Origin of the sequence: Phenylobacterium sp. (genome assembly GCF_037968635.1) — a bacterium.
Classification (GTDB): domain Bacteria; phylum Pseudomonadota; class Alphaproteobacteria; order Caulobacterales; family Caulobacteraceae; genus Phenylobacterium.
The window spans coordinates 1-45,329 of sequence record NZ_JBBKVV010000139.1 but is presented as its reverse complement, the minus strand read 5'-3'; the positions used below and the strand labels follow the sequence as shown (position 1 = coordinate 45,329).

General features: G+C 69.5%; 40 protein-coding genes, 1 pseudogene and 1 riboswitch. Of the genes and pseudogenes, 23 read left to right on the top strand and 18 right to left on the bottom strand.

The genetic code is table 11. The annotated features are described in order from the left end of the window. Window positions 1-155: 155 nt before the first annotated feature. Window positions 156-773 carry an alpha-ketoglutarate-dependent dioxygenase AlkB gene (locus tag AAC997_RS16575; protein WP_340646809.1) on the bottom strand — a complete coding sequence of 206 codons (618 nt, stop codon included), beginning with the start codon at window positions 771-773 and terminating at the stop codon, window positions 156-158. Here AAC997_RS16575 and AAC997_RS16570 point away from each other — a divergent pair. The 4 genes from AAC997_RS16570 (at window position 772) to AAC997_RS16555 (ending at window position 6,710) form a co-directional block, all read left to right on the top strand. Continuing rightward, complete coding sequence (locus tag AAC997_RS16570) at window positions 772-1,293, top strand: hypothetical protein (protein WP_340646808.1); 522 nt, start codon at window positions 772-774, stop codon at window positions 1,291-1,293. The two genes, AAC997_RS16575 and AAC997_RS16570, sit on opposite strands and share 2 nt — an antisense overlap. A gap of 182 nt (window positions 1,294-1,475) precedes the next feature. Further along, on the top strand, window positions 1,476-3,383 hold the full coding sequence (dnaK, locus tag AAC997_RS16565) for a molecular chaperone DnaK (protein ID WP_340646807.1): 1,908 nt from the start codon (window positions 1,476-1,478) through the stop codon (window positions 3,381-3,383). Window positions 3,384-3,550: 167 nt separating this feature from the next. Continuing rightward, a complete protein-coding gene (gene dnaJ, locus AAC997_RS16560) occupies window positions 3,551-4,702 on the top strand; it encodes a molecular chaperone DnaJ (protein WP_340646806.1) in 1,152 nt (383 codons plus the stop codon). Window positions 4,703-4,808: 106 nt separating this feature from the next. Further along, the gene (locus AAC997_RS16555; protein WP_340646805.1) at window positions 4,809-6,710 is read left to right on the top strand and encodes an alpha/beta fold hydrolase; all 1,902 of its coding nucleotides are present in this window, start codon (window positions 4,809-4,811) and stop codon (window positions 6,708-6,710) included. Window positions 6,711-6,716: 6 nt separating this feature from the next. On the opposite strand, the gene AAC997_RS16550 is transcribed toward AAC997_RS16555, so the two are convergent. Beyond that, window positions 6,717-7,235, bottom strand: coding sequence for a GNAT family N-acetyltransferase (locus AAC997_RS16550; RefSeq protein ID WP_340646804.1), 519 nt, complete (start codon window positions 7,233-7,235; stop codon window positions 6,717-6,719). A gap of 106 nt (window positions 7,236-7,341) precedes the next feature. Between AAC997_RS16550 and mutS the strand changes: the two genes are divergently transcribed. The 8 genes from mutS to AAC997_RS16510 all read left to right on the top strand — a co-directional run bounded on the left by mutS (window position 7,342) and on the right by AAC997_RS16510 (window position 18,907). Beyond that, window positions 7,342-10,029 (top strand): DNA mismatch repair protein MutS, encoded by a 2,688-nt coding sequence (gene mutS, locus AAC997_RS16545; protein ID WP_340646803.1) that lies wholly within the window; start codon window positions 7,342-7,344, stop codon window positions 10,027-10,029. 23 nt (window positions 10,030-10,052) lie between these two features. Continuing rightward, window positions 10,053-11,291, top strand: a complete 1,239-nt coding sequence (locus AAC997_RS16540; RefSeq protein ID WP_340646802.1) for an NAD(P)/FAD-dependent oxidoreductase — start codon at window positions 10,053-10,055, stop codon at window positions 11,289-11,291. A 135-nt stretch (window positions 11,292-11,426) separates the two neighbouring features. Further along, the gene (locus AAC997_RS16535) at window positions 11,427-11,666 is read left to right on the top strand and encodes a hypothetical protein (RefSeq protein WP_340646801.1); all 240 of its coding nucleotides are present in this window, start codon (window positions 11,427-11,429) and stop codon (window positions 11,664-11,666) included. 139 nt (window positions 11,667-11,805) lie between these two features. Beyond that, window positions 11,806-14,634, top strand: coding sequence for a [protein-PII] uridylyltransferase (locus AAC997_RS16530; protein WP_340646800.1), 2,829 nt, complete (start codon window positions 11,806-11,808; stop codon window positions 14,632-14,634). A 39-nt stretch (window positions 14,635-14,673) separates the two neighbouring features. Beyond that, window positions 14,674-16,305, top strand: a complete 1,632-nt coding sequence (murJ, locus tag AAC997_RS16525) for a murein biosynthesis integral membrane protein MurJ (RefSeq protein ID WP_340646799.1) — start codon at window positions 14,674-14,676, stop codon at window positions 16,303-16,305. A 207-nt stretch (window positions 16,306-16,512) separates the two neighbouring features. Further along, window positions 16,513-17,550: a tryptophan--tRNA ligase gene (trpS, locus tag AAC997_RS16520; protein WP_340646798.1), complete on the top strand. Its 1,038-nt coding sequence runs from the start codon at window positions 16,513-16,515 to the stop codon at window positions 17,548-17,550. A 55-nt stretch (window positions 17,551-17,605) separates the two neighbouring features. Further along, window positions 17,606-18,079, top strand: a complete 474-nt coding sequence (locus tag AAC997_RS16515) for a universal stress protein (RefSeq protein ID WP_340646797.1) — start codon at window positions 17,606-17,608, stop codon at window positions 18,077-18,079. Between the two features lie 27 nt (window positions 18,080-18,106). Beyond that, on the top strand, window positions 18,107-18,907 hold the full coding sequence (locus AAC997_RS16510; RefSeq protein ID WP_340646796.1) for an SDR family oxidoreductase: 801 nt from the start codon (window positions 18,107-18,109) through the stop codon (window positions 18,905-18,907). A 10-nt stretch (window positions 18,908-18,917) separates the two neighbouring features. Here AAC997_RS16510 and AAC997_RS16505 read toward each other — a convergent pair whose 3' ends face one another. After that, entirely contained in the window at window positions 18,918-19,607 is a 690-nt protein-coding gene (locus tag AAC997_RS16505) for a MarC family protein (RefSeq protein ID WP_340646795.1), read from the bottom strand. Window positions 19,608-19,703: 96 nt separating this feature from the next. Between AAC997_RS16505 and pyrF the strand changes: the two genes are divergently transcribed. Continuing rightward, window positions 19,704-20,396 (top strand): orotidine-5'-phosphate decarboxylase, encoded by a 693-nt coding sequence (gene pyrF / locus AAC997_RS16500; RefSeq protein ID WP_340646810.1) that lies wholly within the window; start codon window positions 19,704-19,706, stop codon window positions 20,394-20,396. A 3-nt stretch (window positions 20,397-20,399) separates the two neighbouring features. Here pyrF and AAC997_RS16495 read toward each other — a convergent pair whose 3' ends face one another. Continuing rightward, window positions 20,400-20,999 carry a hypothetical protein gene (locus AAC997_RS16495; RefSeq protein ID WP_340646794.1) on the bottom strand — a complete coding sequence of 200 codons (600 nt, stop codon included), beginning with the start codon at window positions 20,997-20,999 and terminating at the stop codon, window positions 20,400-20,402. Window positions 21,000-21,112: 113 nt separating this feature from the next. Further along, window positions 21,113-21,310, bottom strand: a complete 198-nt coding sequence (locus AAC997_RS16490) for a DUF1674 domain-containing protein (RefSeq protein WP_340646793.1) — start codon at window positions 21,308-21,310, stop codon at window positions 21,113-21,115. A gap of 141 nt (window positions 21,311-21,451) precedes the next feature. Here AAC997_RS16490 and AAC997_RS16485 point away from each other — a divergent pair, with 141 nt between their 5' ends. The 5 genes from AAC997_RS16485 to purH all read left to right on the top strand — a co-directional run bounded on the left by AAC997_RS16485 (window position 21,452) and on the right by purH (window position 27,391). Continuing rightward, the gene (locus AAC997_RS16485) at window positions 21,452-21,838 is read left to right on the top strand and encodes a hypothetical protein (protein WP_340646792.1); all 387 of its coding nucleotides are present in this window, start codon (window positions 21,452-21,454) and stop codon (window positions 21,836-21,838) included. Window positions 21,839-21,936: 98 nt separating this feature from the next. Beyond that, a complete protein-coding gene (locus tag AAC997_RS16480; RefSeq protein WP_340646791.1) occupies window positions 21,937-23,223 on the top strand; it encodes an RsmB/NOP family class I SAM-dependent RNA methyltransferase in 1,287 nt (428 codons plus the stop codon). A gap of 43 nt (window positions 23,224-23,266) precedes the next feature. Next, window positions 23,267-23,932 (top strand): ribulose-phosphate 3-epimerase, encoded by a 666-nt coding sequence (gene rpe, locus AAC997_RS16475; protein ID WP_340646790.1) that lies wholly within the window; start codon window positions 23,267-23,269, stop codon window positions 23,930-23,932. 8 nt (window positions 23,933-23,940) lie between these two features. After that, window positions 23,941-25,668: a heparinase II/III family protein gene (locus tag AAC997_RS16470; protein ID WP_340646789.1), complete on the top strand. Its 1,728-nt coding sequence runs from the start codon at window positions 23,941-23,943 to the stop codon at window positions 25,666-25,668. A 28-nt stretch (window positions 25,669-25,696) separates the two neighbouring features. Beyond that, window positions 25,697-25,778: riboswitch (ZMP/ZTP riboswitch) on the top strand. Between the two features lie 20 nt (window positions 25,779-25,798). Then, a complete protein-coding gene (gene purH, locus AAC997_RS16465) occupies window positions 25,799-27,391 on the top strand; it encodes a bifunctional phosphoribosylaminoimidazolecarboxamide formyltransferase/IMP cyclohydrolase (protein ID WP_340646788.1) in 1,593 nt (530 codons plus the stop codon). A 5-nt stretch (window positions 27,392-27,396) separates the two neighbouring features. Here the strand turns inward: purH and AAC997_RS16460 are convergent, their stop codons facing one another. From AAC997_RS16460 to AAC997_RS16430, 7 genes are all read right to left on the bottom strand, one after another. Next, window positions 27,397-27,636 (bottom strand): hypothetical protein, encoded by a 240-nt coding sequence (locus tag AAC997_RS16460; RefSeq protein ID WP_340646787.1) that lies wholly within the window; start codon window positions 27,634-27,636, stop codon window positions 27,397-27,399. Next, window positions 27,636-30,458: a pitrilysin family protein gene (locus tag AAC997_RS16455; RefSeq protein ID WP_340646786.1), complete on the bottom strand. Its 2,823-nt coding sequence runs from the start codon at window positions 30,456-30,458 to the stop codon at window positions 27,636-27,638. The genes AAC997_RS16460 and AAC997_RS16455 overlap by 1 nt, the downstream gene beginning before the upstream one ends. Window positions 30,459-30,631: 173 nt before the next feature. Further along, window positions 30,632-31,615, bottom strand: coding sequence for an NADP-dependent oxidoreductase (locus tag AAC997_RS16450; RefSeq protein ID WP_340646785.1), 984 nt, complete (start codon window positions 31,613-31,615; stop codon window positions 30,632-30,634). 183 nt (window positions 31,616-31,798) lie between these two features. Continuing rightward, entirely contained in the window at window positions 31,799-32,779 is a 981-nt protein-coding gene (locus AAC997_RS16445) for a small ribosomal subunit Rsm22 family protein (RefSeq protein ID WP_340646784.1), read from the bottom strand. Window positions 32,780-32,787: 8 nt separating this feature from the next. Beyond that, complete coding sequence (locus AAC997_RS16440) at window positions 32,788-33,372, bottom strand: SRPBCC family protein (RefSeq protein WP_340646783.1); 585 nt, start codon at window positions 33,370-33,372, stop codon at window positions 32,788-32,790. 23 nt (window positions 33,373-33,395) lie between these two features. Further along, window positions 33,396-35,336 (bottom strand): acetate--CoA ligase, encoded by a 1,941-nt coding sequence (gene acs, locus AAC997_RS16435; protein WP_340646782.1) that lies wholly within the window; start codon window positions 35,334-35,336, stop codon window positions 33,396-33,398. A gap of 77 nt (window positions 35,337-35,413) precedes the next feature. After that, window positions 35,414-36,070 (bottom strand): TetR/AcrR family transcriptional regulator, encoded by a 657-nt coding sequence (locus AAC997_RS16430; RefSeq protein ID WP_340646781.1) that lies wholly within the window; start codon window positions 36,068-36,070, stop codon window positions 35,414-35,416. An 88-nt stretch (window positions 36,071-36,158) separates the two neighbouring features. On the opposite strand from AAC997_RS16430, the gene AAC997_RS16425 reads away from it, so the two are divergent. Both AAC997_RS16425 and AAC997_RS16420 read left to right on the top strand, forming a co-directional pair. Further along, on the top strand, window positions 36,159-37,535 hold the full coding sequence (locus AAC997_RS16425; protein ID WP_340646780.1) for a cytochrome P450: 1,377 nt from the start codon (window positions 36,159-36,161) through the stop codon (window positions 37,533-37,535). A gap of 77 nt (window positions 37,536-37,612) precedes the next feature. Beyond that, a complete protein-coding gene (locus tag AAC997_RS16420; protein WP_340646779.1) occupies window positions 37,613-38,362 on the top strand; it encodes a creatininase family protein in 750 nt (249 codons plus the stop codon). Between the two features lie 19 nt (window positions 38,363-38,381). Here AAC997_RS16420 and AAC997_RS16415 read toward each other — a convergent pair whose 3' ends face one another. The 6 genes from AAC997_RS16415 to tsaD form a co-directional block, all read right to left on the bottom strand. Further along, on the bottom strand, window positions 38,382-39,599 hold the full coding sequence (locus AAC997_RS16415) for a cell wall hydrolase (protein ID WP_340646778.1): 1,218 nt from the start codon (window positions 39,597-39,599) through the stop codon (window positions 38,382-38,384). Window positions 39,600-39,798: 199 nt separating this feature from the next. Further along, complete coding sequence (locus tag AAC997_RS16410) at window positions 39,799-40,515, bottom strand: class I SAM-dependent methyltransferase (RefSeq protein WP_340646777.1); 717 nt, start codon at window positions 40,513-40,515, stop codon at window positions 39,799-39,801. Window positions 40,516-40,574: 59 nt separating this feature from the next. After that, window positions 40,575-40,943 carry a Rieske (2Fe-2S) protein gene (locus tag AAC997_RS16405; protein WP_340646776.1) on the bottom strand — a complete coding sequence of 123 codons (369 nt, stop codon included), beginning with the start codon at window positions 40,941-40,943 and terminating at the stop codon, window positions 40,575-40,577. After that, complete coding sequence (locus AAC997_RS16400; protein WP_340646775.1) at window positions 40,940-41,224, bottom strand: YciI family protein; 285 nt, start codon at window positions 41,222-41,224, stop codon at window positions 40,940-40,942. Before AAC997_RS16400 ends, AAC997_RS16405 begins: the two co-directional genes overlap by 4 nt. Before the next feature lie 11 nt (window positions 41,225-41,235). Next, a complete protein-coding gene (locus AAC997_RS16395) occupies window positions 41,236-42,234 on the bottom strand; it encodes an NAD(P)H-dependent glycerol-3-phosphate dehydrogenase (protein WP_340646774.1) in 999 nt (332 codons plus the stop codon). Next, window positions 42,231-43,319: a tRNA (adenosine(37)-N6)-threonylcarbamoyltransferase complex transferase subunit TsaD gene (tsaD, locus tag AAC997_RS16390; RefSeq protein ID WP_340646773.1), complete on the bottom strand. Its 1,089-nt coding sequence runs from the start codon at window positions 43,317-43,319 to the stop codon at window positions 42,231-42,233. Before tsaD ends, AAC997_RS16395 begins: the two co-directional genes overlap by 4 nt. 68 nt (window positions 43,320-43,387) lie before the next feature. Here tsaD and hemC point away from each other — a divergent pair, with 68 nt between their 5' ends. The 3 genes and pseudogenes from hemC to AAC997_RS16375 form a co-directional block, all read left to right on the top strand. After that, on the top strand, window positions 43,388-44,341 hold the full coding sequence (gene hemC, locus AAC997_RS16385) for a hydroxymethylbilane synthase (protein ID WP_340646772.1): 954 nt from the start codon (window positions 43,388-43,390) through the stop codon (window positions 44,339-44,341). 52 nt (window positions 44,342-44,393) lie between these two features. Then, window positions 44,394-45,086 carry a uroporphyrinogen-III synthase gene (locus AAC997_RS16380; protein ID WP_340646771.1) on the top strand — a complete coding sequence of 231 codons (693 nt, stop codon included), beginning with the start codon at window positions 44,394-44,396 and terminating at the stop codon, window positions 45,084-45,086. A 3-nt stretch (window positions 45,087-45,089) separates the two neighbouring features. Then, window positions 45,090-45,329: pseudogene (locus AAC997_RS16375) on the top strand (hypothetical protein); the annotation flags it as partial.

The following is a 45,329-nucleotide window of genomic DNA, read 5'->3' as shown; positions in this document are numbered from 1 at the left end:
GTCGCCATCGTGTCGCCCGCCAAGCCGCCGCCCACCGCGGCGCCGACTCCGACACCCAAGCCCAGGCCCGCGACCCCGCCGGCCGCCGAGGACCGCGTTGGCGACCTGCTGGACGGCATCACCCCCGCCGACGAGCCGCCCCACTAAATACCCGCTCATCCCGGCGAAGGCCCGGCCCGCCGAAGCGTCAGGTTGATCCGGCCGCCGCCGGGGATCAGGCGGGAAGAGCCCGCCAGGATGCGGTCCACCCCGTGATGGAACAGCCGGGCCTCGCCGGCCAGCAGGCAGACATCGCCAGAGCTCAGCCGCATCGAGCGGGTGGGATCGGACCGTTTGGGGCCGCCCAGCCGGAAGACGGCGGTGTCGCCGAGCGAGACCGAGAGCACCGGGAAGCTGAAATCGGCCTCATCCCGGTCCTGGTGAAGGCCCATGCGGGCCTCGCCCCGGTAGAGATTGACCAGACAGGCGTCAGGCGGCGTCACCGGGTCGGCCAGCTCCGCCCAGAGGTCGAGGAGACCCTGAGGAATGGCGGGCCAGGGCGCGCCGCTCATTGGGTGGGTGGCCTGGTAGCGATAGCCTCGCGCGTCGGTGAGCCAGCCGAGGGCCCCGAAATTGGTGGTCTCCACGCTCATGGCCTTCCCGCCCGGGGTGACGGGCTTGTAGAAGGGTGCGGTCTGGCTCAGCGCCAGCACCTCGCTCGCCAGGGCGGCCTGGGCGTCGGGGCTGAGTTTGCCGGGCCAGAGCCGGAAGTCGGTGGTCGTCGAAACCGTCATGACCCGCCATATAGACGCGATGGACGCCAACGCACCCATGAGGCCCGGCGCATTCCGGACCCTGACGCCCGGAGAGCGGAGCCTGGCGCGCGAAATGTTCGGCGGCACGCTCGACGCCAGCCGCGTCTGGATCTTCGCCATTCCGCTGTGGCGCCGCGCCTTCGTGCCGGGGGGACGGCTGGTGGTCTGGCCGGCCTTTCAGGCCTGGACCGATTTCAGCCACGCCCCGCTGGTGGTCCAGAGCGTCTTCATCCATGAGCTGACCCACGTCTGGCAGGCCCAGAGCGGGGTCAACTTGCTGGCCGCCAAGCTGCGGGCCGGGGACGGACCGGCCGCCTACGCCTACGATCTTTCGAAGACCGGGGATTTTTCGGAGCTGAATATCGAACAGCAGGCGATGGTCCTCCAGCACGCCTTTGTGGCCGCCAGGGGCGGGTCCGCGCCCCATGACAGTGAAGCTTATGCAAGGATTTTAGGGACTTGGCCGCCGGCGCAGCCCATAAGACCCCGCACACTTTAAGGGCATTCACCCTTGCAGCCACGACACCACATCCCATATCGCGACTCGACGGCGGTTTCCGCACAGGTTAACCGCCCGAGACCCTGATCGAACCGGGGACGGTGACAAAAGAAGTCGGGCGCTTGGAAACGAGGCCCCTTAAGCACCGTCCGCCACTAGTGGAGCGAGCAAGAGACTCGAACATGAGCAAGATTATTGGCATCGACCTCGGCACGACGAATTCGTGCGTTGCGATCATGGACGGCAAGACGCCGAAAGTGATCGAGAACGCCGAAGGCGCGCGGACCACGCCTTCCGTGGTGGCCTTCCTGGAAGACGGGGAGCGCCTTGTCGGCCAGCCCGCCAAGCGCCAGGCCGTCACCAACCCCACCAACACCGTCTTCGCGGTCAAGCGCCTGATCGGTCGTCACAACGACGATCCGCTGGTGGAAAAAGACAAGAAGATGGTGCCCTACGAGATCGTAAAGGGCCCCAACGGCGACGCCTGGATCCGCGCGCAGGACAAGGACTATTCGCCCCAGCAGATCTCCGCCTTCATCCTGGGCAAGATCAAGGAGGACGCCGAGCGTCACCTGGGCGAGAAGGTCGAGAAGGCGGTCATCACCGTCCCGGCCTATTTCAACGACGCCCAGCGCCAGGCCACCAAGGACGCCGGCCGCATCGCCGGTCTGGAAGTCCTGCGCATCATCAACGAACCCACCGCCGCGGCGCTCGCCTACGGGCTTGAGAAGAACGACGGCAAGAAGATCGTGGTCTACGACCTCGGCGGCGGCACCTTCGACGTGTCGATCCTCGAGATCGGCGACGGCGTCTTCGAGGTGAAGGCCACCAACGGGGACACCTTCCTCGGCGGCGAGGACTTCGACCTGCGGATCGTCGACTACCTGGCCGACGAGTTCAAGAAAGAGACCTCCGTCGACCTCCGCAAGGACAAGCTGGCCCTCCAGCGCCTGAAGGAAGAAGGCGAGAAGGCCAAGAAGGAGCTGTCGACCACCACGCAGTACGAGGTGAACCTGCCCTTCATCTCGATGAACGCGTCGGGGCCTCTGCACCTCAATATCAAGCTGTCGCGCGCCAAGCTGGAAGCCCTGGTCGAGGACCTGATCGCCAAGACGGTCGGCCCCTGCGACATGGCCCTGAAGGACGCAGGCCTGAAGAAGACCGACATCGACGAAGTGATCCTGGTCGGCGGCATGACCCGCATGCCCCGGGTCGTGGAAACGGTGAAGGCGTTCTTCGGCCGCGAGCCCCACAAGGGCGTGAACCCCGACGAAGTCGTGGCGCTGGGCGCCGCGGTGCAGGCGGGCGTCCTGCAGGGCGACGTCAAGGATGTGCTGCTGCTGGACGTCACGCCGCTGACGCTGGGCATCGAGACCCTGGGCGGGGTGTTCACCCCGCTGATCGAGCGCAACACCACCATCCCGACCAAGCGTTCGCAGACCTTCTCGACCGCTGACGACAACCAGTCGGCCGTGACCATCCGGGTGTTCCAGGGCGAGCGGCCCATGGCGCACGACAACAAGATGCTGGGTCAGTTCGACCTGGTGGGGATTCCCCCGGCGCCGCGCGGCGTGCCGCAGGTCGAGGTGACCTTCGACATCGACGCCAACGGCATCGTCAACGTCTCGGCCCGCGACAAGGCGACCGCCAAGGAGCAGTCGATCCGCATCCAGGCCAATGGCGGGCTGTCGGACGCCGACATCGAAAAGATGGTCCGCGAAGCCGAGAGCAACAAGGCCGACGACGAGAAGCGCAAGGCCCTGGTGGAATCCAAGAACCAGGCCGAGGCGGTGGTTCACTCCACCGAGAAGGCCATGGCCGAGCACGGTGACAAGATCACCGGCCCCGACAAGGACGCCATCGAAACCGCCCTGGCCGACCTGAAGTCCGCCCTGGAGGGTGACGACGCTGAAAGCATCGCCGCCAAGACCCAGACGCTGATCCAGGCGTCCATGAAGCTGGGCGAAGCCATGTACGCCGCCCAGCAGGGCGGCGAAGGTGATCAGCCGGACGACGCCTCGGGCGGTGACGACGTTGTCGACGCCGAGTTCGAGGAAGTCAGCGACGACGACTCGAAAAAGTCCGCGTGACGTTGCGCCCCATGGCGGTTTCTCGCAGCTTTTGCGAGGGATCGCCGTGGGGTTTCGCACATCTGTGGGCCAATCCCTCCCTGACCGGCGCGGCTGGCGCAAGCCTTGCAGCCGGGGCAGGGTGTTCCCACCTCAGCTTAAGATCAATTTGAACGCCTGATGATTTGATGCGGGACTATTACGAAATCCTGGGCGTGACCCGCGGCTGCGACGACGCCGCGCTGAAGTCGTCCTTCCGCAAGCTGGCCATGGAGCACCACCCCGACCGCAATGGCGGTTGCGAGGAGGCCGAGGGCCGCTTCAAGGAAATCAACGAAGCCTATTCGATCCTGTCCGATCCCCAGAAGCGCGCGCGATACGACCAGTTCGGCCATGCCGGGGTCAATGGCGGCGGGGGCGGTGGTCCCGGCAACGGCCAGTTCCACGACGTGAACGACATCTTCAACGAGGTGTTCGGCGACGTCTTCGGCGACATGTTCGGCGGCCGACGCCAGCGCGGCGGTCCGGCCCGGGGCCAGGACCTGCGCTACGATCTGGAGATCAGCCTGGAGCAGGCCTATGCCAGCGCCGAGGTGGAGATCGTGGTTCCCGCCGCCCTCCAGTGCGAGTCCTGCGACGGAACCGGCGCCAAGGCCGGAACCAGCCCGACGGTCTGCGGAACCTGCGGCGGCGCCGGCCGGGTCCGCGCCAGCCAGGGTTTCTTCTCCGTCGAGCGCGCCTGTCCCCGCTGCGGCGGTTCAGGCCAGATGATCACCGACCCCTGCGGCGAGTGCCGCGGCCATGGCCAGGTCCGCAAGGAACGCACCCTGCAGGTCCGCATCCCGGCCGGGGTCGATGACGGCGCCCGCATAAGACTTGCGGGAGAAGGGGACGCTGGGGCGAGGGGCGGCCCGCGCGGCGACCTCTACATCTTCCTGTCGGTGAAGCCCCATGAGCTGTTCGACCGCGAGGGCCTGGACCTGCTCTGCACCGTGCCGGTGCCGATGACGGTGGCCGCGCTCGGCGGCGACATCGAGGCCCCCTGCCTGATGGGCGGCGAGAACTGCGACGGCAATTGCAAGATCGAGGTCAAGGTGCCGGAAGGCTCCCAGACCGGCCGCACCGTGCGCCTCAAGGGCCGGGGCATGCCCTCCCTGCGGTCGCGTGAGCGCGGCGACCTGATCGTCGAGCTGTTCGTGGAAACCCCGACCCGCCTCAGCGCCCGGCAGAAGGAACTGATGCGCGAACTGTCGGACCTCTGCGGCGAGCAGCAGCATCCCAAGTCCGCCAGCTTCATCGGCAAGGCCAAGCGCTTCTGGGAAGAGGTGACGGGGGTCTAGTTTCCGTCGTCATACCGGGCCGTTGAAAAATCCCCGAAACAATCCTCCGTCAAACGGCTAAGCTCATAGCCAGCCGCGCCGTCAGCGCGGACGATGGGAGGATACCATGAGCCTGAAGACCCTGATCCTGGGCGCGACCGCGATGGCCGCCCTGGCCCTGCCGGCCGCCGCGGCCGACAACGCCAAGAGCCTGGTCCCCGGCTATCCCGACGTGGTGGGGGAATTTATCCAGATTCCCGGCTACCCGGCGGCGGGCACGCCCAAGGCCTTGAACACGGCCAGTTTCCTGCGTCTGCGGGCCGCCGCCGACGGCGAGCGTCCCCGGCCCGCCAATGCGGTGATCGTCGGCCTGCCGGGCTTTTCCTCCACGCCGGCCCATTGGCTCTACCTGGCCAGCCAACTGGTCCACAAAGCCCAGGCTGAAACCTGTGACGGTGCGCCCTGCCGCATAGAGGTCTGGGTGCTGCAGCGCCGGGGGGCCAACCTCGCCGACACCACCGGCCTGACCGCGGCGCGGAGCCGGAAGGACCCCAGCGTCGCCCTGGACTACTATCTGGGCGCCGCGGCCCTGCAGCCCGCCGATCTGCCCGGCGCGCCGCTGAAGGTGGACGTCCCGCCGGCCGGCTCCCCGCCCCCCGCCTGGAAGCCGCTGACCCAGACCGACGTCGCCTTCATGGCCGACTGGGACTTCCAGGCCTATGCCGGGGACGTCGACGCCATGATCGGTCTGATCCGTGAGAAGACCGGCAACCACAACATCTTCCTGGCCGGACACAGCCAGGGCGGCGGCTTCGTCTCCAACTACGCCGCCCGGCTGCAGGCTGACGGCAAGCGTGGGGTCGACAAGCTGTCGGGCCTGATCTTCCTGGACGGCGGGCCGTCCGCCGGCGCCGAGGCGGCCCCGACCGAGGCGCACCTCACCGCCTATTTCGCCAAGGTCGCGGCCCTGCGCGCGGGCAAGGACCGGGTCTATACCGACGCCTCGGGCATGCTGGGGGCCATCGCCGGACCTGAGGCCGCCGCCAGCCAGTCGGTGACCGGGGTCTATTACGCCTTCGTCGATCCGACCCAGGAGTCGATCTTCCCCCTGCGCACGGTGGCGATGACCGGCAATCCGGGCGACGCCTTCCTGCGGGCCATTCGCCTGACGTGGCTGGCCCGGGCCGGCGCCAGCTTCGACACCGACCCCGTCGCCGGCGGCGGGGTGCAGATGCCGGTGCTGCAGTTCCTGGGCGAGGGCCTGGGCTATCTCGACTTCAAGCCGGTCTCCGGGACCGAAGACCAGTGCGACAAGACCCCGGCCCCGCCGACCCTGGGTCCGCCGCGTCCGGGCCTGGCGGCCGCCAGGTGTGTTCCGGCCCCGGCCCAGATTGACCCGGCCAAGGTCTATGGCTGGGTCGAGGGCGGCGGGAACGGTCAGGCGCCGTTGGACGCGGGCAAGGCCAAGCTGTGGATGGACAGTCAGGCCTATGCTCCGGCCCGCTCCAACATCAAGCCGGTGCGGGTGACCTTCGCCCAGAGCGGGGCCCGCTCGATCGACGCCTCCGACATGATCGCGTCGAACTGGTATCCCTCCGAGCGCTGGGACTTCGACGCCGGCTTTGTCGGCCGCTACAAGACCCTGAAGATCGACCGCGACGGGGTGAAGCTGGACATCGACAAGTCCGCCATCGCCGCCATTCCGGTCTACGTGGCCCGCCAGAGCCCGGCGGCGGCGGCCAACAACCCCTTCCCCGGCGTGAGCGACTATACCGAGGTCAACAAGACCGGGACCTATCAGACCGACGCCGCCAAGGCGCTGACCCCCTTCGACCCGGCTATCAACGCCAAGCTCTATTTCCATACCGACTTCGTCTCGGTGGACGACTCCACCCCCGACAAGGGTCGCCCAGGTGATCCCGGCAATTCGGCGGTGGCCAACACCCTGATCGATTGGGTGCTGAAGCGTTCCAAGGGCGCGGCGGAAACCCCCACCCCCAAGGCGTTGGGGGTCGTCACCCGGTACTGACGCCTCCTAGGTCAGGGCGCGGATATCGGCCCATCGATAGCTGACCTCGTACATCAGGCCGCCGGGACCCTGCTCCTTGCGGGGCGCGTCGGCCTGACCGCCGAGATGCTCGTAGAAGCCGCGCGCCGGGAGGTTGTCGCGCAGGACCGAGATCATCAGCGAGGTGGCGCCCTGGTCGGCGAAGACCCGCGCCGCCGCCATCAACAGGCGCCGCCCCAGGTCCTGGCCCTGGTGCGGGCGCAGGACGTAGAGGGTGGTGACCTCCGACTCGCCCGCCAGGCGGGTGCGCGACGGGCCGCCGGCGGCGTAGCCGACAATCCCCGTCCGGTCGGCGACCGCCAGCGTGATCTCGTGCTCGGCGGGGCTGACCAGGGACTTGGAGAACCGCCGGGTGTTCACCGGGACGCTCATCCGGTCCAGGAAACTGTCGGGCAGCAGGCCGCGATAGGTCTCGCGCCACGAGGCGACATGAACCTGCGCCAAGGCCGGGGCGTCGTCGGGGCCGGCGGGGAAGATGACGTGCATGGGCGAACCTCCCGAACTTAACCACAGCTTGGGCCTCGCCGGCTGTTGTTCAAGAGGCTGGTGGGGATGACGCGGGCGCCGGGCGCCGTTAACCTCCGGCCCGAGCATGAACGCCCAGATCCCCACCCCGCCTGACGCGGCCGCCGGCGCCACTCCGGTCATGGCCCAGTTTTTCGAGGCCAAGTCCCGTCAGCCTGACGCCCTGGTCTTCTTCCGCATGGGGGATTTCTACGAGCTGTTCTTCGAGGACGCCGAGAAGGCCGCCGCCGCGCTCGGCATCACCCTGACCGCGAGGGGCAATCACGGCGGCGCGCCGATCCCCATGTGCGGGGTGCCGGTCCACGCCGCCGAGGCCTATCTCGCCAAGCTGATCCGGGCGGGGTTCAAGGTCGCCGTCTGCGAGCAGATGGAGGACCCCGCCGAGGCCCGCAAGCGCGGTTCGAAGTCCATCGTCCGCCGTGACGTGGTGCGGGTGGTGACGCCGGGCACGCTCACCGAGGACGGCCTGCTGGACGCGCGCGGCGCCAACCGACTGGCCGCCGTGTCGGTGCGGGCCGGCGCCGCGGCCGTGGCCAGCGTCGAGCTTTCCACCGGCGAGGTGGAGTGCTGGGCGGTGGCCCGCGAGAACCTGGCCTCGGCGCTCGCCGCGCTTGGCCCCTCCGAAATCCTGGTTCCCGACCGCCTGTTCGCCGACGAGGGGATGAACACCGCCCTGCGTAGCGCCGGCGGGGTGGTGCAGCCCATGCCCTCGGCCCTGGCCGAACCCGCCGCCTCGGAGGCCCGGCTCAAGCGGCTCTATGGCGTCGACACCCTGGACGGCTTCGGGACCTTGTCGGGGGCGGAAATCTCCGCGCTCGGCCTGATCGCCGCCCACCTGGAAACCACCCAGGCCGGACGCCTGCCGGCGCTCACCGCCCCCCGCCGGGCGGGGGAGGCCGATGTCATGGCCATCGACCCGGCGACCCGGACCAGCCTGGAGATCGAAAAGAGCCTGTCGGGCTCCCGCGAGGGCTCGCTGCTGGGGGCCATCGACCGCACCATCACCGCGCCGGGCGCGCGGATGCTGGCCGCGCGGCTGGCCCGGCCGCTGCTGGACCCGGCCGCCATCGAGCTGCGTCTCGACGCCGTGGGCTGGTTCGTGGAGCGCCGCCCCCTGCGCCAGAAGCTGCGCGAGGAATTGAAGGGCCTTGGGGACATGGCGCGCGCCCTGTCGCGGCTGGCGCTGGGTCGAGGCGGACCCCGCGATCTCGGATGCCTGCGCGATGGCCTGGCGCGCGGCGAGGCCATCGCGGCTCTGTTTTCGGGCGCGCCCGCACCCCTGGACCCGCCGCCGCCCGCCGAGCTGGGGAGCGCCCTGGCCGCGCTCCACGCCCACGACCATTTCGAACTGGGCGCCTTCCGTCAGATGCTGGACCAGGGCCTGGGGACCGAGCTTCCGGCCCAGGCCCGCGATGGGGGTTTCGTGGCGCCGGGCGTCCGCGCCGAACTGGACCAGGCCCGCACCCTGCGCGACGACAGCCGCCGGGTGATCCTGCATTTGGAGGCCCAGCTCCAGGCCGATAGCGGTGTGGCCTTGAAGATCCGCCACAACGCCGTCCTGGGCTATTTCGTCGAGACCACCGCCAAGGCCGCCGAGCCGCTGATGGCCCCGCCGCTCAACGCCACCTTCATCCACCGCCAGACCCTGGCCAACCAGGTGCGCTTCACCACCGTGGAGCTGGCCGAGCTGGATGCGAAGATCGCCCAGGCCGCCGAGCGAGCCCTGGCCATGGAGGTCGCCACCTTCGAAGCCTGGCGCGAAGCCGCCATCGGGGTGGCCGCCGCCATCCAGGCCGCCGCCGAGGGCGCTGCACGCCTGGACGTGGCCGCAGGCGTGGCCGAGTGGGCCGACGACGTGGGCGGGACCCGGCCAATCCTCGACCGCTCCACCGTCTTCGAGGCGCAGGCCGCCCGCCACCCGGTGGTGGAGGCCGCCGTGAAGCGCACCGGCCAGCCCTTCACCCCCAACGACTGCCGGCTGGACGGCGGCGGGGCCGTGGGGCCGCGTCTGGCCCTGGTGACCGGGCCCAACATGGCCGGCAAGTCCACCTTCCTGCGCCAGAACGCCCTGCTCGCCGTCCTGGCCCAGGCCGGCTGCTATGTGCCGGCCCAGCGCCTGCGGATCGGGGTGGTGGACCGGCTGTTCAGCCGCGTCGGCGCCGGCGATGACCTGGCGCGGGGCCGCTCGACCTTCATGGCCGAGATGGTGGAGACCGCCGCCATCCTCACCCAGGCGACCCCGCGTTCCCTGGTGATCCTCGACGAGATCGGCCGGGGTACGGCCACCTATGACGGCCTGGCCATCGCCTGGGCCTGCGCCGAGGCCCTGCACGAGACCAACCGCTGCCGGGGCCTGTTCGCCACCCACTATCACGAGCTGGCGGTGCTGGAGGGGCGGCTGGCCCACGTCGCCAACCTGTCGCTGAAGGCCAAGGAATGGAACGGCGACCTGATCTTCCTGCACGAGGCGGGACCAGGGCCGGCCGACCGTTCCTATGGCGTCCAGGTGGCCAAGCTGGCCGGCGTGCCCGCACCCGTCGTGATCCGCGCCCGCGAGGTGCTGGAGCGCCTGGAGCGCGAGACCGGCGCCCCGGCCCATCTCGACGACCTGCCACTGTTCGCCGCCGCCGCGCCGGGGCTCGCCGAGCGTTCGGGTCCCAGCGCTGTCGACGCCGCCGTCGCTGAACTCGATCCCGACAGCATGAGTCCCCGTGAGGCCATGGCCGCGCTCTACCGGCTGAAGGGCCTGCTCTGACCGCGCCCGCACATCGCGTTGTCGTGGCGGGCGGCGGCTTCGGAGGGCTCGCTGTGGTCAAGGGCCTGGCCGGCGCGCCCGTGACCATCACCCTCATCGATCGCCGCAACCATCACCTGTTCCAGCCCCTGCTCTATCAGGTGGCCACGGCCTCGCTGGCCACCTCGGAGATCGCCTGGCCGATCCGGTCCCTGGTGCGCGACCGGGCCGACGTCACCACGGTCCTGGCTCAGGTGACGGGCGTGGACGCCGCCGCGCGCCTGGTCCGGCTGGAGGACGGGACCACCCTGCCCTACGACACCCTCGTCCTGGCCACGGGGGCCCGCCACGCCTATTTCGGCCACGACGAGTGGGAGCCCTTCGCCCTGGGCCTGAAGACCATCGAGGACGCCACCACGATCCGCCGGCGCATCCTGATGGCCTTCGAGCAGGCCGAGCGCGAGACCAATCCCACCCGCCAGATGGCCCTGCTCTCCTTCGTCATCGTCGGGGCCGGGCCGACCGGCGTGGAGCTGGCCGGGACCATCGCCGAGCTGGCCCGTCACACCCTGCCCCGCGACTTCCGCAACATCGATCCCGGCCGCGCCCGCGTGGTGCTGATCGAGGCTGGACCCCGGGTGCTGGGCGGCTATCCCGACAGCCTGTCGGACTATGCCCGCGCCTCGCTGGCCAAGCTGGGGGTCGAGGTGGAGCTCGGAGCGGCGGTCTCCGAGGTCACCGCCGACCATGTGGCCTACGGCGACAAGCGGCTGGAGACCAGGACAGTGATCTGGGCGGCCGGCGTGCGCGCCTCGCCCGCCGCCGACTGGCTGGGCGCTCCCGCCGACGGCGCGGGCCGTCTGAAGGTGGAGCCCGACCTGAGCGTGCCCGGACATCCCGAGGTGTTCGCGCTCGGCGACACGGCCAGCGTGCTCACGCCCAGCGGCAGGCCCGCCCCAGGCATCGCCCCGGTCGCCAAGCAGGCCGGAGCCTATGCCGCCAAGGTCATCCAGGCGCGATTGCGCGGCGCCTCGCCGCCCGGACCGTTCCGCTACAGGCATCCGGGCAGCCTGGCCCAGATCGGCAAGCGTCGGGCGGTGATCGACTTTGGCTGGATCCGGCTGAAGGGCACCCTGGCCTGGTGGCTCTGGGGCGTGGCGCACATCTACTTCCTGATCGGGGCCAGGACCCGCATCGCCGTGGCGCTGAACTGGCTGTGGATCCATGCCCGCAACCAGCGCAGCGCCCGGTTGATCACCCAGGGAACGCCTCGCTCGGGCTAGGTGTCGAACAAAATTGTGCGATGCAAAATCTTAACCATCGCACTGCACCATTTTTTAAGCTCCAGCGTACAAAAAGGCCTCCGACGAGCGCGGACCTCTCCTCCCCATTTCCCCGCGCCGCTGGAGATTTAGACCATGATCCGCATCGCCCTTCTCGCCGCCGTCGCCGCCTTCGCCGCTTCCTCGGCCAGCGCCTCCGAAGTTCGTGTCTCGCTGGTCGGCAAGTCCGCCGAACAGATCAACGCCGACATCCTGGGCGCCGCGCGCGCCGTCTGCGCCAAGGACACCGCCGGTGAGGTCTTGGTCCTGGGCGCCTACGGCCGTTGCGTGCGCGACACCGTGCAGGTCACCCAGCAAAAGCTCGCCGCGCTCTAAGACGCGCGCATTCGACCCGACGACAGAAGGCCGGCGCCCCTGAGGCGCCGGCCTTTTTCTTTGCCCGCGCCAACCTGCGGGCTTCGCGCCCGTGGCGGCGCGGCCTTATATGACCGGGACCGGTTTTCGAAGGTTCCCCATGCCGCCACGCCTGCGTCCCACGCGCCTGGAATATGTCGTCGACGGCCTGCGCCTGCGCGCCCAGCTCTCGGCCGCGGCGCTGGACGCCGCCGGCGACGAGGCCGAGCAACGCCGTCGCGCCTTGGATATCCTCAAGCAGGCCCTGTTCCGGGGCCGGATGATCGCCAAGGAGCGCCTGGAAAACGGCGCCGGCGGCATCGAGACCGCGCGCCTGTTGTCGGGCGTCACCGACGTCGTCGTCACGGCCTTGTACGACTTCACCACGGTCCACGTGTTCCGGGCCCGAAATCCCACCGAGGGCGAACGCCTGGCCCTGATGGCGGTCGGCGGCTACGGGCGCGGCACGCTCGCGCCGTTCTCCGACCTCGATCTGCTGTTCCTGCGCCCCTACAAGCAGACCGCCCACGCCGAGAGCGTGATCGAGTACATGCTCTATGCCCTGTGGGACCTGGGCTTCAAGGTGGGCCACGCCTCGCGCACGATCGAGGAGTGCATCCGGCTCTCCAAGGAAGACTTCACGATCCGCACCTCGATCCTGGAGGCCAGGCGGCTGACCGGCGATGAGAAGCTGGCCGACGAACTGACCCGACGGTTCGCCGCCGATGTGGTGAAGGGCTCCGGCGCCCAGTTCGTCGCCGCCAAGCTGAAGGAGCGTGACGAGCGTCACGCCCGGGCCGGCGCCAGTCGCTACCTGGTGGAGCCCAATGTGAAGGAGGGCAAGGGCGCCCTGCGCGACCTCAACACCCTGTTCTGGATCGCCCAGTACCTCAATCCCTCGGCCCAGGCCCGGGCGGACGGGATCGTCCACCTGGAGATGTTCGAGCGCCAGGAAGTGGCCGCCTTCCTGCGCGCCTTCGACTTCCTGTGGGCGGTGCGCAGCCATCTGCACTTCGCCACCGGCCGCCCGGAAGAGCGCCTGACCTTCGACCTGCAGCCGGAGATCGCCCGGCGAATGGGCTATGGCGACCGGGGCGACGCGCCGGCCGTCGAGCGGTTCATGCGGCGCTACTTCCTGATCGCCAAGGAGGTGGGCGCGCTGACCCGCGTCTTCGCCGCCAAGCTGGAGTCCGAGCGGGTCAAGCAGCAGCCCAAGGGTATTTCCCGCCTGCTGCCGGGCCGGGGCAAGCCGCGCAAGACCATGCTGGACGCCGGCTTCCACGAAGAGGGCGGGCGGCTCAACATCGATACGCCGGAGATCTTCCAGGCCGATCCCATCAACCTGCTGCGGCTGTTTCGCACCGCCGACCGCCGCGACCTGGACCTGCACCCCGACGCCTTCACGGCAGCCACCCGCTCCCTGCCGCTGATCACCTCGAAGACCCGGCGCGATCCCCAGGCGGCCAAGGTGTTCCTGGACATCCTGGCCCGGGGCCGCGATCCGCAGCGGACCCTGACCCTGATGAACGAGGCCGGGGTGCTCGGCCGCTTCCTGCCGGAGTTCGGCCGGGTCGTGGCCCAGATGCAGTTCAACATGTACCACTCGTATACGGTCGACGAGCACACCCTGCGGGCTGTCGGCGTGATCGCCGAGGTCAAGGCCGGCCGCTTCGCCGAGGATCATCCGCTGTCGACGGCGATCATGCCGCTGATCGATGACCCCGAGGCCCTGTTCCTGGCCATGCTGCTGCATGACACCGGCAAGGGCGGCGCCGGCGGTCAGGAAAAGGCCGGGGCCCGGGCCGCGCGCCAGGCCTGTGAGCGCCTGGGCCAGGACCGCAAGCGCATCGAGCTGGTCGCCTGGCTGGTGGAGCATCACCTGGTGATGAGCGACTACGCCCAGAAGCGCGACGTGTCGGACCCGCGCACGGTGGTGGACTTCGCCCGCATCGTGGAGACGCCCGAACGTCTGCGCCTGCTGCTGGTGCTCACCGTCGCCGACATCCGGGCCGTGGGGCCGGGCGTCTGGAACGGCTGGAAGGGTCAGCTGCTGCGCGAGCTCTACGCCGCCACCGAGGCGGTGTTCCGGGGGGGCCGCGGGTCCGACGCCGCCGCCGCCGTGCGCCGTTATCACGAGAACGCCGCCTATGACGCGCGCATGCGACTGGTGGCCGTCGACCCTGCCGCCACCGCCTGGGCCCAGTCCATGGAGGACGCCTATTTCACCTCCTTCGCCGAGAACGAGGTTCAGGGTCACGCGGCCCTGGCCCGCCGCGCGGAGAGCGGCGGCGCCGCCGCCGAGGGCCATATCCGGCCAGGCCTCAACGCCTCGGAGGTGGTGGTCGCCGCCCCTGACCGCCCGCGCCTGTTCGTGGACCTGGCCCGCGCCGTCACCGCCGCCGGGGCCAATGTCATGGGCGCCCGGGTGTTCACCTCCCGCCAGGGCCAGGCCCTGGACGTCTTCTACGTGCAGGATGTCACCGGGGCGGCCTATGGCTCAGACAACGCCAAGTCGCTGACCCGGCTGGCCGAGGCCCTTGAGGCCGCCGCCCGGGGTGAGCCCTTCAAGACCGAGGCCAAGCGGCCGTCGGATCTCGGCCGGGCCGCAGCCTTCTCGATCATTCCCACCGTGATGCTGGACAACGACGCCTCCGAGGTCTCGACGGTGGTGGAGGCCTCCGGCCGCGACCGCCCGGGCCTGCTGGTGGCGCTGGCCCAGCCCATCTCCGAGGCGGGCCTGTCCATCCTCTCAGCCCATATCGACGGCTATGGGGAGCGCGCCGTGGACGCTTTCTATGTCGTGGACGCCGACGGCAAGAAGCTCACCGACCCCAAGGCCATGACCAGCCTCAAGGCCGGCCTCATGCGGGCCCTGGACGAGGCGGAGGCCTCGGCGTCGTCGAAGTCCCGGTCCAACCTGCAGCGGGCCCGGGCCAGCGTGGCGCGCTGATCGCTTGACGGCGCGGCCGGCCCTGCGCACAGAGCGAAGGTGAGCGAACCCGCCGTGCCTCCGACGCCCGTCCCCGCCAAACCCAGCGGGATGATCCGCTCGTCGATGATCTATTCGGCCCTGACCCTGGTCAGCCGGTTCATGGGCCTGGCGCGGGACCTGGTGATCACCGCGCGCCTGGGCGGCAGCAGCAACATCGCCGCCGACGCCTATTTCACGGCCCTGGCCTTCCCCAACCTGTTCCGCCGCATCTTCGCCGAGGGCGCCTTCGCCGCGGCCTTCGTGCCTGACTATTCGCGCCGCCTGGCCAGCGACGGCAAGGAAGCCGCCGACGCCTTCGCCGCCGACAGCCTGGCGACACTGGCCGCCGCCACGGTGGCGGTCACCGTGCTCTGCCAACTGGCCATGCCCTGGCTGATGATGGCCTACAGTCCCGGCTATATGAGCGACCCGGCCAAGTTCAAGCTGGCGGTGCTGCTGACCCAGATCACCATGCCCTATCTGGTCTGCATCTCGATCGCCTCGCTGTTCGCGGGCATCCTGACCGCGCGGGGGCGGTTCGTGATCTACGGCCTCTATCCCACCATCCTCAATCTCGTGATGCTGATCGCGGTCCTGCCGCAGAAGGACCCTACCCGGGCGGCTTTCGCCGCTTCGATCGCGGTGCTGGTGGCGGGTGTCGGCCAGGCCGCCATCTGCTGGTGGGGCGCGCACCGCACCGGCGCCAGGGTGCGCCTGAAGGCCCTGCGGTTCACGCCGGAGATCAAGGCTCTGGTCAAGCGCGCGGTGCCCGGCGTGATCGCCTCGAGCGCCGTGCAGATCAACCTGTTCATCTCCGCGATCCTGGCCTCCCAGGTGGCCGGCATGCGGGTCTGGCTGAACGTCGCCGAGCGGTTCTACCAGCTGCCGCTGAGCCTGGTGGGCGTCGCCATCGGGGTGGCCCTGCTGCCGCGGCTGTCCACCGCCTTTCAGCTGAAGGATCACGACGACACCCAAGGGGCGATGGACCAGGCCATCGTCTTCGCCCTGGCGCTGAGCCTGCCGGCCGCCGCGGCCCTGATGGCCATGCCGGTCTATCTGACCGACGGGCTGTTCGCGCGCGGGGAGTTCACCTATGCCGACGCGGCGTCCTCGGCCGCCCTGCTGTTCCACTACGGCTGGGGGCTGCCGGCCTTCATCCTGATCAAGATCCTGCAGCCGGCCTTCTTCGCCCGGGGCGACACCAAGACCCCGATGCGGTTCTCGCTGATCTCGGTGGCGGTCAACATCGTGCTGGGGGTGGCGCTATTCTACACCATCGGCTTCCCCGGCATCGCTATCTCCACGGCCATCGCCTCCTGGGGCACCGTGGCCCAGATGGCGCTGCTGCTCTGGCGTGAGAAGATCTACCGCCCCTCGGCGAAGGCGACGGGCAAGATCCTCCGCGTCGCGGCCGCCAGTGCGGTCCTGGGGGTGCTCCTGGCGCTCGCCACCCACTTCCGCGGCGCGATCGAAGCGCCGCTGGCCGGCATGGGCGGGGCCAAGGAGATCACCGTCCTGGCGGTCTGCCTGGTGGGCGGTCTGCTCTATCCGGCCCTGCTGTTCGCCTTCGGCGGGGTCACCCCCGCCGAGGTGCGCGGGGCGTTCAAGCGTCGCAAGGGCGACGTGGCCGTCTCCGTGCCCGACCTCTGACGGACTTGCCTGAGAGCCCCGCCCGGACTATTCGCATCGACAATGGCTTGTCTGGACGCAGTCTCCCGGCGATGGCGCAGCGCCTGATCCCGCTTCCGCGGCGCGACGACACGCGCCCTCATTCCAAAGCGTAGAGCATTTTTCGATCCGATAACCGCTTCACACTTATCGGAAAATGCTCTGTCCTCTGTTTCAAAGCCTGATCCCATGACCGAACAAGCTCCCGCCGCCTATGCCGGCCAACGACGCGTGCTCTCCGGCGTCCAGCCCTCCGGGGCCCTGCACCTGGGCAACTATCTCGGCGCCCTGGTGAAGTTCACCCGACTGCAGAACGAGATGGAGACCTTCATCTTCGTGGCCGACATGCACGCCATCACCGTGTGGCAGGACCCGAAGCTGCTGACCTCCCAGGTCCGCGAGATCGCCGCGGCCTATCTCGCCTCGGGTCTCGACCCGGCCAAGGCCACCATTTTCCCGCAGTCGGCGGTGCCGGAACACGCCCAGCTGGCCTGGGTGTTCAACTGCGTGGCCCGCCTGGGCTGGCTCGACCGGATGACCCAGTTCAAGGACAAGGCCGGCAAGCACAAGGAGCGCGAGAGCGTCGGGCTCTACACCTATCCGGTGCTCCAGGCCGCCGACATCCTGATCTACAAGGCCACCCACGTGCCGGTGGGGGAGGACCAGCGCCAGCACCTGGAGCTGACCCGCGACATCGCGGCGAAGTTCAACCACGACTTCGACGCCCCGGGCTTCTTCCCGCTGCCGGAGGCCCTGACCGAGGGGCCGGGTGCGCGGATCATGTCGCTGCGCGACGGGTCGGCGAAGATGAGCAAGTCCGATCCGTCGGACAATTCCCGGCTCAACCTGATGGATGACGCCGACGCCATCTCGCAGAAGATCCGCAAGGCCCGCACCGATCCCGACCCCCTGCCCGAGACGCTGGAGGAACTGAAGGACCGGCCCGAGGCCCTGAACCTGATCGGCATCTATGCGGCCCTGGCCGAACGCACCGCCGCCGACGTGCTGGCCGAGTTTACCGGCCAGGGCTTTGGGCAGTCGTTCAAGCCGCTGCTGGCGGACCTGGCGGTCGCCAAGTTCGGCGCCATCAGCGGCGAGATGCGCCGCCTGATGGCTCAGCCGGACGAGATCGACCGGATCCTGGCGGCCGGCGCCGAAAAGGCCCGCGAGGCCGCGGCGCCGACCCTGGCCGAGGTGAAAAAGATCGTCGGCTTCTGGGGCGCCTGAACCGGGGCTGTGCAGGCCGCTTGCATCCCGACCGGGAGCACGCCACCGTCGTGGAATGAGCCAACGCAAATTCCTGGTCATCGCCGATGACAGCGCCGAGTTCCAAGTCGCCCTGCGCTTCGCCTGCCGGCGCGCCCGCTCCACCGGCGGCCACGTGGCCCTGCTGCGAGTGATCGAGCCGGCCGTCTTCGAGCACTGGTCGGGCGTGCGCGAAGAGATCGAGCGCGCGGCCCGCGAGGAGGCCGAGGCCATCCTGCAGAAGATGGCCGAGTTCGTCATCGCCGAGACCGGCATGCCGCCGGAGTTCATCATCGAGCATGCCGACAACACCCGCGCGGCCCTGCGCAAGGTGATCAGCGAGGATCCGGCCATCAAGATCCTGGTCCTGGCCGCCTCCGTGGAGGGCCGCGGTCCGGGGCCCTTGGTGGCCTCCATCGTCAAGGACGGCGTCAAGTGGGGCGAGCGGAAGGTCCCCGTCACCATCGTGCCCGGCGATCTGACCAACGACGAGATCGCCGATCTGGCCTAAGCAGCCGGTTTGGACGGGGGGAGTTCCATGGACCGCAAACTGGCGCTGATCACCGGGGCTTCCGCCGGCATCGGGGCGGCCTTCGCCAAGATTTACGCCAGCCACGGCTATGACGTGGCGCTCACCGCGCGGCGCGGCGACCGTCTGGAGCGCCTGGCCGAGGACATCGCTCTGCGCCACGGGGTGGAGACCCTGACAGTCGCCGCCGACCTGGCCGATCCCGCGGCTCCGGAGGCCATCCTCGAGCACCTCACAGCCCACGGCCGGGTGGTGGACGCCCTCGTCAACAACGCCGGCTACGGCCAACCCGGAACCTATGCCGACACAACCTGGGAACAGCAGGCGGCCGTCCTGCAGGTGATGCTGACCGCGCCCAGCGAACTGGCCCACCGTGTGCTGCCCGGCATGGTGGACCGCCGGTTCGGACGGATCGTCAATGTCGCCTCCCTGGCGGGCCTGATTCCCGGGTCGGCCGGCCACACGCTCTATGGCGCCACCAAGAGCTACCTGGTGAAGCTCTCTCAGAGTTTGCACCTGGAGAATCTCGCCACCGGGGTCCATGTCAGCGCGCTGTGCCCGGGCTTCACCTACTCTGAATTCCACGACGCCAACGGCACGCGGGAAAGGATCAGCGCCTCCACCCCACCCTGGCTGTGGATGGGCGCCGACGAGGTGGCCGCCGCGGGCTATGAGGCGGTGGAGGCCAATCGCGCCGTCGCGGCGCCGGGCGCCCCGAACAAGGCGATCGCGGGGGTGGTGAAGCTGATCCCCGATGAGTGGGCGCTGGCCCTGATGGCCTGGCAGGGACCTCGCTTCCGCAAGGTCTGAGGTTCGCGCCTCAGCGGGGCCCATACGGGGCCGCAGCCTCGCGAAGAATGATGTGTTCGGTCGAGTCGGCGATGCCGATCATCACGAACTGAACAGCCAGCGCGCACAGGATCAGCCCCAGCACGCGGACCACGATGGTCAGGCCGATCTTGCCCAGCATCCGGGTGATCAGCGGACTGGCCCAGAAGGCCAGCATGGTGGAGAGCGCGGTCGCGGCGATGACCCCCACCCCAACCGCGGCCCCCGTCAGGCCGAAGCGCTTGGCTTCGCTGGCGTAGATGATGACCGTGGAGATGGCGCCCGGCCCGATCAACAGGGGCATGGCGAAGGGCACGATCATCCGTTCGAAGCGCTTGCGGGCGTGGGCCCGGCCCTCACCGAGAAGCGCCTCCTCGTCGGCCTCGACGCTGCTGGACATGGTTCCGCGCACCATGTCCAGGCCCAGAAGGAACAGGATGATGCCACCGGCCATGCGGAAGGCCGGCAGGGAGATGCCGAAGAAGGCCAGCAGCGACAGGCCGGAGAAGTAGAAGAAGGTCAGGAAGAACAGGATGAAGAAGGCGATGTAGACCGCGATGAGCCGCGCATCCTTGCTCTTCACCCCCACCGTGGCCGCGGCGAACAGCGGCACCGTGCCGATCGGATCGATCAGGGCGAAAAGGGCGACGAAGAAGTTGACCGCGAAGTCTGCCGGGCTCATTGCAGCGTCTTAGCCCATTTCGTTTCCCGCGCCGACCTCTCTCGCAGGTCCGCCGCGCCTGCCCGGAGCTAAGCCATGTCCGACGTCCAGACGCTCGTGAAAGCCGATCCCCGCCTGATCATCCCTCTGGACCTGCCCACCGTGGCCGAGGCCCGCGCCATCGTCGAGGCGCTGGGGGACACCGTCAGCTTCTACAAGGTGGGGCTGGAGCTGTTCGCCACCGGCGGCGGCATGACGCTGGCCGGCGAGCTGAAGGCCAAGGGCAAGCAGGTGTTCCTGGACTGGAAGCTGCACGACATCGGCACCACGGTGCAGCGCTCCGCCGCCGTCCTCGCCGACAGCGGCTGTGACTTCCTCACGGTCCATGGCGAGCCCCAGGTGATGGAGGCCGCGGTGCGTGGCAAGGGCCGCTCCAACCTCAAGGTCCTGGCGGTCACGGTGCTCACCAGTTTGTCGGACGCCGACCTGATCGAGATGGGCTTCTCGGAGTCCGCCCGCTCGCTCGTCGAGCGCCGCATTCACCAGGCGGTGGCGGCCGGCTGCGACGGGGTGGTGGCCAGCCCGCACGAGGCGGCCCTGGCGCGCGCCATCGGCGGCAAGGATTTCCTGGTGGTGACGCCCGGCGTGCGGCCCGACTGGTCGGCGAAGAACGATCAGGCCCGCGCCGCGACGCCCGCCGACGCCCTGAAGGCCGGCGCCTCGCACCTGGTGGTGGGCCGCCCGATCACCGCGGCCAATGATCCGCGCGACGCCGCGCTCCGCGTCGTGGCGGAGATGGCGGGGGTTTAGCGGCTACTTGTGGCCGCCGCCCTTGTGGCCGCCGCCGCAGGTGTTGCAGCCACCGCCGCCCTTATGGCCACCGCCCTTGTGGCCGCCTCGGCCGCCGACATTGATGCTGATGTGGCTGCTGGAACTGGCCGAGGCTGAGGCCCGCGCGCTGGCGCTCGCCGCTGAGCCCGCGCCAGCGTAACCGCCGCCGCCGCCCATGGCGTAGCCGCCACCCCCGCCGCCGCCGTAGCCGCCCTCCGGATAGGGTCCGACGCCGTAGTCGTAGGTGAAGTTCCCGCCCAGGATCAGCTCGCCGCACTGGCGACAGTCGCCGCAACCCTGGGCCCGGCAGGGGGCCGGGCCGCGTTCGTCATAGCGCTCGTCGTAACGCGCCTCATAGGCGCGCTCGTGGGCGAAGGCGGCGCATTGACCGCAGCTCGGATAGCCATAGTGCTGGGCGACGTCGCCATAGGTACGCAGGCTGTAGCCGCCGCTGTAGCTGCTCTGGCCGCCGCGATTGCCGTCATCATAGCCGCCGGCGCACGGGCCCGGACAGCCGGCCAGGGCCGCGCTCGCGCTGAACGCCAGGGCCAGGCCCAATACGGTTCGCATTAACCAGGACATCACGCTCTCCGCCACACGCCGTGTGCGGAAACCTAGGCGGCATAAGCGGTTGCAGCGACTCCTCACCCCTCTGGCGCGAAAGCCGCCGCGCGAAGGGTTAACAGGCGCAGCCGTCAGAAGTCGACGGCGATCCCCTTGCGTTCCCAATCACCGAAGCGGGTGGGTTCGAGACCGGCGGGGCCGCCGTTCTCTGCGGCCAACTCCGCTTCCTGTTCGGTGGCGTGACGGGTGGCGGCTTCTTCCAGGGCGCGGCGGGCGGCGGGCGTCAGTGACTTGCCGGGGGCGGCATTGGGGGGATCGGTGTCTTCCATGCCGGGATTTTACGGGCGCTCGCTCTCCGGCGCCAGTTCCAGCCAAGCGTTGCCATGGCGCACAACCCATTTTAGGGAGGGAAATCGGCGTTCGCTCGAGCTGGGGCTCAGCGCGGACGCGCAACATTCGGGGGAGTGTTCATGTCCAAGATTTCCGTCGCCTTCTTCGGCGCCGCTGTCCTCTACGCCCTTGTCGGCATGTGCCTTGGCATCTTCATGGGCATGTCGGGGGACCACACCCTTTCGCCGGTCCATGCCCACATCAACCTGCTGGGCTGGGCGACGCTGGCCCTGATGGGAACCTTTTACGGCCTGGCCGGCGCCCAGACGCCGACCCGTTTGGCCTGGGCCAATTTCGCGGTTTCAAACCTCGGAAACCTCATCAGCCTGCCGCTGCTGGCCCTGCTGCTGAAGGGCAACACCGACGTCGCGCCGATCATGGGCGCGGGCGAGATGCTGCTGGTCCTGGGCATGCTGATCTTCGGCGCGGCGATCATCAGCGTGGCTCGCAAACCCGCCACCGCCTAGCGCCCGCTGGCTTCTCTCGAAGCCTGAACGCAACGTGGGCCGGCGGCGCGACGACGTCGGGGCTTGCCTAAGGGGCGGTTTGCGGGCACGCCGCCCGCGTGACCGACCATTCAGCCTCCGACGCCGCCGGTCTGCCCGCGCGCCGCGCCGCCCTCGACCTGCTCACCGCGGCCCTCAACCGCCGCTCGGGCTTTGACGAGGCGGCCGCGACGCCGGCCTTCCGCAACCTGGAGCCCCGGGACCGGGGCTTCGCCCGAGCCCTGGTGCTGGCCACTCTGCGCCATCTCGGGCCGATCGACCGGGCCCTGGACAGCCGCATTTCGCGCGAGCCGCCGGAGGTGGTGCGCAACATCCTGCGCCTGGGCGCGGCCCAGGCCTTCGTGCTGGGCACACCGGCCTTCGCCGCCGTGGGGACCAGTGTCGACTTGGTGGCCGAGTTGAAGGAGGGCCGGGCCTTCAAGGGTGTCGTCAACGCCATCCTGCGCGGCCTGACCCGCGAGCCGCCGGACATGACCGACCCGGAGCTGCTGGCCCCGCCCTGGCTGTTTTCCCGCTGGGCGGCGGCCTTCGGGCAGGACGCCGCCCGGGCCATGGCCACCCTGATCGCCGCCGAGCCGGCCACCGACCTCAGCCTCAAGGCGCCGTCGCCGGACCTGGCGCCCGCCTTGGAGGCCGAAGCGCTGCCCGGCGGGACCCTGCGCTCGGCCCTGCGCGGCGAAATCTCGACCTGGCCGGGCTTCGCCGATGGCGCCTGGTGGGTGCAGGACGCCAGCGCCGCTGTGCCCGCCCGGCTCTTGAACATGCAGTCGGGCGAGACCGCGCTCGATCTTTGCGCCGCCCCGGGCGGCAAGACCCTGCAACTGGCCGCCACAGGCGCCGCCGTCGTCGCCGTCGACCGCTCGGCCGCGCGTCTGGTCAGAGTGGCCGAGAACCTGGCCCGCATGGGGCTCGCCGCCGAGACCGCCACCGACGACGCGGGAAGCTGGCCCGACACCCGCACCTTCGACGCTGTCCTGCTGGACGCCCCCTGCAGCGCCACGGGCACCTATCGCCGCAACCCCGACGTCCTCTGGGCCGCCAAGCCCAGCGACGTTGCGGCCCTGGCGGGGGTCCAGTCCCGGTTGCTGGATTCCGCCGCCAAACGCGTGAAGCCGGGCGGGCGCCTGGTCTATTGTGTCTGTTCCCTGGAGCCGGAGGAGGGCGAGGCCCAGACCCCCGGCTTCCTGGCCCGCAATCGCGACTTCGCCCTGTCGCCCATGACGTCCGGCGAAGGCGGCGCGCCGGAGGCCAGCCTGCGGCCGGACGGGACGCTGAGGATTCTCCCACATCACCGGATCGGCGGGACAGACGGGTTCTTCGTCGCCCGCTATGTCCGCGCGGGCTGAGGTCGGCCTTGTCCCCGCCATCTGGCCCCGCTAAGTCGGGGTCATGACCGCGCGCATCCCGATCATCGCCCCCTCCATCCTGGCGTCCGACTTCGCCAAGCTCGGCGAGGAATGCCGCGCGGTGGAGGCGGCCGGCGCCGACTGGCTGCACATCGACGTGATGGACGGCCACTTCGTGCCCAACATCACGCTCGGCCCCGACATCGTGAAGGCGCTGAAGCCCCACGTCTCGATCCCCTTCGACGTCCATCTGATGATCGCCCCCGTGGACAACTATCTGGAGGCGTTCGCGCAGGCCGGCGCCGACATCATCAGCGTCCATCCTGAATCCGGGCCCCACTTGAACCGCACGCTGAAGCGTATCCGCGAGCTGGGGTGCAAGGCCGGCGTTGTGTTCAACCCCTCGACCTCTCCCTCGGTGATCGAGTGGATGATGGATGAGATCGACCTGATCCTGGTGATGTCCATCAATCCCGGCTTCGGCGGCCAGAAGTTCATGCACTCCCAGCTCGCCAAGATCGCCAGGCTGCGCGAGATGATCGACGCCACGGGCCGCGACATCCACCTGGAGGTGGACGGCGGGGTGACGGTGGAGACCGCGCCGCTGTGCGTGGCGGCCGGCGCCACGGCCCTGGTGGCCGGGACGGCTGTGTTCAAAGGCGGACCCGGCGCCTATGCCGGCAATATCGCCGCCCTGAAGGGCGGGTAGGCCCGGGTATGGCGGGCGGCCTTCCGGCTCTGTCGCGCCTTCCTGGCCGAGTCCTTCTTCTCGCCCTCGCCCAGGGCCTCCAACGCCAGGCGCGCCGGGAATGGGCGGGCAATCCCCTGCATCGCTGGCTGCTGGCCCGGCCGCGGCCCGAGGGCCTGGCGGCCAGTCCGCGCAATCCTCGCCCCGTCAACCCGGAGGCCGGTCGCCGCATCCTGGAGGGCCGCTTCGTGTTCGCCGGCGCGACCCTGGAGACCGGGACCCGCGGTGATCCCTGGGATCGGCCCAGTCCGACCCGCCGGTTCGCCGCCGCCCTCCACCGCTTCGACTGGATACCCGACCTGCTCTCCACCGGAGAGGCGGGCGCCGCCGAGGCCCTGCGCCTGACCCTGGACTGGAGCCGGGTGTTTGGGCGCTGGAACGGATTCTCCTGGGCGCCGGAGGTGCTGGAGCGGCGGACCTTCAACCTGGCCTGCGCGGCCACCACCCTCTGCGCCCGGGCCTCGGACGCCGAGACCGCCCTGATCACCCTGGATCTGGCGCGGCAGGCCCGGCACCTGCTGGACAGCATCGACGGGCCGGTCCGCGCTGCTGAGCGGGCCGTGGCCGCGACCCTGGCCGGGACGGTGCTCTCGGGCGAAGCCGGTGAAAAACTCATCGATCGGGGCCTGCTTCGGCTGGAGCGCGCCCTGCACGTCACGGTCCAGCCCGACGGGGGGCACGCCTCGCGCAGTCCCCGCGCGGCGCTGGAACTGTTGTTGGACCTCCAGGCCCTGGACGAGGCCCTGGTCCAGCGCGGCATCGCCGCCCCCGACGAGATGATGCGCGCCATGGACCGGCTCACCGGAGCGGTGCGGTTCTTCACCCTGGCCGACGGCTGCCTGCCCGACCTGCAGGGAGGCGAGTCCGCCAGCCGCCACTATGTCGCCGCCGCCCGCGCCAGTGAGGAGCAGACCCAGCGCCCTCCCGTGGCGCGCAACGGCTACCAGCGGCTTGAGGCCCGTAGTCTGCAGATCCTGGCCGACTGCGCGCCGCCCGCCCAGGGGCCCTGGAGCGTCACAGCCTGCGCCCAGCCCCTGGCCATCGAGATCCTCACCGCTGGACGCCGGATGATCGTGGCCTGCGGCTGGTCGCCGGAGGCCAATGGTCCCCAGGCCCTGCGCCTGGCCGACGCCAGCTCCACGGTCTGTGTCGGGGACGTCGCCTGCGGTGAACCCTTACGCGGCTTCCGGGCCAATGCGCTCGGTCCACGCCTGATCGACGCCTATGACACTGTCGCCGCCCAGCGTCATGAGACCGCCGAGGCCCTGTGGCTGGAAATGTCCCACGAGGGCTGGGTCCCGCGCTTTGGCCTGCGCCATGAACGCCGCCTGTTCCTGGACCTGGCCGCCGACGAACTGCGCGGCGAGGAGCGCCTGACACCGGTGGCCGAGGCCGGCGACAATCCTGAGGCTCGCCGTTTCGTGCCCTTCATGGTCCGCTTCCACGTCCACCCCGACGTCCGCGCCAGCCTGGCTCGGGACGGCAAGAGCGTGTTGCTGCGGGCCGAGAGCGACGAGACCGGCTGGTGGCTGCGCAACGACGCCCAGGAGGTCGCCGTCGAAACCTCGGTCTATTTCCAGGACGGCCTGCCCAAGCGGACCCACCAGATTGTGCTGCGCGGCAACGCCCGCCTGGACGCGGGCGCTCGGGTGCGGTGGAAGCTCGCGGCCGCCGAGGCCTGGCCGCCGCCGCATTGACGGGGGAAGTCTCCGGGCCTAAAGCGACCCCGACCTGCGTGACTGGCGAACTGAGGTGGGAGACCACCGGGGAGCGTAGGGTCCATACGCCGCTCGCCTGGGCAACTCCTCAAACGATGAAGGATTTGCCGTGCCCGCAGCCCCCGACTTCCCCAAGCCCGCCGACCGCGCCGCCGTCAAGCGCGCCCTGATCTCCGTCTCCGACAAGACCGGCCTGCTGGAGGCCGCCAAGGTCCTGGCCGAACTTGGCGTCGAACTGGTCTCCACCGGCGGCACGCGCGCGGCCATCGCCGGCGCCGGCCTGGCGGTGAAGGATGTCTCCGAGCTCACCAATTTCCCCGAGATGATGGACGGCCGGGTCAAGACCCTGCACCCCATCGTCCACGGCGGCCTGCTCAGCGTTCGCGACGCGCCGGAGCACGCCAAGGCCATGGCCGACCACGGCATCGGCGGCATCGACCTGGTCTATGTGAACCTCTACCCCTTCGAGCAGACGGTGGCGGCGGGGGGCGATTTCGAGACAGCGATCGAGAACATCGACATCGGCGGTCCGGCCATGATCCGCTCGGCGGCCAAGAACCACGGCTATGTCTGCGTCTGCACCGAGATTTCCGATCTGGAAGAGGTTCTGGCCGCGCTGAGGGCCACCGGAACCACCAGCCTGGACCTGCGCAAGTCCCTGGCCGCCCGGGCCTATGCCCGCACCGCCACCTATGACGCCGCCATCGCCACCTGGTTCGCCGCCGCCCTGGGCGACATCGCGCCGAAGCGCCGGGCGATCGGCGGCGAGCTGGTCCAGACCATGCGCTATGGCGAGAACCCCCACCAGTCGGCCAGTTTCTACCGGTTCGCCGACCCGCGCCCGGGCGTCGCCACCGCGAAACAGCTCCAAGGCAAGGCGCTCAGCTACAACAACATCAACGACACCGATGCGGCCTTCGAACTGATCGCCGAGTTCGACCCCGCCGCCGGCCCCGCCTGCGCCATCATCAAGCACGCCAATCCCTGCGGCCTGGCCACCGGAAAAACCATGGTGGAGGCCTATGAGCGGGCGCTGGCCTGCGACCCCACCAGCGCGTTCGGCGGCATCATCGCCCTCAACCAGAAGCTGGACGCCGCCACGGCCACCGAGATTCTCAAGCTGCTCACCGAGGTGGTGATCGCGCCCGACGCCGACCCCGACGCCGTGGCCCTGTTCGCCAGGAAGAAGAACGTGCGCCTGCTGACCACCGGCGGCCTGCCCGACCCGCTGGCGGCCGGGACGACCTTCAAGTCGGTCTCCGGGGGCTTCCTGGTGCAGAGCCGTGACGACGCGCGTCTGACGGCGGCCGACCTGACGGTGGTGACCAAGCGTGCGCCCACGGAGCAGGAGGTGGCCGACATGCTGTTCGCCTTCACCGTCGCCAAGCACGTGAAGTCCAACGCCATCGTCTATGCCCGCGCGGGTCAGACCCTGGGCGTCGGCGCAGGCCAGATGAACCGCAAGGACTCAGCCCGTATCGCGGCGCTGCGGGCCGCTGATTTCGGCCTGGACCTCAAGGGCTCGGCCTGCGCCTCGGAGGCCTTCTTCCCCTTCCCGGACGGCCTGATCCAGGCGTCCGACGCCGGCTGCACCGCGGTGATCCAGCCGGGCGGCTCCATCGGCGATCAGAAGGTCATCGACGCCGCCGACGAGCGCGGCCTGGCCATGGTCTTCACCGGCGTGCGGGTCTTCCGGCACTAGCTCTCCTAGAGGGGCGCGGGGGTCCGCGTCCCCAGCCACCGCCAAAAGGCCGCGCCGCCCCAGACCACCTCAATGAGGCCGAAGGGCCAGGCGCCCTGGGCGAAGCCGTAGCCGGCGGCGGCCAGGTTGGCGAAGACGAAGCCCAGGGTCCACCAGGGGCTTCGCTTTTCCATCGTGTAGCAGAGCAGGCTGGCGCTGACGGCCACCAGGCCAAACAGCGACAGGGCGTCGAACTGAAATCCCATCAAGGGGCTTTGGCCGCTTTGGTCAGGGCCGGACGGTCCAGATCCAGCTCGGCGGCGGGGATCACCTCCAGGTCGGGCCGGCGGGCCTTCAGGCCCTCGCTGAACGCCTTGGCGTCGCCGGCCACGATGACGCTGACGCCGGCCGGGTCGAGCCGGGTGGCCGCGAAGTCCTGCACCTGGGCCCCGGTGACGGCCTCGACCTTGCCGGTATAGGCGTTCATTTCCGAAAGCGGCACGCCGTAGAGGGCGAGGTTGCCCAGGATGTCGGCCAGGCCGTCGGTGGTCTCCAGCTCACGCCCGAAACCGCCGATCAGCACCGACTTGCGGGCCTTCAGCTCGTCCGCGCCGGGCGGGGTGGCGGTCAGACCCTTCATCTCCGCCAGGATCAGGTCCAGCACCTGGGGCGCGGACTCGTTCTTGGTCTGGGCCGCGGCGCGGAACAGTCCGGTGGTCCGGCGCGGGGTGAGGGACGAACTGGCGCCGTAGGAGAGGCCGCGCTTGATGCGGATCTCCTGGTTCAGGCGGGCCGAGTAGCCGCCGCCCAGAACGGTGTTGGCGACGATGCCGGGATAGTAGGCCGGGTCGTTCCGGGCGATGCCGGGTTTCAGGACCGTGACCGCCGCCTGGCCGGTGCCGGGCAGGTCGATGGCGATGGCGCGAGGCTTGGCGGTCGGGGTGATGGTCGGGGCCGTCGGGGTCGGTGTGGCGGGCTTCTTCCAGTCGCCGAAGGTTTTCTCGGCGAGCGCGAAGCCCTGCGCCGGCGTGATCTTCCCGGTCAGCACCAGGACCGCGTTGTCGGGCCGGTAGTACGCCTCGTGCAGCTTCACCAGGTCGCCGGTGGCGAACTTGGCCACCGAGGCCGGGGTGCCGCCGGCCACATGGCCGAAGGCGGTGCCGGCGAAGATAATCGGACCCGCGGCGAAACCGGCCAGCTGGCCAGGCTCCTGATAGGCCACTGAAAGGCCGTCCAGGGTCTGGGCGCGTTGCCGTTCCAGCTCCTCGGCCGCGAAGGCCGGGTTCTTGGCCACGTCGGCCATGATCCCCAGGGCGGCGTCCAGGTTGCCGGACATGACATTGAGGGTCACCGAACTGCTTTCCTGCCCGCCACCGGAGGTCAGGGTCGCGCCAAGCGCCTCGGTCTGTTGGGCGATTTCCGGAGCGCTGCGGGTCTTGGTGCCCTCGGTCAGCATGCCGGCGGTCATGCCCGCGACCCCGGCCAGGCCGTCGGGATCGGCCCAGGCGCCGGTCTTGACGGTGAGGTCGGCGGTGACCAGGGGCAGGGAGGTGGATTGGGCGACGATCACCCGCAGGCCATTGGCCAGAGTCTTCTCGACCGGCTTGGGCAGGACCGGACTGACGGGATTGGCCAGCGGCGGAGGCGCGATGCGCTGACCCTCCGGGGCCAGTACGCTGACCGGGCCGGTATACTTCACCGAGGCGATGGCGGGGGCGGGCGCCACCGTGGCGATCTCGCCCTTCGGCCGGTCGCTCTCGGGCAGATAGCGGATGGTCATGCGGCGGTCGTCGGCCAGGTACTTGGCGGCGACGCGCTGAACGTCGGCGGCGCTGACGGCCTGCAGTTCGGCCAGTTCCTTGTTGGCCTGGGCGGCGTCGCCTTCGGTGCGCAGGGCGTAGCCGAGAGCGAAGGCGCGGCCGTCGATGGTCTCGCGCTCCCTCAGCTTGCCGGCCACCAGCTCGTTCTTGGCTTCCGACAGCTCGGCGGCGGTCGGCGGGGTGTCGCGCAGGCGCTTCACCTCCCCCAGCAGGGCGGTCTCGCCCTCGTCGAGGGTGTGGCCCGAGGCCATGATCGACCCCACCGCGAACATGCCGGGTTGCTCCGGCAGGTCGGCGCTGGAGATCACCTGGGCGGAAATCTGCTTATCGTAGACCAGCGCGTCATAGAGCCTCGCCGACTTGCCCGAGGACAGGATCGCGTCGAGGACCTTCAGGGCCGAAGCGTCCGGGTCGGCGGCCTTCGGTCCCAGCCAGGTGATGGCCACGGCGGGCAGGGGGACATTGGGGCCATAGCCGGTGAAGACGCCGGGTCCGGTTCGGGGCGGCTCCACGGCGGTGACCCGCTTCAGCGGTTCGGCGGGCGCCGTCAGCGGGCCCATATATTTGTCGACCCAGGCGTCCAGCGCCTTCTGGTCGAAATTGCCCACCACGATCAGGGCGGCGTTGTCGGGGCGATAATAGGCGGCATGGAAGGCGCGCACGTCATCAATGGTGGCGGCGTCCAGCTCCTCGATGGAACCAATCCCGGGGCGCTTGTAGGGGTGGGTCGTGTAGCTGGCCTGTGGCAGGTAGAGGGCGAACAGTCGGCCATAGGGGCTGGCCAGGACCCGTTGGCGCAGCTCTTCCTTCACCACGTCACGCTCGGACTTGAAGGTCGCCTCGTCCACCACCAGAGACCCCAGGCGCTGGCTCTCCACCCAGAGCAGGCGCTCCAGGTGATTGGCCGGCACCACCTCGTAGTAGTTGGTGAAGTCGTCATAGGTGGACGCGTTGTTGACCCCGCCCACATCCTCGGTGAAGCGGTCGATACTCTCGGACGGGAGGTCCTTGGTGGCCTTGAACATCATGTGTTCGAAGAGGTGGGCGAAGCCCGACCGGCCCTGCGGGTCGTCCTTGGACCCCACCCCGTACCAGACCTGCACCGTCACGTTGGGGGTGGTCCGGTCGATGGAGGAATACACCTTCATCCCGTTGGCGAGGACCCGCTCCTTGTAGACGATCGGCGGCACCTGATCGGCGGCGAAGGCGGGGGCCGTGGCGGCCAGGCCAAGGCTCAGGGCGGCGGCGCAGGCGAAGGTGCGGAACATGGGCGGGTCTCGAAGGGCTGGGTTGCTGCGAACCTAGCACCCGCGACGCGCGAGGGAAGCTTACGGGATTGTCATTGAAGCCACGAGTCGGCATGGCCGGGCTTGCCCGGGCTACAGGATCTCAGGGGCGAGGCGGGGAAGGCCGCCGCCGTGGCGACCCTCCCCGGCAGGGCCTAGTCGGCCAGCTTCACCAGCATCTTGCCCGCGTTGAGGCCTTCCATCAGGCCGATCAGGGCCTTGGGCGCGTTGTTGATGCCGTCCAGCACGGTCTCCTGGTACTTGACCTTGCCGCTCTTCAGCCAGCCGGCCATGTCGCGCTGGAAGTCGCCGTACATGTGCATGAAGTCGGTGCCCACGAAGCCGCGCAGCATCACCCGCGAATAGATGATGTTGGACAGGTTGGAGACGCTGGAGTGGCCGGAATTGTAGCCGGAGATGAAGCCGCAGACCGGGATCCGGCCCAGGGTGTTCATGCGTCGCAGGGCGGCTTCCAGGTGATCGCCGCCGACATTGTCGAAATAGACGTCGATCCCCTTGGGCGTGGCCGCCTCCAGCTGGCCGCGGATCGGGGCGTCCTTGTAGTTGATCACCGCGTCCAGCCCGACCACGTCCTTGAGCCAGGCGGCCTTTTCGGCGCTGCCGGTGGAGCCGACGACGTAGCAGTTCTTGATCTTGGCGATCTGGGCGGCGATGGAGCCCACGGCCCCGCCGGCGGTGGAGACGAAGACCTGCTCGCCGTCCTTCAGCGCGCCGATGTGCAGGATGCCGCCATAGGCCGTGAAGCCGGTCATGCCCAGGGCGTGCATGTGGGTGGTGAGCGACAGGTCCGGGTCGGGGGTGAGCTTGGTCAGGCCCTTGCCGTCGGAGGTGAAGTATTCACGGAAGCCCAGGCGGTTGGAGACCAGGTCGCCGACCGCGTAGTCGCCGTTCTTGGACTGGACGACGCGGCCCAGCGCCCCGCCCATCATCGCCACGCCCAGGTCCTGGCCGGCGGTCAGGCGCGGCCGCATGGCTGGGTCCACCGACATGTAGAGGTTCTGCACCAGCACCTCGCCGTCGGCGGCGTCGGGGACATTGGTCTCGACGATCTGGAACTGATCGACGGTGGGCATCGCCTTGGGGCGCTCGATGAGGTGGACTTCGCGGCTGACGGGCATGGCGCCCTCCCATTTGGAATTTGAAGAACAGAATTCTTTATCGCCGTCCCGGAAATGCGGTGGGCGGCGCGGGGTGTTCTCTCACATCGTCCTCGCCCGTAGAGCCCTCAAAAAGGCTCTACCATCAAAAAAGTTAGAGCGCGTCAGACGGGTTAACCGGCCTCCACTTAACCCTGACGCGCTCTAGGGAAGGGCGTCGCCCCAATCGAGCCGGCGGGCCCAGGCGTAGGCGGCCTTGTCGCGACGGGGGATGTCGGCCCGTTCGGCGGCTCCAGCCGGTGTGCAGAGCTTGAAGGTGATGGCCGGCTTGGTCACGTGCGGTGGGGCGAGGATGCGGGCGGTGCGGGGGAGCGTCGCGACGCCCGGGCGGACGGCCACCAGGTAGCTGAACTTCTCATCCTCGAAGGGCAGGTCTGCGCCCTTGGCCAGTCGATGGTCGCGGGAGCGGGGCAGGCGCTGAACGAAGTGGCACCAGTCCGGTGCGACCAGGGGGCAGGCCAGGGCATGGGGGCAAGGGGCCAGCAGCTCGGCGCCCGCCGCGATCAAGGTCGCCCGCGCGGCTAGAATCCGGCGGTAGCCGTCAGGCGTGCCGGGTTCGATCAGGGCCAGCATGCCGTCGGTGGCGGCCCACAGCGCCTGAACGGTCTGCGCCTGACGGGCCGGGGCGATCTCGGCGAGCGCATAGCTGGCGGTGACCAGGTCGGCCTGGGGCCAGTCGGTGGCCGGCGCGGTGAGGTCGCCGCGTAAGAAGTTCGCGTTTCGCAGGGCGGCCCCGCCGTCGGTGGCCAGCTTGGCGGCCATCTCCAGGAAGGGGCGGCTGGAATCCAGCAGGGTGGCGGTCTCGAGGCCGGACCAGGTCTCCAGCGCCGCCCAGCTCGCCCCGCCGGGCCCCGCGCCGGCGTCCAGCAGGCGTTTCGGAGAGAAGTCGGGCGCCATGCGGGCGGCCTGCGCGAACACGAACGCGTCGGCGGCGTAGGTGGCGGGCAGGCGTGACAGCACGTAGGCCACGGCGTCGGCCTCGTCGGTGATCACCGCGCGGGAGGTCTCGCCGCCCCTGTAGCCGCTGGAAATCTTCGCCGCCCGCTCGGCCAGGCCCTTGCGGGCGACACCCTCCAGCAGGCGGTCGGCGGCAAGGCGCAGGGCGGGCGGCAGGTCTGGGCTCATGGGCTTCCTTAGCGCGCCGCCGCCGCCTGGGCCAAACTCTCCCGCTTCAGGGCGGCGAGGGCGGCCAGGACGTCGCGCCGCAGGACCAGGCGGACGAGCGCACCAGGCGCGGCGTAGGGACTGGCGGCCCGGCTCTCATAGACCACGCGGGTGGCGCGACCGCCCGCGAGCGGTGTCAGCCGCCACTCCCCCTCCAGGACCTTGAGGTCCCCGTCCGTGCGGCGGAACCGCAGCCGCCTCGGCGGCTCGAAATCAGAGCGCACCACGCTGCGGAAGCGCGGCATCAGGGGCGGGCGGGCGATCTGTTCGCGGACGTCCCACCGTCCCCCCGGATCACGTTGGAGGATGCGGCAGCTCTTCAAGCCGGGCGCCATGCGCGGCGCCAGATCGCAGTCGGTGAGCAGGGACCAGACCACCTCCGGCGGCGCGGCGATCTCCTCGACGGCGCGGATCAGGCCCGAGGCGCCGTCCGGGTCGGGTCGGACCTCCACATAGGCGCCGCGCGACAGCCCAGCGAGCACCTGGTCGGTGGGTTCCCAGGCCGCAGCGGGCGGGGCGGCGAGCAGGGCCGCGAGGGCGAAGGCGAACCGCACGGGCCCTCCTGCGCCCGCCGGGGTCAGCTGCCGATCCGGTTCTTTACGAGGTCGTCGACCACTGAGGGATCGGCAAGGGTCGAGATGTCCCCCAGGTTCGACAGGTCGTTCTCGGCGATCTTGCGCAGGATGCGGCGCATGATCTTGCCCGAGCGGGTCTTGGGCAAGCCCGGCGCGAACTGCACCACGTCGGGCGCCGCGAAGGGCCCGATCTCCCGGCGCACCCAGCCCTTGAGCTCGGCCTGCAGGATGTCGGTGGGGGTGACGTCGGCCTTCAGGGTGACGAAGCAGTAGACGCCCTGGCCCTTGATATCGTGCGGGAAGCCGACGACGGCGGCCTCGGCCACGTTCTCGTTGCTCACCAGGGCGCTCTCGATCTCCGCGGTGCCCAGGCGGTGGCCCGAGACGTTGATCACGTCGTCCACCCGGCCAGTGATCCAGTAATAGCCGTCCTCGTCGCGGCGGCAGCCATCGCCGGTGAAATATTTGCCCGCATAGGTGGAGAAGTAGGTGGCGAAGAACCGCTCGTGGTCGCCATAGACCGTGCGCATCTGACCAGGCCAGCTGTCGGTAATGCAGAGGTTGCCGCTGGTGGCGCCCTCCAGGACCTTGCCCTCGGCGTCCACCAGCTCGAACTTCACGCCGGGCAGGGGCTTGGCGCAGGAGCCGGGCTTCAGCGGCGTGGCGCCGGGCAGGGGGGAGGCCAGGCAGGCGCCGGTCTCGGTCTGCCAATAGGTGTCGACGATGGGGCAGCGGCCGTCGCCCACCACCCGGTGATACCAGAGCCAGGCCTCGGGGTTGATCGGCTCGCCCACCGTGCCCAGCAGGCGTAGTGACTTGCGCGAGGTCTTCAGGACCGGCTCGTCGCCGTCGCGCATCAGGGCGCGGATGGCGGTGGGGGCGGTGTAGAAGGTGTTGACCTTGTGCTTGTCGATCACCTCCCAGAACCGGGAATTGGTGGGGTAGTTGGGCACGCCTTCGAACATCACCGAGGTGGCCGCATTGGCCAGCGGGCCGTAGACGACGTAGCTGTGGCCCGTGACCCAGCCCACATCGGCGGTGCACCAGAACACCTCGCCGGGCTTGTAGTCGAACACCAGCTCATGGGTGTGGGCCGCCCAGACCAGGTAGCCGCCGGTGGTGTGCAGCACGCCCTTGGGCTTACCCGTCGAGCCGGAGGTGTAGAGGATGAACAGCGGATCCTCGGCGTTCATCGGCTCGGGTTCGCAGGTGTCGGAGACGTCCTGCTTGAGGTCCGAATAAAAGGCGTCGCGGCCGGCCTTCATCGGCACGTCGGCGCGGGTGCGGCGCACGACGATCACATCGGTGACGCCCGGGCACTGCTCCAGGGCCTCGTCGACATTGCGCTTCAGAGGCACGGTCTTGCCGCCGCGCAGACCCTCATCGGCGGTGATGACGATCTTCGAGTCACAATCCTGAATCCGGCCGGCGATGCTGTCGGGCGAGAAGCCGCCGAAGATCACCGAATGGACCGCGCCGATCCTGGCGCAGGCCAGCATGGCCACGGCGGCCTGGGGGATCATCGGCAGGTAGATGGTGACCCGGTCGCCCTTCTGGACCCCGCGCGCCTTCAGCACATTGGCCATGCGGCAGGTTTCGGCGTGCAGCTGGCGATAGGTGAGGTTATCCCAGGGGGTCCCCTCGTCGCTCTCCCAGATGATGGCGATCTGGTCGCCGCGCTTGTCGAGGTGGCGGTCCAGGCAGTTGACCGAGACGTTCAGAACCCCGTCGGCGTACCAGCGGATGTGGAAGTCGTCCTTGTGGAACGAGGTGTCCTTGACCTGGGTGAAGGGCGTTATCCAGTCCAGGCGCTCTGCAACCTTGGTCCAGTAGCCGTCGGAGTCGGTCTCGACCCGCGCGACCGCGGCCTCGTAGGTCTGCGCGTTCATCTTGGCCCGCTTGGCCCAGGCCGCGGGAACCGGGAAAACTTCGCCCTCGCTCACCGTTCTTAACTCCCATCAAAACTTGGCTGCGAGTTATGCGGAGGGCGCCCGCCCGGCGCAACAGGCAGGGCCAGAAATCAACCTTTCGGGATCAGCTGCTCGAAACCGGCGATCAGGCAGTTCATGCCGAAGACGAACTGGCCATCGACGTCGCCGCCGACCTCGAAGCTTCCGATCACCTGGGCGAAATGGGGATAGGCCCCCGTGGCCACCATCGCCTGGGCCAACTCATCATTGCCGTCATGGCCGGTGGCGCGCCGTGCGATCAGATCGGCCTCGCCGATCACCCAGGTGACCACATAGGAAAAGCCGGTGCTCATGGCGTAGCCCGCGTCCTTGGGGGCCAGACCCGCCCGCATCAGGATCGCCAGGATCATCTCGGCCTGGGCCATGATGTTGGGGCCGACGAAGAAGCCGTGCGGCAGCAGCCGGGCTACGTCCCGGCGGGCCAGCAGGTGGCGGCGCAGCTGCTGGGCCATGCGGGAAATGTCCTCGCGCCAGTCGCGGCCCTCCAGCTCGAAGACCAGATCGGCCATCAGATGGTCGTAGAGCGCCACCTGCAGCGCGTCCTTATTGGGGAAGTGCCAATAAAGGGCCGGCGCCTGCACCTTCAACTCGGCGGCCACCGCCCGCATGGTCAGGCCATCGAATCCGTCCCTCTCCAGCACCTTGGCGGCGGCGTCCACGACGAGATCGGGGCTGAGTTGCGGACGGACCTTGGCGGGCGGGGGCATAGGTCAGTTGGTCGGACATCGAAGTCGGCTTGTAAATCGAATTTAACGGCGTAAAGTCAGCTTAACGACGTTAAATTGTGAGGGTGGCATGAGCTTCGCCGACACCGCGCCGAATCTGGTGGGTTCCGATCCGCCGCCGGCCCGAACGCCGTGGTTCAGTCTGGACAAGGCGGCGCGCAGGCACCCCTTCCCCACCATCCCGCCGAAGGCCTACGAGGTCCCGGTGCTGAAGGTGCCGACCATCACCGGCGTGCCCTATTACGTGATCAGCGACCCCGCCGGGGTGAAGCAGGTGCTGTTGGACAAGGTGGCCAACTATCCAAAGACCGAGCGGGAGCGGCGCTACTTCTCGGCGATGTTCGGCGACGGACTGCTCTCCACCGACGGCGAGCTGTGGCGCACCCATCGCCGGACCATGGCGCCATCCTTCTCGCCTCCAAGCGTCGCCGCCTATGCGCCGGCCATGGCCGCCAGCGCGCTCGCCTTCCGCGGCCGCTGGGACCAGCAGCCTGACGGCGCGGAGATCGAGGTGGCCGAGGCCATGACCGATCTCACCCTGGAAATCATCGCGCGGACCATGTTCTCCACCGACGGCGAGAGCGTCTCGGCCAATGTGCGCGACACCATGGAGCGGGCCATGGGCGAGCTGAACATGAGCCTCCTCGATATCCTGCCGGGCATCGGGGACATCCGCTTCCGGGCGCGCGAGAAGCGGATCGCGGCGATCTTCGCGGAGATGGACGCCGACATCGCCCGGATGATCGAGGCGCGCCTGGCAGCCCCCACCGACGGGCCGCAGGACCTGCTCAGCCGGCTGATCGCCGCCCGCGACAGCGAGGGCGGGGCGACCCTGAGTCCCAAGGAGATCCGGGACCAGGTGGTGACCATCTTCCTGGCGGGGCACGAGACCACGGCGGCCACCATGTGCTGGCTCTGGTACCTGCTGTCCCAACACCCGCAGGTCGCCGCCCGGATGCATGAGGAGCTGGATACGGTGCTGGCCGGCCGGTCCCCGACCCATGAAGACCTGCCGAACCTCACCTACACCCGCATGGCGGTGGACGAGGCGATGCGGGTCTATCCGGCCGCGCCGGGCATCTCCACCCGCGTGGCCCTGGAGGCCGACTTGATCTGCGGCATGGCGATCCCGAAGGGTGGCATGGTCGCCATCGCGCCCTGGATCCTGCATCGGCACCAGCTGCTGTGGGACAACCCCGGCCGGTTCGATCCTGAGCGCTTCGCCAAGGACGCGCCGGAACGGCCGCGCTTCGCCTACATGCCCTTTGGCGGAGGCCCCAAGGTTTGTATCGGGGCCTCACTGGCGATCACCGAGACCATGCTCATCCTCAGCACCCTGGCGCAGCGCTATCGTCTGGAGCTGAAGCCCGGCCATGAGGTCGAGATCCAGCAAAGGATCACCATGCGCCCGCGCGGGGGTCTGCCGATGATCCTGCACCGCAGATAGGCGCAGGGGTGCTTACCGGCGGGTGTTGAAGGGACTATGTGGGAAGCAGACCCTCTGTTCCCGCCTAGGACCGTTCCATGCTGCTGCACCTCTCCACCTGGCCCGAGATCGAAGCCTTCCTTGGACGCTCCAAGACGGTGGTGATCCCGATCGGCTCCAATGAGCAGCATGGGCCGACCGGCCTGCTGGGCACCGACTGGCTGTGCCCGGAGATCATCGCCAACGAGGCCCAGAAGACCGGCGATATCCTGGTGGGGCCGACCTTCAATATCGGCATGGCCCAGCATCACCTTGGTTTCCCTGGCACCATATCGCTGCGGCCCTCGACCTTCATCGCCGCGATCGGCGACTGGTGCCGCTCGCTGGGTCACCACGGGTTCGAGAAGATCTATTTCCTCAATGGCCACGGCGGCAACACCCACACGATCGAGGCGGCGTTCTCCGAACTCTATGCCGAGGCCAGCTTCGCCGGACAGCCTCGGGGTTTCTCCATGAAGCTGAAGAACTGGTGGGAGCTGCGGGGCGTCCTGGCCCTGGCCAACCGCCAGTTCCCCGTGGGCCACGGCAGTCACGCGACCCCCTCGGAGATCGCCGTGACCCAGTGGGCCTATCCCGACGCCATCAAGACCGCCAGCTATGCGCCGCAGATCGCGCCGACCGGTCCCATCCGTGAAGCGCTGGATTTTCGCGCCCGATACGCCGATGGCCGCATGGGGTCGGACCCCGCCCTGGCCACGCCGGAAAAGGGTGGCGAGCTGGTGGCCATGGCCGCGGCGGGCCTGATCGAGGACGTGAACGCTTTCTCGGCGGAGGTCGCGCCGGGCTGAACCGGCGCCGCGAGACGCCCTAGAAGCTGGAGCTCGGCATGGCCAGGCGCGGCGGGCCCTTGCGCTTGGGCTGGCCGGTCCAATCGAGGTCCTCGGCCTTCAGCAGGGCGCCGGCGTCCTTGGCCGCGTCGGCCACGGTGACCAGGGGCTCGGCCTTGGCGAGTTGGGTCTCATGCGAGCCGGCCGGGGTCTTGCCGTCGGCGGCCTTGGGCGCCTTGCTGGCGACCGCGACCTCCACCGGCAGGGCCTCCTCGACCGAGTCCCGGGCATTCGAGATGTCGATCCGGGGGGTGGTGGCGTACCTGTCGAGGGCGGCGATCTGCATGCCCTCGGCCTCGGTGCCGAGATACCTTCCAGAGAAGGCGGGGGGCAGGCCCGAACCGCCGGTCCAGCGATAGAAGATGTGGGCGCCGATCGTGCCGACCTTCACCAGGCTGGGGCTCCAGTACGCGGCGACATAGTTGGCGTGATAGTGGGTGGCGGTGCCGACCTTCTTCATCACGTAGCCGTTCAGGGCCGCCGAGGCGATGCTGCGGGCGCGCAGCCAGGTGGCTTCCTGCGGCTGACGGTTCATCGCCCCGTCGCAGGTGAAGCTGAACTGGCAGCCGGTGGTGCGGTTGGAGCCCTGGAAGACCACGCCGCAGACCGTCTTGGGGAAGGCCGGGTGGCGCATGCGGTTCAGAACGACCTGGGCCACGGCGCGCTGGCCGTCGGCGCTTTCCCAGGCGGCTTCGTAATAGATGGCCGCGGTCAGGCAATCGATGGCGCGGGCCTCGTCCAGCATGCCGCCGGTGTTCAGCTTGAACGGGCGGGCCGCGGGATTGGGCAGGACGGAGGTCGGATTGGCCAGGTTCCAGGCGCGGGCCTGGTCGGGATCAAGGTCCTGCAAGCGAATGACGGCGGCGTCGACCGCCGCGCCCTGTGGCAGGGCGCCGGCGTCAGGATTGATCACGGCACCGGTGGGCGTCATCAGCCCGCCCATGCGGGGTTCGACGCGGCTGGCCAGGGTCAACATCGCCGGATCCATGCCGGCCTTGAGGCGGGCGAAGGCTTGGGCCGAGACCTCGCCCTTGGTCAGGCGGGCCAGGCGTTCATTGCGGCCGTCCGGGGCTGCGGCGACCGCGATGCCGGCGGTCAGGGCGGCCGCCAGGGCCAGCTCCACACCCACGAGGTGGATCGCATCGCGTCGTGGCAGGCGGCTTATGGCGGCCTGCAGGATATGACGGAAACGACTCAACACAGCGGGTTCTTTTCCTGGGACAGTGCGCCGCAGCAATTGCAAGTCGCACGCCATAACCCCGAAATGGGGAGCGCGCTACCTGGAATCTTTTATTTTGCATTAACTATGGCGGGCGCCGCCCGCCAAACAGTCAGCCCGCGCCCGGGAGTCCCGGGGCGTGCGCCCAGAACAAGCTCTCAGCAGAGCTTGGCAGTAATCAGCGCGGGATTTCTCGGATCTTGGTCAGGGCCACTTGGCGATAGACGGCGGTGATGTCGAAGTAGCGCCGGAAGACTCCGTGGAAGGCGTCCACCGCCTGCTTGACGCCCGGCCCTCCAATTTCGCTCTCGTGGTGCCAGTAGTCGTCCAGCACCATCATCCCGCCGACCTCCAGCAGGGCCGCGCAATAGGCCAGGTCCACGCCCACGGCCCAGGCCGTGTGCGAGCCGTCGATATAGATCAGGTCATAGGTCTCGTTCCGCTCCAGCATCCTGGGCAGTTCATAGGTCGAGAACCCCTTGTGGGTCGTGAGCTTGGAAAAGCCGAGCTTGGCGGTGTTGCGGCCGAAGCGCGGTTCGACCGCGTGGTACTTCTCTTCCGGGTTCAGGTCCTCGTCGAACCACGGATCGATGACCGTGACGTCAAGCTTGGCCGGCAAGAGCCAGTCCATGAAGGCGAGGTTCCGCCCCTCATAGGCGCCGATCTCCATGTAGCGGACAGACCCACGCTTGGCGGCGAAGTCGCGCAGCAGCGGCGAGACGAAGGGGATGTTCTGATCGGCCCAGCCTTCGGTGAATTCGAAGCCCATGACCTTGCAGTGGGCGGCGAAGGCGGCGGCGTCATCGTCGGCGCGCGGCGTGGCCAGCATGGTCTTGGCGAACTGCGGCGCGAACCGGTGGTTCATGGTCGCCAGGGCGCGAAGGGCGTCAGCCATGACAGGCTCCTCTTGGATAGCAAGGACAAGAGGCTTAGCCGTGGCGGGTTAAGGAAGAGTCAGGCCGTGACGATTTCGCCGTCCACCACCGTCACCGGCCAGGGTCGCAGTTGGTCGTCGGCGCAAGGGCCGGCGACGCAAAGCCCGTCGGCCGGACGGAACATCGCCCCGTGCGCCGCGCAGATGATCCGGTCGCCCTCGCGGGTGAGATAGCGGTCGTCCATGACGGCCAACGGCCAGCCGTTGTGCGGACAGCTATCGACATAGCCGGAGATGGCGTCGCCCTGGCGGACCAGGAACCCCGCGAACAGGGCGCGCTCATGGCGGAAACGGAACCCCTTGGCGCCCGGATCGGACAGGTCGGCGAGCGCGCAGAGGCGCTGTCCGGCGGGGGGCCTTGCCGGGTTGTCGGGCTCGTTGCGGTTCACAGGCTTCCGATGGTCGCGCGGAAGGGCAGAACCTGCACGCTCTGGAAGAGTCCGGCCAGGGTATAGGGATCGTCGCGATTGAAGGCGCGGGCCACCTCCTCGGTCTCGCCCTCCATCACGATCAGGGAGCCGGCCATGTCGCCCTTGTCGTCCAGGATCGGCCCGCCCAGCTTCACGACGCTGGCGAAGGTCCCGGCATAGGCCAGGTGGGCTGGGCGCGTGGCCATGCGCAGGTCCAGAGAGTTGGGCTTGTCGAGGCAGATCATCACGAAGAGGGCCATGGGCGTTTCCTTCAGAATTCGGTCTTGAGCGGCCGCGACAGCAGGCCGGCGATGGCGGCGTCGATATCGGCCTCGCCCGCCAGGATGGCGGCCACGGCGTCGCAGATGGGAATCTCCACCCCATGCTTGGCGGCCAGGCCCCGCACGGCGGGCGCCGAGGCCACGCCCTCGGCCACGGCGCCGCCCAGGCTGGCCAGGGCCTCGTCCAGGGTCATGCCCTTGCCCAGGGCCAAGCCGATGCGGTTGTTGCGCGACTGGGCGCTGGAACAGGTGAGCACCAGGTCGCCGAGCCCGCAGAGCCCGGCGACGGTCTCCGCCTCGCCGCCGAGCGCCTCGGCCAGGCGGGTGAGTTCGGCGAAGCCCCGGGTGATCAGGGCGGCGTGGGCGCTGCGTCCCAGGCCACGGCCCTCGACCACCCCGCAGGCGATGGCGAGCACGTTCTTCACCGACCCGCCGATCTCGGCGCCGATCATGTCGGTGGCGAGGTAAGGACGGAACAGCGGACTGGCGATCGCCTCGGCGAGATCGCGGCCAAGATCCTCGTCGGGACAGGCCAGGGTCACGGCGGTGGGCAGGCCACGGGCCACCTCGCCGGCGAAGCTCGGTCCCGACAGCACGGCGGGGCAGGCGTCGGGCAAGGTCTCGGCCAGGACCTCGGTCATCAGTTTCAGCGACCCCTGCTCCACCCCCTTGGCGCAGAGCAGGATCGGCACGCCCGCCCGCGCATGCGGCGCGAAGGCCGCAAGGCTGGCCCGCAGGTGCTGGGCCGGGGTGACATTGAGGATCAGGTCGCAGGCCGCCAGGTCGGCCATGTCGCCGGTGGGGGTCACCGGGCTGTCGAAGGGGATGCCCGGCAGGAAGACACTGTTTTCGTTCTTGGCGCGGATAGCGTCCACGACCTCGGCCTCCCGGGCCCAGAGGGTGGTGGTCAGGCCGGCGCGCGCGCAGACCAGGGCCAGAGCCGTGCCCCAGGCGCCGCCGCCGATCACCCCTGCTGTCGTCATGCTCATGCCTTGGCGCCCTTGCGTCCGAATGCGTGGGTGGGATTGGACAGGGCCGCTGCGGCGTCCAGGGGCCAACGCGGCCTGGCCGGCGCATCCAGGGTGTCGGTCATGCCCAGCGCCAGACGTTCGGCGCCGGCCAGCGCGATCATGGCGGCGTTGTCGGTGCAGTAGGCCAGGGGTGGGGCGTCGAAGGAGAAGCCGCGAGCCGTGGCGGTCTCCATCAGCCTGGCCCGCACCGCGCCATTGGCCGCGACCCCGCCGGCGACGACGAAGCGCAGGTCGCGGTTTCCTCGGGTCATGGCGTAGGCGGCCATGGCCCGGTCGGTGCGGTCCGACAACTGGCGGGCGATGGCGGTCTGGACACAGGCGGCCAGGTCCTTGCGCTGGGTCTCCGTGGTGACGGTCTCGGCCAGCCGCGCGGCGGCGGTCTTCAGGCCCGAGAAGGAGAAGTCGCAGCCGTCGCGCCCCAGCAGGGCGCGGGGCAGGGTGAAGGCGGTGGCGTCGCCCCCCTGCGCCAGCTTTTCCAGGGCCGGGCCGCCGGGATAGGGCAGGCCCAGGCTCTTGGCGATCTTGTCGAAGGCCTCGCCGGCGGCGTCGTCGATGGTGGAGCCCAGGCGCTTGCAGGCGCCCACCCCCTCCACGGCCAGCAGCTGGCAGTGCCCGCCGGAGACCAGCAGCAGCAGGAAGGGATAGGGGATGTCGGCGGCCAGCCGGGCCGAGACCGCATGGCCCTCCAGATGGTTTACGGCGATCAGCGGCAGGCCGCGGGCCAGCGCCACGGCCTTGCCGAAGGATAGCCCCACCATCACCCCGCCCACCAGACCAGGCCCGGCGGTGGCGGCCACGCCGGAGAGCTCGCCATAGGTCACGCTCGCCTCGCTCATGGCCTGGGCGGCGATGGCGTCGATGGACTCCACGTGGGCGCGCGCCGCGATTTCGGGGACCACACCGCCATAGGGGGCGTGGGCGGCGATCTGGCTGGCGATGACGCTGGACAGCACCTCCACGGCGCCGTCAGCCGACCGCCGCACCACGGAGGCGGCGGTTTCGTCGCAGCTCGTTTCAAGGCCCAGGAGGATTAGGTCGGTCATCTGCGTTGCGGCTTGGGGTTCCGTCCTGTAGCCAACGGCTCAGTCCCCGCCGAGGTAGCCCTCCCGCCGTGTCCACGCAACCTGTCCGGATCGGAGCCCGAGGCTCCAAGCTGTCGCTGGCCCAGGCCGGCATGATGCAACGCCGTATCGCCGCCGCCCTCGGCGCTCCGCCGGAGGACGCCGACCGCGTCGCCCCGCTGATCATCATCACCACCACCGGCGATCGGGTTCAGGACCGCCGTCTGCTGGAGATCGGCGGCAAGGGCCTGTTCACCAAGGAGATCGAGGAGGCGATGCTGGAGGGCGCTATCGACTGCGCCATCCACTCGCTGAAGGACATGCCGGCGGTCTGCCCGGAGGGTCTGACCATCGCCGCCATCCCTGAGCGGGAAGATCCCCGAGACGCCTTCCTGTCCTTCAAGGCCGATCGCCTCGAAGACCTGCCCCAGGGCGCGCGCCTGGGCACCGCCTCGCTGCGCCGCCAGGCCCAGTCCCTGCATCGCCGGCCCGACCTCGACGTCCAGATGCTGCGGGGCAATGTCGACACGCGGCTGGCCAAGCTGCAGGCCGGTGACGCCGACGCCATCCTGCTGGCGATGTCGGGCCTGAACCGGCTGGGCCTGGGTCACCTGCCCAAGAGTCTGATCGATCCCATCGCGGTCCCGCCGGCCCCCGGTCAGGGGGCGCTGGCCATCGAGACCCGCGTCGGCGACGTCGGCCTGGCCTGGCTGGACGCCGTCCGCCACACCGGAACCACCGTGGCCGTCGCCGCCGAGCGCGGCGCGTTGATGGCCCTGGAAGGCTCCTGCAAGACCGCCATCGGCGCCCATGCCCGTCTGCTGGGGGACCGCATCCACCTGATCGTCGAGGCCCTGTCGCCGGACGGCCTCCACCGGTTCCGCCGCGAGGGTGACGCCCTGCTGGTCGGCGACCATGAGGCCGTGGCCCGCGAACTGGGCCTTTCGCTCGGCGCCCAGGTGCTCGAGGAGGGCGGCGATCTGCTCGCCCTTCACGAGACATGAAAACCGCCTTGGGTTGCGCTATGGCTGAGCTTGGCTCAACCGTGTGTGGACAATGAGCAGCCGCAAGATCTGGATCACCCGCGCCCAGCCCGCCGCCGAGGCCACAGCCGCCCGCGTCCGCGTCCTGGGTCACGAGCCCTTCGTCGCCCCCCTGCTCAAGGTCGAGCCGGTGGAGGGTGTCGAGGTTGATCTGCAGGGCGTCTGCGCGCTGGCCTTCACCAGCGCCAACGGCGTGCGGGCCTTCATCGAGGCGACGCCGGACAGGTCGCTTCGAGTCTTCGCCGTCGGCGCCGCCACCGCCCAGGCGGTCCGCGCGGCCGGTTTCAGGAATGTTTTGTCGGCCGACGGGGACGTCGAGGCCCTGGCCGAAGGCATCGCCGCCCGCAAGCGCGACCTGAAGGGCTGCGTGCTGCATCCCGGCGCCGCCGAACCGGCCGGCGACCTGGTGGGGGCGCTGGAGGTCCACGGCATCGAGGCCAGGCGCCTGATCCTCTACGATACCGGCCCGGCGGAGTTGACGGCGGAAGAGCTGGCGATCCTGCCGGAGATCGACGCCGTCCTGCTGCACTCCCCCAAGGCCGCCCAGGCCCTGGCCGCGATGCTGAAGGAGCAGCCCCTGCCGCGGATGCGGGCCCTGTGCCTCTCCAAGGCGGTGATGAAGCCGCTGGTCCGGACCCGGATGGCGGCCAAGGTGTTCGCACCCTTTCCTCTCGAAGCGGCGCTGTTGAATCTGATAGACCGTTAGATCATGAGCGACCCGACAGAGCCTCCGCCGTCCGCCGACAGCCCCGTGCGGCTGCTGGGGCCGATGTTCTGGGTTATGGTGGTGTTCGGCCTGGTCTGTGTGGTCGCAGGCTTCGCCCTGTCCCGGTTCGGACCGCACGTCTTCCCGGTCAAGCCGAAGCCGGCCGTCAGTTCCGACCTCGCCGACCTGCGGCCCCTCGCCCCGCCCCCGATCCAACCCGCCGCCGCCCCGCCGCCGGTGGAC

Bases quoted from the DNA above. Each gene is read 5' to 3' on its own strand.
- AAC997_RS16570 (WP_340646808.1), top strand. From the start codon at position 772: ATGACCCGCCATATAGACGCGATGGACGCCAACGCACCCATGAGGCCC.
- AAC997_RS16575 (WP_340646809.1), bottom strand. From the start codon at position 773: ATGACGGTTTCGACGACCACCGACTTCCGGCTCTGGCCCGGCAAACTC.
- dnaK (WP_340646807.1), top strand. From the start codon at position 1,476: ATGAGCAAGATTATTGGCATCGACCTCGGCACGACGAATTCGTGCGTT.
- dnaJ (WP_340646806.1), top strand. From the start codon at position 3,551: ATGCGGGACTATTACGAAATCCTGGGCGTGACCCGCGGCTGCGACGAC.
- AAC997_RS16555 (WP_340646805.1), top strand. From the start codon at position 4,809: ATGAGCCTGAAGACCCTGATCCTGGGCGCGACCGCGATGGCCGCCCTG.
- AAC997_RS16550 (WP_340646804.1), bottom strand. From the start codon at position 7,235: ATGCACGTCATCTTCCCCGCCGGCCCCGACGACGCCCCGGCCTTGGCG.
- mutS (WP_340646803.1), top strand. From the start codon at position 7,342: ATGAACGCCCAGATCCCCACCCCGCCTGACGCGGCCGCCGGCGCCACT.
- AAC997_RS16535 (WP_340646801.1), top strand. From the start codon at position 11,427: ATGATCCGCATCGCCCTTCTCGCCGCCGTCGCCGCCTTCGCCGCTTCC.
- AAC997_RS16530 (WP_340646800.1), top strand. From the start codon at position 11,806: ATGCCGCCACGCCTGCGTCCCACGCGCCTGGAATATGTCGTCGACGGC.
- trpS (WP_340646798.1), top strand. From the start codon at position 16,513: ATGACCGAACAAGCTCCCGCCGCCTATGCCGGCCAACGACGCGTGCTC.
- AAC997_RS16515 (WP_340646797.1), top strand. From the start codon at position 17,606: ATGAGCCAACGCAAATTCCTGGTCATCGCCGATGACAGCGCCGAGTTC.
- AAC997_RS16510 (WP_340646796.1), top strand. From the start codon at position 18,107: ATGGACCGCAAACTGGCGCTGATCACCGGGGCTTCCGCCGGCATCGGG.
- AAC997_RS16505 (WP_340646795.1), bottom strand. From the start codon at position 19,607: ATGAGCCCGGCAGACTTCGCGGTCAACTTCTTCGTCGCCCTTTTCGCC.
- AAC997_RS16495 (WP_340646794.1), bottom strand. From the start codon at position 20,999: ATGTCCTGGTTAATGCGAACCGTATTGGGCCTGGCCCTGGCGTTCAGC.
- AAC997_RS16490 (WP_340646793.1), bottom strand. From the start codon at position 21,310: ATGGAAGACACCGATCCCCCCAATGCCGCCCCCGGCAAGTCACTGACG.
- AAC997_RS16485 (WP_340646792.1), top strand. From the start codon at position 21,452: ATGTCCAAGATTTCCGTCGCCTTCTTCGGCGCCGCTGTCCTCTACGCC.
- rpe (WP_340646790.1), top strand. From the start codon at position 23,267: ATGACCGCGCGCATCCCGATCATCGCCCCCTCCATCCTGGCGTCCGAC.
- AAC997_RS16470 (WP_340646789.1), top strand. From the start codon at position 23,941: ATGGCGGGCGGCCTTCCGGCTCTGTCGCGCCTTCCTGGCCGAGTCCTT.
- AAC997_RS16460 (WP_340646787.1), bottom strand. From the start codon at position 27,636: ATGGGATTTCAGTTCGACGCCCTGTCGCTGTTTGGCCTGGTGGCCGTC.
- AAC997_RS16455 (WP_340646786.1), bottom strand. From the start codon at position 30,458: ATGTTCCGCACCTTCGCCTGCGCCGCCGCCCTGAGCCTTGGCCTGGCC.
- AAC997_RS16450 (WP_340646785.1), bottom strand. From the start codon at position 31,615: ATGCCCGTCAGCCGCGAAGTCCACCTCATCGAGCGCCCCAAGGCGATG.
- AAC997_RS16445 (WP_340646784.1), bottom strand. From the start codon at position 32,779: ATGAGCCCAGACCTGCCGCCCGCCCTGCGCCTTGCCGCCGACCGCCTG.
- AAC997_RS16430 (WP_340646781.1), bottom strand. From the start codon at position 36,070: ATGCCCCCGCCCGCCAAGGTCCGTCCGCAACTCAGCCCCGATCTCGTC.
- AAC997_RS16425 (WP_340646780.1), top strand. From the start codon at position 36,159: ATGAGCTTCGCCGACACCGCGCCGAATCTGGTGGGTTCCGATCCGCCG.
- AAC997_RS16420 (WP_340646779.1), top strand. From the start codon at position 37,613: ATGCTGCTGCACCTCTCCACCTGGCCCGAGATCGAAGCCTTCCTTGGA.
- AAC997_RS16410 (WP_340646777.1), bottom strand. From the start codon at position 40,515: ATGGCTGACGCCCTTCGCGCCCTGGCGACCATGAACCACCGGTTCGCG.
- AAC997_RS16400 (WP_340646775.1), bottom strand. From the start codon at position 41,224: ATGGCCCTCTTCGTGATGATCTGCCTCGACAAGCCCAACTCTCTGGAC.
- AAC997_RS16395 (WP_340646774.1), bottom strand. From the start codon at position 42,234: ATGAGCATGACGACAGCAGGGGTGATCGGCGGCGGCGCCTGGGGCACG.
- tsaD (WP_340646773.1), bottom strand. From the start codon at position 43,319: ATGACCGACCTAATCCTCCTGGGCCTTGAAACGAGCTGCGACGAAACC.
- AAC997_RS16380 (WP_340646771.1), top strand. From the start codon at position 44,394: ATGAGCAGCCGCAAGATCTGGATCACCCGCGCCCAGCCCGCCGCCGAG.